The 57,671-nt window shown below is 66.7% G+C and carries 49 protein-coding genes; 20 read left to right on the top strand and 29 right to left on the bottom strand.

All coding sequences use genetic code 11. From position 1 onward, the window contains the following. Positions 1-202: 202 nt before the first annotated feature. Complete coding sequence (locus VHR41_05775; GenBank protein ID HEX3233684.1) at positions 203-2,020, bottom strand: right-handed parallel beta-helix repeat-containing protein; 1,818 nt, start codon at positions 2,018-2,020, stop codon at positions 203-205. Between the two features lie 496 nt (positions 2,021-2,516). Between VHR41_05775 and VHR41_05770 the strand changes: the two genes are divergently transcribed. Further along, positions 2,517-4,064: a hypothetical protein gene (locus VHR41_05770; GenBank protein HEX3233683.1), complete on the top strand. Its 1,548-nt coding sequence runs from the start codon at positions 2,517-2,519 to the stop codon at positions 4,062-4,064. 35 nt (positions 4,065-4,099) lie between these two features. Here the strand turns inward: VHR41_05770 and VHR41_05765 are convergent, their stop codons facing one another. The 7 genes from VHR41_05765 to VHR41_05735 form a co-directional block, all read right to left on the bottom strand. Continuing rightward, a complete protein-coding gene (locus tag VHR41_05765) occupies positions 4,100-5,689 on the bottom strand; it encodes a sulfatase-like hydrolase/transferase (protein ID HEX3233682.1) in 1,590 nt (529 codons plus the stop codon). Positions 5,690-6,007: 318 nt separating this feature from the next. Next, positions 6,008-7,375, bottom strand: a complete 1,368-nt coding sequence (locus VHR41_05760) for an FAD-dependent oxidoreductase (protein HEX3233681.1) — start codon at positions 7,373-7,375, stop codon at positions 6,008-6,010. A gap of 7 nt (positions 7,376-7,382) precedes the next feature. Next, positions 7,383-7,916 carry a methyltransferase domain-containing protein gene (locus tag VHR41_05755; GenBank protein ID HEX3233680.1) on the bottom strand — a complete coding sequence of 178 codons (534 nt, stop codon included), beginning with the start codon at positions 7,914-7,916 and terminating at the stop codon, positions 7,383-7,385. A gap of 307 nt (positions 7,917-8,223) precedes the next feature. After that, complete coding sequence (locus VHR41_05750) at positions 8,224-9,234, bottom strand: NAD(P)-dependent oxidoreductase (protein ID HEX3233679.1); 1,011 nt, start codon at positions 9,232-9,234, stop codon at positions 8,224-8,226. 11 nt (positions 9,235-9,245) lie between these two features. Next, entirely contained in the window at positions 9,246-10,235 is a 990-nt protein-coding gene (locus VHR41_05745; protein ID HEX3233678.1) for a polysaccharide deacetylase family protein, read from the bottom strand. Then, positions 10,229-11,584 carry an NAD(P)/FAD-dependent oxidoreductase gene (locus VHR41_05740; protein ID HEX3233677.1) on the bottom strand — a complete coding sequence of 452 codons (1,356 nt, stop codon included), beginning with the start codon at positions 11,582-11,584 and terminating at the stop codon, positions 10,229-10,231. Before VHR41_05740 ends, VHR41_05745 begins: the two co-directional genes overlap by 7 nt. Continuing rightward, a complete protein-coding gene (locus VHR41_05735) occupies positions 11,581-13,380 on the bottom strand; it encodes a DUF3473 domain-containing protein (GenBank protein HEX3233676.1) in 1,800 nt (599 codons plus the stop codon). Before VHR41_05735 ends, VHR41_05740 begins: the two co-directional genes overlap by 4 nt. A gap of 489 nt (positions 13,381-13,869) precedes the next feature. Here VHR41_05735 and VHR41_05730 point away from each other — a divergent pair, with 489 nt between their 5' ends. Next, positions 13,870-14,730, top strand: coding sequence for a metallophosphoesterase (locus VHR41_05730; protein HEX3233675.1), 861 nt, complete (start codon positions 13,870-13,872; stop codon positions 14,728-14,730). Between the two features lie 75 nt (positions 14,731-14,805). Here the strand turns inward: VHR41_05730 and VHR41_05725 are convergent, their stop codons facing one another. From VHR41_05725 to VHR41_05710, 4 genes are all read right to left on the bottom strand, one after another. Further along, positions 14,806-15,609, bottom strand: a complete 804-nt coding sequence (locus VHR41_05725) for a hypothetical protein (GenBank protein HEX3233674.1) — start codon at positions 15,607-15,609, stop codon at positions 14,806-14,808. Between the two features lie 69 nt (positions 15,610-15,678). Further along, positions 15,679-17,031: a hypothetical protein gene (locus VHR41_05720; protein HEX3233673.1), complete on the bottom strand. Its 1,353-nt coding sequence runs from the start codon at positions 17,029-17,031 to the stop codon at positions 15,679-15,681. A 14-nt stretch (positions 17,032-17,045) separates the two neighbouring features. Continuing rightward, positions 17,046-18,053 carry a glycosyltransferase gene (locus tag VHR41_05715; GenBank protein HEX3233672.1) on the bottom strand — a complete coding sequence of 336 codons (1,008 nt, stop codon included), beginning with the start codon at positions 18,051-18,053 and terminating at the stop codon, positions 17,046-17,048. Beyond that, positions 18,050-19,297: a glycosyltransferase family 4 protein gene (locus VHR41_05710; GenBank protein ID HEX3233671.1), complete on the bottom strand. Its 1,248-nt coding sequence runs from the start codon at positions 19,295-19,297 to the stop codon at positions 18,050-18,052. Before VHR41_05710 ends, VHR41_05715 begins: the two co-directional genes overlap by 4 nt. 624 nt (positions 19,298-19,921) lie before the next feature. Here VHR41_05710 and VHR41_05705 point away from each other — a divergent pair. The 4 genes from VHR41_05705 to VHR41_05690 are packed head-to-tail and all read left to right on the top strand — an operon-like array spanning position 19,922 to position 23,655. Beyond that, positions 19,922-20,503 carry an NAD(P)H-dependent oxidoreductase gene (locus VHR41_05705; GenBank protein HEX3233670.1) on the top strand — a complete coding sequence of 194 codons (582 nt, stop codon included), beginning with the start codon at positions 19,922-19,924 and terminating at the stop codon, positions 20,501-20,503. 55 nt (positions 20,504-20,558) lie between these two features. Then, positions 20,559-21,362 (top strand): MOSC N-terminal beta barrel domain-containing protein, encoded by an 804-nt coding sequence (locus tag VHR41_05700; protein HEX3233669.1) that lies wholly within the window; start codon positions 20,559-20,561, stop codon positions 21,360-21,362. Positions 21,363-21,373: 11 nt separating this feature from the next. Continuing rightward, complete coding sequence (locus VHR41_05695) at positions 21,374-21,721, top strand: ArsC/Spx/MgsR family protein (GenBank protein ID HEX3233668.1); 348 nt, start codon at positions 21,374-21,376, stop codon at positions 21,719-21,721. Then, positions 21,718-23,655, top strand: a complete 1,938-nt coding sequence (locus VHR41_05690; GenBank protein HEX3233667.1) for an ABC-F family ATP-binding cassette domain-containing protein — start codon at positions 21,718-21,720, stop codon at positions 23,653-23,655. Before VHR41_05695 ends, VHR41_05690 begins: the two co-directional genes overlap by 4 nt. A gap of 27 nt (positions 23,656-23,682) precedes the next feature. On the opposite strand, the gene VHR41_05685 is transcribed toward VHR41_05690, so the two are convergent. Then, a complete protein-coding gene (locus tag VHR41_05685) occupies positions 23,683-25,095 on the bottom strand; it encodes a hypothetical protein (protein HEX3233666.1) in 1,413 nt (470 codons plus the stop codon). Between the two features lie 188 nt (positions 25,096-25,283). Between VHR41_05685 and VHR41_05680 the strand changes: the two genes are divergently transcribed. From VHR41_05680 to VHR41_05655, 6 genes are all read left to right on the top strand, one after another. After that, the gene (locus VHR41_05680) at positions 25,284-25,880 is read left to right on the top strand and encodes a helix-turn-helix domain-containing protein (GenBank protein ID HEX3233665.1); all 597 of its coding nucleotides are present in this window, start codon (positions 25,284-25,286) and stop codon (positions 25,878-25,880) included. Next, complete coding sequence (locus tag VHR41_05675; GenBank protein ID HEX3233664.1) at positions 25,877-27,559, top strand: TolC family protein; 1,683 nt, start codon at positions 25,877-25,879, stop codon at positions 27,557-27,559. The genes VHR41_05680 and VHR41_05675 overlap by 4 nt, the downstream gene beginning before the upstream one ends. After that, positions 27,556-28,659 (top strand): efflux RND transporter periplasmic adaptor subunit, encoded by a 1,104-nt coding sequence (locus VHR41_05670; GenBank protein ID HEX3233663.1) that lies wholly within the window; start codon positions 27,556-27,558, stop codon positions 28,657-28,659. The genes VHR41_05675 and VHR41_05670 overlap by 4 nt, the downstream gene beginning before the upstream one ends. Next, entirely contained in the window at positions 28,659-31,994 is a 3,336-nt protein-coding gene (locus VHR41_05665) for an efflux RND transporter permease subunit (protein ID HEX3233662.1), read from the top strand. The genes VHR41_05670 and VHR41_05665 overlap by 1 nt, the downstream gene beginning before the upstream one ends. Before the next feature lie 120 nt (positions 31,995-32,114). Further along, on the top strand, positions 32,115-33,578 hold the full coding sequence (locus VHR41_05660) for a leucyl aminopeptidase (GenBank protein HEX3233661.1): 1,464 nt from the start codon (positions 32,115-32,117) through the stop codon (positions 33,576-33,578). A gap of 124 nt (positions 33,579-33,702) precedes the next feature. Next, positions 33,703-35,391, top strand: a complete 1,689-nt coding sequence (locus VHR41_05655) for a Plug domain-containing protein (protein HEX3233660.1) — start codon at positions 33,703-33,705, stop codon at positions 35,389-35,391. A 1-nt stretch (position 35,392) separates the two neighbouring features. On the opposite strand, the gene VHR41_05650 is transcribed toward VHR41_05655, so the two are convergent. From VHR41_05650 to VHR41_05630, 5 genes are all read right to left on the bottom strand, one after another. Beyond that, a complete protein-coding gene (locus VHR41_05650) occupies positions 35,393-35,875 on the bottom strand; it encodes a hypothetical protein (protein ID HEX3233659.1) in 483 nt (160 codons plus the stop codon). A gap of 242 nt (positions 35,876-36,117) precedes the next feature. Further along, on the bottom strand, positions 36,118-36,552 hold the full coding sequence (locus VHR41_05645) for a GNAT family N-acetyltransferase (protein ID HEX3233658.1): 435 nt from the start codon (positions 36,550-36,552) through the stop codon (positions 36,118-36,120). 17 nt (positions 36,553-36,569) lie between these two features. After that, positions 36,570-37,169: a hypothetical protein gene (locus tag VHR41_05640; GenBank protein HEX3233657.1), complete on the bottom strand. Its 600-nt coding sequence runs from the start codon at positions 37,167-37,169 to the stop codon at positions 36,570-36,572. A gap of 102 nt (positions 37,170-37,271) precedes the next feature. After that, the gene (locus VHR41_05635; protein ID HEX3233656.1) at positions 37,272-38,468 is read right to left on the bottom strand and encodes a DUF2911 domain-containing protein; all 1,197 of its coding nucleotides are present in this window, start codon (positions 38,466-38,468) and stop codon (positions 37,272-37,274) included. 110 nt (positions 38,469-38,578) lie between these two features. After that, positions 38,579-40,594 carry a M13 family metallopeptidase gene (locus tag VHR41_05630; GenBank protein ID HEX3233655.1) on the bottom strand — a complete coding sequence of 672 codons (2,016 nt, stop codon included), beginning with the start codon at positions 40,592-40,594 and terminating at the stop codon, positions 38,579-38,581. A 162-nt stretch (positions 40,595-40,756) separates the two neighbouring features. On the opposite strand from VHR41_05630, the gene VHR41_05625 reads away from it, so the two are divergent. Further along, positions 40,757-41,770, top strand: coding sequence for a helix-turn-helix domain-containing protein (locus tag VHR41_05625; GenBank protein HEX3233654.1), 1,014 nt, complete (start codon positions 40,757-40,759; stop codon positions 41,768-41,770). Here VHR41_05625 and VHR41_05620 read toward each other — a convergent pair. After that, complete coding sequence (locus VHR41_05620) at positions 41,751-42,152, bottom strand: VOC family protein (GenBank protein HEX3233653.1); 402 nt, start codon at positions 42,150-42,152, stop codon at positions 41,751-41,753. The two genes, VHR41_05625 and VHR41_05620, sit on opposite strands and share 20 nt — an antisense overlap. Before the next feature lie 87 nt (positions 42,153-42,239). Between VHR41_05620 and VHR41_05615 the strand changes: the two genes are divergently transcribed. Further along, the gene (locus tag VHR41_05615) at positions 42,240-42,713 is read left to right on the top strand and encodes a nuclear transport factor 2 family protein (GenBank protein HEX3233652.1); all 474 of its coding nucleotides are present in this window, start codon (positions 42,240-42,242) and stop codon (positions 42,711-42,713) included. Positions 42,714-42,804: 91 nt separating this feature from the next. Here the strand turns inward: VHR41_05615 and VHR41_05610 are convergent, their stop codons facing one another. Both VHR41_05610 and VHR41_05605 read right to left on the bottom strand, forming a co-directional pair. Then, entirely contained in the window at positions 42,805-43,431 is a 627-nt protein-coding gene (locus VHR41_05610) for a hypothetical protein (GenBank protein ID HEX3233651.1), read from the bottom strand. Between the two features lie 41 nt (positions 43,432-43,472). Next, positions 43,473-43,649 carry a hypothetical protein gene (locus VHR41_05605; GenBank protein ID HEX3233650.1) on the bottom strand — a complete coding sequence of 59 codons (177 nt, stop codon included), beginning with the start codon at positions 43,647-43,649 and terminating at the stop codon, positions 43,473-43,475. 536 nt (positions 43,650-44,185) lie between these two features. On the opposite strand from VHR41_05605, the gene VHR41_05600 reads away from it, so the two are divergent. Further along, positions 44,186-44,392 carry a hypothetical protein gene (locus VHR41_05600; protein HEX3233649.1) on the top strand — a complete coding sequence of 69 codons (207 nt, stop codon included), beginning with the start codon at positions 44,186-44,188 and terminating at the stop codon, positions 44,390-44,392. A gap of 50 nt (positions 44,393-44,442) precedes the next feature. After that, positions 44,443-44,769, top strand: a complete 327-nt coding sequence (locus tag VHR41_05595; protein HEX3233648.1) for a CPBP family glutamic-type intramembrane protease — start codon at positions 44,443-44,445, stop codon at positions 44,767-44,769. 249 nt (positions 44,770-45,018) lie between these two features. Here VHR41_05595 and VHR41_05590 read toward each other — a convergent pair whose 3' ends face one another. The 6 genes from VHR41_05590 to VHR41_05565 form a co-directional block, all read right to left on the bottom strand. Continuing rightward, positions 45,019-45,393, bottom strand: coding sequence for a DoxX family protein (locus tag VHR41_05590; protein HEX3233647.1), 375 nt, complete (start codon positions 45,391-45,393; stop codon positions 45,019-45,021). A gap of 739 nt (positions 45,394-46,132) precedes the next feature. Further along, positions 46,133-46,570 carry a DUF1772 domain-containing protein gene (locus VHR41_05585; protein ID HEX3233646.1) on the bottom strand — a complete coding sequence of 146 codons (438 nt, stop codon included), beginning with the start codon at positions 46,568-46,570 and terminating at the stop codon, positions 46,133-46,135. Positions 46,571-46,597: 27 nt separating this feature from the next. Further along, on the bottom strand, positions 46,598-47,059 hold the full coding sequence (locus VHR41_05580) for a GAF domain-containing protein (GenBank protein HEX3233645.1): 462 nt from the start codon (positions 47,057-47,059) through the stop codon (positions 46,598-46,600). A 1,422-nt stretch (positions 47,060-48,481) separates the two neighbouring features. After that, on the bottom strand, positions 48,482-48,886 hold the full coding sequence (locus VHR41_05575; protein HEX3233644.1) for a hypothetical protein: 405 nt from the start codon (positions 48,884-48,886) through the stop codon (positions 48,482-48,484). Between the two features lie 29 nt (positions 48,887-48,915). Then, the gene (locus VHR41_05570) at positions 48,916-49,302 is read right to left on the bottom strand and encodes an SgcJ/EcaC family oxidoreductase (protein HEX3233643.1); all 387 of its coding nucleotides are present in this window, start codon (positions 49,300-49,302) and stop codon (positions 48,916-48,918) included. Between the two features lie 77 nt (positions 49,303-49,379). Next, entirely contained in the window at positions 49,380-49,670 is a 291-nt protein-coding gene (locus VHR41_05565) for a carboxypeptidase-like regulatory domain-containing protein (protein HEX3233642.1), read from the bottom strand. Positions 49,671-50,098: 428 nt separating this feature from the next. Here VHR41_05565 and VHR41_05560 point away from each other — a divergent pair, with 428 nt between their 5' ends. The 4 genes from VHR41_05560 to VHR41_05545 are packed head-to-tail and all read left to right on the top strand — an operon-like array spanning position 50,099 to position 56,573. Further along, on the top strand, positions 50,099-50,716 hold the full coding sequence (locus tag VHR41_05560) for an RNA polymerase sigma-70 factor (GenBank protein ID HEX3233641.1): 618 nt from the start codon (positions 50,099-50,101) through the stop codon (positions 50,714-50,716). A gap of 49 nt (positions 50,717-50,765) precedes the next feature. Then, the gene (locus VHR41_05555; GenBank protein HEX3233640.1) at positions 50,766-51,779 is read left to right on the top strand and encodes a FecR domain-containing protein; all 1,014 of its coding nucleotides are present in this window, start codon (positions 50,766-50,768) and stop codon (positions 51,777-51,779) included. Between the two features lie 4 nt (positions 51,780-51,783). Continuing rightward, positions 51,784-54,450, top strand: a complete 2,667-nt coding sequence (locus VHR41_05550; GenBank protein HEX3233639.1) for a TonB-dependent receptor — start codon at positions 51,784-51,786, stop codon at positions 54,448-54,450. Next, positions 54,447-56,573, top strand: coding sequence for a prolyl oligopeptidase family serine peptidase (locus tag VHR41_05545; GenBank protein ID HEX3233638.1), 2,127 nt, complete (start codon positions 54,447-54,449; stop codon positions 56,571-56,573). Before VHR41_05550 ends, VHR41_05545 begins: the two co-directional genes overlap by 4 nt. A 26-nt stretch (positions 56,574-56,599) precedes the next feature. On the opposite strand, the gene VHR41_05540 is transcribed toward VHR41_05545, so the two are convergent. Further along, positions 56,600-57,145, bottom strand: coding sequence for a hypothetical protein (locus tag VHR41_05540; GenBank protein ID HEX3233637.1), 546 nt, complete (start codon positions 57,143-57,145; stop codon positions 56,600-56,602). Between the two features lie 98 nt (positions 57,146-57,243). After that, the coding region (locus tag VHR41_05535) for a dihydrofolate reductase family protein (protein HEX3233636.1) at positions 57,244-57,671 on the bottom strand (428 nt) is incomplete at its 5' end.

The raw sequence follows: 57,671 nt of genomic DNA, 5'->3' as shown, positions 1-57,671 counted from the left end.
AGATCGCGATGGAACGGCGCCCGGGAGAGCGCAATCTCGTTTTCAGAGCTCGCGACGGGTCAGAGTATCGCACCGCGTGCAAGTCGTGTCAAGCGGGGGAGCCTGTCAGATTCTATACACTCGAACCCGGTATCCACCTGGAATACCGGGTTCGCGCGTGGCTAGATCTACTGCGTCAGTCAGGTCTGGGACGCGCATGCCCTCAGTCCTGTCCGGCCGCCTGCCACTGTGCTTGCGTGAGCGTCGCGTTAAGCCGCCAACGGAAGGGAGCCGTGGGCGTCAGCTGATAGGTATTGTTGACGAATCGATTGTTCTGACTGTCCCAGACCGCCGTCGACGTTGTGCCCGAAGTGCCGACCCCGGTCACGCCCTTGGTCATGGTCACATTGTTGTCATGCACCCAAAGGTTCTGGAGTGCCTTGGCGTAATTCCCGCTGGTGGCATAGACGTACATCCCGGTGATCCCGTTCGCACAGCCACTCACTGTGTTCCTCGCGATCTCAACGCCACCGGAGTTGGTCACCTGGATACCGGCGCCATCGAGCCAACTATTCCCTCGAGTGCCGCACGTAGTGACCGTGTTGCCGCGAACCACCCCAGCGAGGCTGGCCTCGATCCAGATGCCGGCCTGTCCGTGATTGCTGACCGTGTTGGAGTCCACGACATAATTCTGGTTGTCGGTGTCCAGCCAGATGCCTTTATTGAGACCGTCGTGAACGTAGTTTCGCCGCACGACCAGGCCATTGGTGACGATCAGGAGCTTGATGTTTGCCGCCTCGGCAAGAGCGCCGGTCTCAGTGATCGTGGTCGCCGGGTTGTGATCCACTTCGTTTCCGATCACCTGCGCGCCAGCGCACTTGTAGCAGGTTATTCCGACCGTCCCGTTGTGGTGGACGTGGTTCCCCCGGAGCATCCAATTCACGCCCAATCGGACGCCATGCTGACCATTATAGGCGATCTCATTGGAATCCACGGTCCAGCCCTGCCCATTATCGCCCTGGATCGCGCTCTGCTGGTGCGGCGGATTGTAGTGCTCGATGACCAGCCCAGTGATGCGGACCGCTTTGGGTATGGAAGTCAGGGTCTCGAATGCGTAGGGTGCGACGTTTTCGCCGTCCAGGATCGCGCCCGGCTCGCCGCGGAATACCATGTTGTCCTTGACCGAGGTGCCTTGCTGGCGATAGGTACCTGCGCGGAAGTAGAAGCGGGTCCCGGCAGGCTTGGCAGAGACCTCGGCCCGCAGATCATCACCAGGGTGGAGCACGACCCAGCCCGTAGTGTCGAACCCGCTGGGCGGGGGTGGCGGCGCGGGCGCGGTGACGCTTACGAGGGACGTGTCGGCTAGCCCGGAGGCGCTATCCCGCCCCACCACGCGGAAATTGCCGGAGGCCGATCCCGCGGTGTAGAGACCCGAGCTGCTGATGGTGCCACCCGTCGCTGCCCAGGAGACCGCCACCGGGACGGTAGATCCGTCCGTCGCTACTCCGCTCGCCAGGAACTGCTGTGTGGCCTCGGATTGCAGGGAGACGCTTGCCGGGCTTATCAGGACGCGCTGCAGCACCGGCGTCGGTGGAACGATATCAACCGCGGCACTATCTCCCGCGCCGCTGGTGGCGGCGACGGCGGAGACCCGATACTTGCCGCTGGTCTTGCCGGCGGTAAATAGACCGCCGGCGTCGATGGTACCGCCCGAGGCGGTCCACCGAATGCTGTCGTTGGTTGGGGTGCCGTCGCTCAGCCGGAGGGCGGCGACAAACGTGCGCTGCGCTCCCGGCAGGAGTGTCGCTGTATCTGGCGACACAGTGAGGATGACCGTCGGTGTCGAGATGGGTTTGCCGTGGCCTCGACCTTGCCCGCCGACTTTGAAAGTCGACTCGACGGCGACTGGTACCCCCGGGCTGGAATCGCCCGTCCCGGTCGGATCGGTGTCAGTGCAGGCCCAAGCTAAAAGCAACGCGGGGAACATGCCGGCAATACGGAGCATTGACAGGCGTCGCGACAGCTTGAATGTGTAGTTCATCTACCTCTCCATACGATTCCTTGTGTGGGAGCCCAACCGTTCACGTCCCAGGCACCGCCCTTGGGTTCTCCCGTAATATCGAAGTAATGCCCGCGCAGTAAAGAGTCCTCTTTTTATACAGTTTGTTGCTTCACTTATTTACACTTCCACGCTATACTATTGGCAGCAAGAAGTTACGGAATCGTCATCCATCAAATGTAACAATTTTCTGTCAACATTCTGCTCAGTAAGTATCCGGAATTGCACCTTTTGAAGCCGTCTCTGGGCCACTTGAACGGAGGTTTGCTGGCGGGGTGGAGTTGCCCAGATCCACCTCCGAGGTGTCGCCAGTGACTCGTCCGGCCTCGTGCGCTAGCTTCGGGGAGCCCAACCAGACGAGAACGCTGGCCTCGCCCCGCATGGGAACTGAGATCATGCACCCGTGTTTAACCCCAGGCTTGCCCAGGAGACAAGACTATCTGCCGCTGCCAGGTTCCTATTTTCTCGTCGCCGTTAGATGAAGGGTCCGGTGCGCGGGAGGCGGGTGCCCGTTGAGGAACTGACCCTCGCCGCCGCCACTGCCGTAAATGTGTTGGTCGCCCTTACTTCCGCGCATTTTCCTTACCAGGACGTCGTCAATCACCTGACCCGATACTTTCTGATGGATCAGGTCCTGTCCGGACGAGCCGTCGACTGGCTGCAGGTCCGGCTGGTGCCGACGAGCTACATCGGGACCGATCTTCTCGGCGTCGCGCTGGTCCACCTCCTGGGCGTGACGGCCACACTTCGGGTCATGGGTGTCTTGCCGCTGCTGCTGCTCCCTGCGGGGATGTATTGCCTGCTTCGTGTCACCGCTCCTTCGCAGCGAGGCTGGGCTCTCGTCGGAACTCTGCTCAGCCTCTCGTGGTACTATCTGTCCGGCTTTCTGAACTACAGCATTGGCTTGGGACTGGCGCTTGCGTGGCTGGCCCTTTGGTGGCCTCGGAGAGCCAGTCGCTCGTGGTCGTGGCAGCTTGGCTTGACTGCCGGATGTATCGCTCTGCTGTTCATCCATCTTTCGGCCCCACTGATTGTCCTGGTAGTTGTGTGGGTCGACACGATGCTCGGGTTCTGGAACAGCTGGCGGGGCGACCAGGAGGCGCGCCGTTCGCAGCCCTCGCGGGTCCTGAACACGGTGCTCATCACGGCCGGGGTCGCCTTGGCCTGGGCCATGATCGAGGTCGCTACCGCGAGCGTGCGCACTGCCGTGCCACCGGCCGAGTTCCGGGGTGCCCTGCCGAAACTGACCCACTTGGTTGCGCCGTTCTACTCGTTGTCGCTGCTGCAACTCACTGCGATGGCTGGAGCGTATCTCTTCGCTCTGATTGCCTTCGCGCTCCAGAATCGCCGAGAGGCCTGGGCGAACGCATTCCTTCTTTCCGGGCTCATGTTCCTCCTGCTTTACACTATCTCTCCCGGCGTTGCCAGCGCAGCGGGAGACGTAGATACGCGCTGGCTACCCGCCGCGTATCTCCTCCCGTTCTGCATGCCCGGTCGGACACGCCCATCCAGGACGGTGCTCTACGCTCTATTCGGTTTGTGTCTGATTCACGCCGGCATCGTCCGATGGAACGCCGTGGGTATCGATGCTGAGCTCACCGACCTGGATCACGCACTGGGACAGCTGCCGGCGAGAACACGTGTACTCCCGCTCATCTCCGATCAGGATAGGCACGGGCGGGTGCAGCCTTATCTCCACTACACGCTCTGGCATATCATTCGGAAGCAGGGTCGAGTCCCGGGCCTGTTCTCTGCCTCCGGCGCTCGACCGAGCCAACCCGCCTATCCCCACTTCAGTCACTTCCGCGTGCTTCGACGCGCATACCTGCCAGACGGCTCCTGGGGCGTGCGGTCCTGGGAGCCGCTCAACTGCGCGCGAATTCGGCAGGACTACGATTATGTGCTTGAAGCGGGCGAGGATGCAGCGGCGAAGGCGTTAATTCTGAAGTGCGCACCGGAGGTGTTCCGAGTGGGCGAGATCACGGTCTATCGCGTGCCCACAGCACCGAACCCCGGATTCCGGTGAGGTCAGGTTCGCACCACCGGGGTGCCATCCGGGCGCTAAGGAGCCTCGAGCTCCCCCGGAGTGACGCGCAAGAACCGGTTTGGATACTGCACGCCTATCAAATAATACAGGCTGTCTGGCTGACGTGGGATGTCCAGGCCGAAGTAGTAATTGAGAATGTCCCGGAACAGGTTGACCAGTGTGATCGAGCCAGCCAGCGCGCGAGTCCCTCCCGCCGGCAAGTAGTACGCCCCAAACGCGCCGAACTCAGCCCGGGCCTCGACACCCGAGCGGGGCTTCCGGGGCACCAGCGCGAGGGGCTCCAGCGAGGTCGCACCGTGATCGCCCTGAAGGATGATCACGGGCGGGGAAGGCGAGGTCCTCAGCAAAGTCGTGACCAGGTCGAGGACGATGCGATTGGTGCAGATGAGCTGGTCGAGGTACTGGCGGGTGTAGGCCCGCGCGGCCTCCGCGCTGTCGAGCGGCAGCGTTCTGACCGTCGGGCGGCAGTCCTGGTCGACGATGAACGGTGGATGTGGCAGGAGAACGTGCGCGAAGGCAAAGGTCGGCCCCGGGATGTGGGCCACTTTCTTGAGGCCCTCGAAGGTCCTCCTCGGGTGCTGGAAATCAGTGGCACCGAGGTCGAGCAGCCCAAGCGGCGTGAGGGACCGTAGGTGGCGTCGCAGATCGCTTTGGAGGAGGGCTCCGCGCAGTCCCGATCCCGCCCACGCATCGAAGCGCACATCGGCATGAGGGTTGTCGTGGGTGCCTGGCCACCAGCTCGACGGGAAGAACAGAAACCGGTACCCCAGAGACTGCAGGAACCGGGCAACCCGATTGTTCCGCAGTAAGTAGTAGGAGAGCGACGCATCGGTCGACTTGCTTCCGAGCTCCTCACCCACCTGGCTCATATGGGCAAAGTTGAGGAGTGAGGGGAGCGAATGGCGGGTTTGATTGTAGTTGCTGTGAACATCCGGCGGGACGGTGAAGCCCAGTGCCCGAAGGCTGTCGTCAAAGCGCCGGTTGTCGAACCCGTATCGCTCTCGCAGGACAGCGGAGCTCGCGTACATGTCCAGCAGGACCAGATAGATGTCCGGTCGCGGACGGAGCTCGCCGGCCGTCGCGGGGTTCGCGCCAAGCGGCCGGGCCAGTTCCTCCGCGAGCGCGCTCCGCGCGATGCGGTGGGAAGAGCGCACCTGCGCAACGACGATGGTCATCAGCGAGAACACGACGAGCAGGGTGGCGAGCACGGAGAGAAAACGGCCCGAGGCATCGAGACGCTCCTGACGCCCCAACAGCCAGGCCAGGATGCCGGCTGTTACCGCAAGCCCCAGCCCAGCCAACAACCAGTGCGGAAGTACTCCGCCGCTCATACGGTACAGCCTGCTGTCGACCGGCAGATAGAAGAAGCACCAGCCGACCACTACGGCTACCAGCATCGGCGTCAATCCAGGATGGCTCCGGCGAAGTGCGAGCCGGGCCAGACCGTAGCACAGACCGGACAGAAGGAGGACCCCGAAGCCGATGGCAAGCAGCACGGTCGCGAGGTCCCGCCGCGTGTACTCACCCGGGTTACCGGCGGCGAGGTGCAGCGCGGGGAAGGAGGCGAGAAGAAGCGGGTAAAGGTGTGTGGCCCGGACTCTCATGGACGCGACCGAAGGCCGCGTGCCCGGCTAGCTGCCTCGCAGCCGTCGCAGGGAGCGAAAGAGAAAGTCGGCCACAGCCTTACGAACCCGGCCGAAGGCGGCCGCGGCTGCCAGCGCACCCGCGAAAACTACCTGAAGGATCATGGATCCAGCCGACGGATCGATGTACATGTCTCACCTCATCTGATGAATCGTACCCGGACACCCGGCTCGTGAGCTCGCTGGTGCTCGCGAAGGTTTGGCGTTGACATTACGAGACGCGTGTCGGCTCGGTCACGGCGCCGGCGGCCGGCGCCCGTCGGATTCGAGTAAATGAGGTCACGCCACGACGCTGCCCGACAGGGCGAGCGGGGCGGGAGTGCTCAGAAAGGCCAGCACCTCACGCACGCGCGCCAGGGTGCGCCAATACACGTCTTCCATCAGGATGTGCGCAAACTCGCCATTGCGGCCGATGCTGTAGAGACCGGCGACCGGCGTGGCATGCTCCAGCGCAAGGCGCTCCGCCTCGTACTCACGGAGAAAGACCGGGTGGGCGATGGGCGTGCGCATGACGCGGCACCCGAGATATCGCTGTCTGGCCCCCGGAATGAGCTCCGCCAGATGGTCCAGGCACATGGCCCCCACTGCCTCGTCCGCCAGGCGCCACGTCGGGTCACCGACCTCGCAGCCGATGTCCACCGTGAGAACCGTCTTTCCAGCAGGCGCGAGCCACGGCATCGCGCGGGGGGCTTCGGTCAGGCGAAAGAAGGGAAAACGACGTTCCGGGATCCAGGTCACGACATCGGAGAGGAGGCCGGCGCCGCTGAAGCGCAGGTTGACCAGTATCAAGGGCCGATAGCGGAAACGGGCCAAGTGCTGGAGCGCATCCGTGCCCCGGACCAGTTTGGCGAGAAGATGAACCGGTGCCGTGCTCACCACGGCGGACGCCTCCACGTCGCGTCCCTGCACTCTGATGCCCACGGCCCTTTGGCCTTCGACCAGAATCGCCTCCACCGGCGACTCCAGGTGTACGACTCCCTCGAGGTCCGCGGCGAGCCGGTCGCACAGAAAACCGAGCCCCCCTCCCGGGTACACGTGCCAGACGGAGGGGCTTTCAGGTTGGGTTCGGCAGTAGCCGTTAGCAACCGCGCGGTGGCTCAGGCGACTCGCAAGCTTCAGCCCCAGGACATGCCCCGTACCCCGATCCACTTGCGGTGGAATAACCGAGGGGGCCAACTCGGACGCCGGTGCTCCGGACCAGGCCTCCACCAGCGGAATCGCGACCTCCGCCGCGAGGCGCTCCCCATAGGCAGCGCGAAACCACTCGGCCGCCGAGCTCGGCGGCTCTCCCCGACCCGATCCCGTCAAACGGCCCGAGATGGCGCTGGCGACGAACCGGGGCGACCGGATCAGTCCGAAGGGATAGCTGTAGGTCTTTGCGCCGAGCCGAACAGCCTCTCCGTACTTGCGGACGTCGCGGCACTGCGCGCCGATCCCCAAGGCGGCAGCGAGCCGGTTGGTGATGAAATGGGCTCCGAAGTCGTAGGTGAACCCCTCCTCGTCCCGAAAGCTCTGCGCCAGCCCCGCGATGCGCTTGCCCGCTTCGTAGACCTCGACCGCCACTCCACGTCGGCGCAGCTCCCGGGCAGCCAGCAAGCCGGCCAGGCCAGCGCCGAGTATTGCGACGGGAGGTCGACGCTCGCTCATTCTCACCTCAGGTCTCCGACCGGCGCCCGGGGGCGTGCCTCAGCTCGGCCACCAGGAATCCGCCTCGCTTGCGGAGGCGAGCGAAAGCCTCCACTGCCCGCCCCGCGAGAGCCGTCACCGCGAGCGCACGCACGAGATAGCCGGGGAACGCCCAATCCGTCCCGAGGTTGCGCAACGAGCGGCGCCACCCTTCGGGGTTGCTCGCGGTGGTCACGGAAACGATCTCGAGTCCGGTCTTACGCGCGAGTGCCTGAAGCGAGGCGATGCCGAAGAGGTTGCGGTGCCGTGAAAACTCGTAGCCACTCCAGTGTCTGCCGCCAAACAGAGCGAATTGCAGGGAGTCGGTGTTGTGGGTAACCACAACAATTCGGCCCTCGGGTGCGAGCATCCCGCGTGCCTCCAGGAGGAGGTCGGGCGGCGACACGGCGCGCTCGAGCTGGCCACCCAGAAGGATGACATCGTACTGTGCGGGCTTGCGTCTTGAGTCAGGGGCCGAGCCGTCGATCAGGAGGACCCGGGCATCGGGAGGATAGCGCTTCAACCATCGGCGTGCAGTGGCCGATGCCGGGTTCGGAGCCTGAGTCCCGATTCTGAGGTCATTGGCTACCGAGATGGTAGGATCGAGATATATCAGTCCGCACCCGGTACACCGCCTGGCCAGAAAGCTCTCTGGCTCGCTGGGGCGGGCAAAGTCTCTACCGACCGCGACCGGTTCGGCATCATGATCGCCGCAGATGCAGCACTCGGCTGGAACGAGTGAGCATGCCTGTGGCCCGCCGCCGTTATCAGTGGCAGCAGCGGGCCATGGACTCGTCCGAACGGTCACAGACACTGAACGCCCCAGCTCCTCAGGTCGGCTCAGGCGCGATCAGCTCTCGCAGTTCGAGCAGCGGCACCCTCCCCTCGGCCAGATCGTCTTGGGCGGGTGACAGAGGAGCTCCGGCCTGCGGCAGCATCCGCTCCTGGGCGACCAGCCGCCGCTGATGAGCGCAGACTCGGCGGACACCTTCAGCCAGGCCAACCGCCGGCTCGAACTTCAGCAGCATGCGCTGCCGCTCCAATTTCGGTCGCTTGACGAGGGTCATCTGTCCTGGCAAATCGACCGTGCGCACCAGACTCGGGTCGGCCCCAAGCTCCTGGCGGATCATCTCGGCCAGCTCACAAATAGGCACGACATCGGGGTGCCCGAGGTTGATCGTGGCATAGCGCTCGACCCGCGCGGCCGCTTCGATCGCCCGCACGGCGTCCATGATGTGCAGCCAGCCCCGCGCGCTCCCCCGATGCACCTCGATGGGACGTCCGCGCGCAAGATTCGACGCGAATCGGATCATCGCCGACCGATGATCACCGATGTCCTCCGCTTCGTCGTAGAGCATGCACGGTCGCAGGGTCACCGCGCGTAGGCCGGCGGTACGCACCTCGTATTCCACCAGTTGCTCCCCCAGCCACTTCGACAGGCCGTACCGGTTGTTGGGTCGCGGGGAGGTCGCGCAATCATCCAGCCAGTCGCAGCCCGGCCCATAGACTTCCGAGGTGGAAAAGAACACGCACATGCTGCCCGCGCGCTTGCAGAGCTGCAGCACGTTGTTGACGCCTGCCAGGTTGGTGGTAATGGCGAGCGAGCCCGCCTGTTCACACGTCATGCGACCCACCGTGGCCGCCAGCAGAAACACCACGTCGGGACCCCAGTCGAATGCCGGAAGCAGGTCTAACGGGTGACCCATGTCGGCCATCAGATAGTTTGGCCGCAAGGCGGGGCGGATGTCCGCCTCCATGACCTCGTAGCCCTCGGAGGCCAAATGCCGGGCAAGCGGCGCTCCGACGTTCCCCTCTGCTCCGACGACCAGCGCCCGCCGCATACCAGCCCGTGTCATAGCACCGTCTCCCTCCGAGCCGTAAGATGGGGCTTCAGCGACCGGAGGCGGCTGCCCTCGGTCAACGCCCGGGCGTGAACGCCCATGGGTACCAACTGGTAGTGGCCGGCGAGCACTTCCAGGACTCGCGCCAGCAACTGTTGCTTCCGCGCACTCGGAACGTCCATGCCGGGGAAGAATGTCAGCTCGGGCACCTGATCTCGTCCCAGGACATCGAGCGGATGCAGGAGAAAGCTGGGCTCGAGCCTGGCAACTCTGCAGAGCGCCAGCGCGGTATCCAGATAGCCATACATGAGTCGCTCCGACATGCCGGCCAGGAACAGCAAGTAACTCATATGAAACGGCAGTTTCAGGACGGGCATGGTCGTCACCGGAATTTCCAGGAGGCGGCGCCCGCTGGCCAGCCGCCACTCATAGGGCCGCAAGGGGCGGAAGCCGTTCCGGAAAGATCCGAACAGCGCATGTCGGCGCTCCCGCTCCTCCCTTGGCATGCGCGTCGATCGGAGGAAATAGAGTCGAGCGAGCGGACCGAGGTAGGTCGGAAGGGTGGACGCGTCGTAGCTGTACCCGCGCTCCGCCAGCACCTCAAGCAGCGTCGGGCTCCAGCTGTATCCTGGCCCCCGAAACCCCGTGGGCCGCTGGCCGGTGGCCGCGATGATGGCGGCCTCGGCCCGCTCGAGCTCCTCCTGGAGCTGGGTCTTGGTGTAGAGGTGCAGCCAGCATTCGTGGTTGAAGCTATGGTTGCCTACCTCGTGCCCATGTGCGGGAATCATCTGCAGCTCTCGGAGATTGTTCTCCCGTGCTGCATCGGCGCCCACCACGAAGAAAGTGATCTTGCAGCCAACCCGGTCGAGACACTCCAAAAGCGGTGGCATCAGGCTGGGCAGGTATGACCGGTACTGGCGCCACTCGGCATCCCCATGGGTCTGCTGGTAGGACCAGAGGTTGTCCAGATCGAACGAGACGCTCGCCAGTGATTTCAGCATGCGACCCCGGCCGCTGACACCCGTGGCAAAGCCGGGCGCAGATAGGGACTCAACTCCGCACTCTTCGTCACCGCGAGCGCCAGCGTCTCGTTCACGTTCAACGTCCCGTGGGCGATCTGAGCCGAATTGACGATGAACACATTGTCGAGCGAAGTGCGCACCGGTGGCAACACCTCATCCGAGTAGCCGAGTGTGGACACCGCCAACATCTCCCGCACGCGCGCGATTTGAAAAGCGATCACATCCGTCGAGCTGAACCGGGGATACATGCGCTGGAGCGCAGCGAGGAACTCCCGCTGGATCTCGGCGTCGCTCTTGTTCCAGAACGGGTCATCCTGGGTCACATACCGCGGGAGATAGACCAGGTTGTTGCCTCCGAAGGTGGCCCGGTCGACCAGGGATGTTGTTTCGATGACCGCGGTGAATGGCACCCAGGAGTCAGTGATGTTGGTGACGTAGTAGCCTGCCAGTGGCTGCCGGCACAGGAATGACGCGCAGATGATGCCTTGATAGGTCACCCGGCGCAGTCGGGTCTGCTCCGCCGCGGTGAGCTGCGGGCAAAGATCGGCGATGCGGCTGCACGGAATGGTCAAGACTACCCGGTCGACCTCTTCGGACGGGCCGCCGGCGAAATCGAGGGTTACGCCATCAGGACGGCTGCGTATTCCCGTCACCGCACGGCCGGCCCGTAGCTCTACGCCCAGTCGCCGAAGCCGGTCCTCGCAGGCGCGCAAGACGGTTGCGTACCCGCCCTCGACGTAGCCGAACACTTCGCGCTTCATGCCTGACCGCCTGGCCGCGTACATTCGCGTGATGATCGCCCCGATGAAGGCGGCGCTTGCCCGGCGATAATTGTCCCCCAGCTTTGCTCGCAGGAGCGGCAGCCAGATGCGATCGACCGTCCGTTGCCCGGACCACGTCCGCAGCCATTCCGTGGCCAGCAGGGATTCGAGCGGTTTCCAGTTCTTGATCCCGGACGCATGCCAGATGGTCGCGGCAAGCCGAGCCTTGTCCACCAGAGATAGCGGAGGAAAGCGGAGGAACTCGAGGGTAGACGACATCGAGTACAGGCGTCCGTCCACATAAAAACCGGTGCGTGTCGTGCCCCACCGAAGCTGGTGCGAGAGCCCGAGGTCATTCAGGAAGGCCTGCAGGTACGAATCCGAGCCCAGAATGACATGATAGAACCGATCCCAGGTGTAGGTCCCAATCGGAGCCGGCGCGGCGAGACCACCTGATTGCGAGGCGCCCTCGAACACGGTGACGGCGCATCCGTCGGCGCTCAGCCGGGCGGCGAGCTCCAATCCCAGAATGCCTCCACCGACGATTGCGACCTTGCAGCCGTTCACGGCTGTGCACCGGCATGAGCGTCGGACGCCGATGTGTCGGAAGCCGCTGCGTCTGCAGACGAGTGCTGGCCACGCTGGGTCCGAAGTCGCACGACCGCGAGCTCCAGCAAGAGCCCGAGATGGCCGACGATGGTCCTCGCGACCTTCATCTTCGACCGGCCAAGGATTCGCGACTCCAGAGTTGTCGGATACTCAGCGATGGTCGAACCGCTCAGATCCAGCCGGCCCAGCAGCTCAGCGATGCCCAGAAATCCCCCTCGATGAAGTGGGAGGTGCAGGGCTGCACTGCGCCGGTACACCCGGAAGCAGCTGGTATACGTGTGAATGCGCTGACGCAGCAGCACCCGGTAGAGACGTGAGAGGGACTTTGAAAGGAATAGACGCCCCTGGGGCACGTTCTTCACCCGACCGGCCGGATGGTAGGGCGAGGCGGTGACGACGTCGATCCCGGGTCCAAGGAGCGGAATCATGTGCTCCAGTTCATGCGGGTCATAGGTACAGTCGCAGTCTATGGAGCAGACCACCTCGGATGGCGCCCGCGCAATACCCGTGAGAATCGCCTGGGCCACGCCGCGGTTGCCGGGATGTCGGGCGAACTCGCAATTCGGCCATGCGCCAAAGACCGTGTGGAGTGTCTGCCAGGTAGCGTCGGTGCTCCCGTCATCCACAAAGATGAAGGTGGTCTGGTATCTCTCGTCCAGACGGCGCCGGACGCTCCCGAGTGTGTTGGCGAGGTAGCGAAGCGACTGCTCTTCGTTATAACAGGGCACCACGATGCTGACGGCCGTCAGCGGAGCGGCCGTGGACGTCTGTTCCGGATGGAGAGTGCTGGTTGGTGTACCGGCTGGCTCCCGTGTCCGGCTCAACCCGGCGTCCGGGCCGCTGGCATCAGCCAGCCCGAAAAAGTCGGCGATGCTGGTGAATCGATAGCTCTCCAGATAGTGGCGAACTGTGGCCTGCATCTTGGCCAGATTGCGGTACTGGCGGATCTGCTGCGGGAGCGACACGCCCTTGATCCGGGGCTGGTCAGGATCCATCTCCCAGGTATGGAAGTACATGACGTACGGCGAGGAATAGTGCCGGTCCCAATAGCGGACGGCACGACGCATCAGCCGATCGGGAAACTGCCGGAAGTAGTTTCCCCCCGCAATGGGAAGGTGCAGCCCACAGACGCGAATCGATGAGAGGGGTACTTCGAGAAAGGGCCGGCCCCTGACCATTGGGCGGTGGGGGAACTGCCGCCACGGCTCCGCGGCGTAGGTGCGGAACACCAGGCGGACGCTGGAGTCGTACAAATGACCGGTCTCCGCAAGGACCTCCAGCATCCAGAGATCGGCAGGACGCAGCCACTGCTGCGGCAGTCGATATCCGAGGACCCGGCGACCGCTCGCTCGCTCGATGGCCTCCCGGGCCCGCAGGACGTCTTCCCGGAAGGCTTCCCGTCCGAGCCCCCGTATGTCCCGATGATAGTACCCCTTGCTGGCAACCTCGTGACCCCGATTCACCACTTCACGTACAAGCTCGGGTGCGGCATCGGCGACCCAACCCAGCACAAAAAATGTGGCGCGAGCCCCACATTCCTCCAGTAGATCGAGGGTGCGCCGGGTGCTGGCTTCCAGGCGCATCTCGAACCGGTACCAGCGCTCTTGGGTGACGACGGCTTCCAGCGGGGTGACGTGAAAATAGTCTTCGAGGGCTACGGTCAGGACGTGAGTGCCCGTCGCCGGCTCAGTGCCGTGGCGGCTCCGGACCTCGTCCGAGCCGCCACCTGGTCCGACTTGGGTGGCAAACGGCATGGGTGCCGAACTCACCGACGAAAAGATTTTGGAGCTCTGGTCACGCGCTAACTCCATAACACATAATGTCTTATAGGCAATTTGCCGAATCGTTTTTTCTGGGCGATCCGCACAACCCGGTAGGATCGAGACCGGCGGCGCTGCCTGGGACCCCTTGACTGAACATCCCGTAGAAGCAGGTCGGGCGAGCAAGCGTAGGAAAGAACGACGTGAGTCGACTGATCAAATCTGGATCGATTCCGTGACTATGCAAGACCGAATAATTGGGCCCGCCGAGACGCGGAGCAGCTTCACGTCTCTGGCACTTCTTGCCCGATGCGAGGATTGAATGTGACGGTCGCGCAAAATCCGTTCCGAGGCAATTCGAGGTGCCGGGCGGAGGTTTCGGGACTCTAGGTGGCCGTGTACCTTCGAGAGGGCCGCGTGGCTGCGCCCAAAACCTCCTCAGGGGTGCCTGTTGCTCCCGCCTGCGTTCAGACTGCCGAGAGAATGAGACGAGAACGGTCCGGGATTGCCTACGGGGTGAGCCGCCTCGAGGCCATGTTGTACGGCGGAGGCTGGCCGGTTCGCCTGGTTCGCGCACTCGGGATCCACCCGCCCGTCCGGACGATTTCTCACGCGGTGTCGGTCCATGGCGGGTCTACGCCGATGCCACCGCTTCGGCTGGCCTATGCCTCAGACTTTCATGCCGGCCCCACGACCGACTCGAGCGTTCTCCGCACCGCGTGCGGAGAGTTGGCCCGCCTCGCTCCAGACGTTCTGCTCCTTGGAGGAGACTTCGTCACCCACGTCCGCTCCGAAATCGACTGGCTGGCGCCTGCCCTCGGAGCTGTTCCCGCGCCCTTCGGCCGCTTTGCGGTCCTGGGCAATCACGATTGGTGGGCTGACGCCAGCTACATTGTTCGCCAGCTCGAGGCAGCCGGCATCACCGTGCTGACCAATCGGAGCGTGCAGCTGCGGCCACCGTTCAGTCAAGTATGGATCTGTGGGATCGACGATCATTGGTGCGGAAGTCCCGACTCCGCTGCCGCAGTCGCCGGCGCGGAGGGTATTCGCGTCATCCTGATGCACTCGCCGTCGGGTCTGCTCGACCTGGGTGACGAGCGCTTCGATCTCGCCCTGTGCGGACACACGCATGGCGGTCAACTCGCGCTGCCAAGCGGCATCCCAATCGTGGTTCCCCATGGCCCCTTGTCCCGCCGGTACGCGCGCGGTCGCTTCGACCTCGGCTCGGATCGCACACTCATCGTCAGCGTCGGCCTGGGTTGTGTTGTGCTGCCGCTCCGCTGGTTCGCGGATCCGGAGGTGCTCGTGTGCACGCTGACCCGGCTGCCAGCCGCAGAATCATAGAGCCCAGCTCAGGCCTGAGGCTGGCATTTGACGGACCAAGAGGGGCGAGGTCTCCTCCTGCTTCAGCAGCCGAGCTCAGGGGCCGATGGGCTCGTGAGTGCGCGCAACGCTGCGAAGATACTCGTCGACATTCCCCTGCAGCCTTCGGCCGCGACTGAGTACCGGGAGCAGGGGACAGACCCCGAGATTCATGGCTCGGAGCTTCAGTCGAGCGGCCAACAGAACTGGATTCAACGGACCCCGTCCCATGGCCCACAGCTCCACCCGGAGGGCCGATCCCCGATCCCATCGGCCCTCCATGGCACAGCTGGCGACCCTCAGGGCCTGGGCCCGAACCGAGCCGAAGAGCCGAGCTGCCAGCTCCACGCCTTTCGGGTCACGCTTCATCAAGTCGAGGGGGCGTGCAGCCTTGTCTCCTTCCACCAATGGGCGACCGCCCCGCTTCATCGAGTTGTAGAACAGCAGCAGGAGACCCTCGGAGCCCGGACGCAGCCGCCGAAACCCTCTTTCATCCATCTCCATCAGTGGTGCGAGGTCATGGGCCGCGAAGAGCACCGCGCCGCGAAAAAACGCTTGCTCGCACAGCTGCAGCTCGATCAGCTCCGCCCGGGCTCGCACCGCGATCCCCAGGACGGAGCCGGGCAAGTGATGGCAGACAAAGATCGGTCCCATGTCGTGGCTCGAGGCCCACTCGCGAAACTCACGGAGCAGCCTCTCCCGATCTGCGGGGATGGAAGCTGAGTCGATGTCCCCGAAGCCGGCAAGCGCGCGATCCACATTCTTCCACACGCACCACGAGGAAGACATCTGGGTCAGTCGCCGGAGCAGCGGGAGCCATGGTGCCGGATCAAGCTGCGGCAGGTTTTGCTCGAGATTCATGAAATCGTGTGAAGGAGGGAGCTTCGGCGGCACCGGCCAGGAGGTGACCGGGCCGCAGTTCGTCAGAAGCTATTCTCTCGCGGTCGGACTCTGCGCTGAGGCGATCGGCATTACCGGAGCCCGTCGCGACTGCGGGCCCCACTGCGCGAGCTCGCGGCGCAGATGCCAATACAGTGCCAATGAGGTGGCGCAGGTGTACAGGGCTGTCCCGATGATCGCGCCTTCCAGACCCAAACGAGCGACCGTCGCAATCCCTAGAAGGGTCCCCACAATCCCGGAGAAGATATACGCTCCGAAGACTCGGTCCGGGCGTTCCACTGCACGGAGGGCACTGCCCAAGACCGACACACAGGCCGCGCCAACCGGAAGGAACGCGATCAGCCAGACGAGCTGCGGCGTTCCCAGATACCTGGTGTAGGAGACGTAGCCGCTCCCATAGAGGAGCCGTAGTATCGGGTGCCAGAATATTCCAGCGATCAGGCCATATAATGTGCAGCCGGCGAGGAAAACGGCAAGCGCGCGGACCATCTGCCGCTGGAAGGGCTCACGCTCGGTCTCTCTCGAGAGCATGGGCAACAGCAGCAGCGAGAGGGCCGCAATGGCGTGTGTAGCGGGCATCACGAGGTTGAGGAAAGCCTTGAAGGCACCGGTTGCTGACAAGCCTACGAAGGCCGGGAGCAAGAAAAAGTAGAGATTGTACGATGCCCAGCTGATAAGCCCCGTCATCACGGACCATCGCCCGTAGTTCCAGTGCGCCACGAGCACTTCACGCCGGACCAGCGGTCGACGCTCGTTCCCGGTAAGGTCCTCGCGCTTCAGGCGCCAGGCGAGCCAGAGAGACGCGCCCAGGCCAGCACCACCGAACACCAAGAACGCTCCGGGCACGGACAGCGCACCCAAGGCTTCCAACAGGATGACTCCGGCGACCACGATGATGAGGTGCAGCAACCCTCCGCTCGCGGCCATGGCCGGGTGACCATGGACGTAGCATGCCCGGCGGTAGAGCCATGCCAACAGGATGAGCGGCTGCGCGGCCGCCAGCGCCGCCAGCCCGAGCGCTGCCGGCGTGCCGGTCTGACCACGCGCCAAGACGGCTCCCAGGAGCAGGCATGCTCCCGCGACACCGGTGAGCGTCAGATGCGCCCGCCGCAGCGCGCTCAAATAGTGCTGGAAATCATGGGAAAAGCGGGTCTTGGCGAAAACCAGCATTGGCTCGGTCAGGAGGGAGGTGTGCAGACTGGCAATGAAGAGGAACACGCCGTACACCATTGCATAGGCGCCGTACTCCGGCGGCGTGAGCCACCGTGCCAGCATGATGCTCATCGCGAACTGCGACAGCGCGAAAAACGCCTGGTCGGCCACGGCCCATGATGCCTTCGCGACCCAGCGCCTCACCCAGTCCGGCTGGGCGCGGATCAGCACATCCTGCACATTCCTCACGAGTCCTCGACCTTCGCTGGCTGTTGGATGCGCTGGACTCGGCCCCGTATCAAGCGACGTGGATTGACCAGGAGTAGCAGGAACAATCGCCAGGCAGCCTCCACCCACTTCCGCTCCATGTAGGCCGAACCCAGCTCTCGCCATTGTTGGGCGGCGAAAGCCTTCCACTGGAATCGCAACCACTGCACTCGTGTCATGGACCGTTCGAAGTCGTCGTATTGCAACTCGGGGCGGCCCTGGCGCCGGCGACGCAGACAGTCCTTGATCCAGGCCATCTTCATGGCCATCAATCTGGAGTTGACCGAGGAGAGGGAGCCAGCCGTCTTGCGGATGTACACCAAGGGCTCCGGCAGCGCGATCATGAACCGTCCCTGCCGACCGACATCAGATATGCGACACCAGAGATCGAGGTCTTCGGCGAAGTCCCGCATGTGCACAGTGGCATCACGCTCCGAAGCAAACAGCCGAAGCCCGCCGGCCTCGATGGCTACCTGGCGCGACATCAGCGCGGGAGTCTCCATGAACACGAGTTTGGAGTTCTCGACCAATTGCCGGAAGTGGTCCTTGCTGGAAGGTCCGACACGCCGCACGCCGATCGGCTCCGAGGGTCCACGAGGCCCCGTCAGTATCGCAGCCACACCCACGACGGCGATCGAGGAGTCATTCTGCGCCATGGTCATCTGCCGTTCAATCATCTCAGGCAGAGCGACGTCATCGGCATCCAAAAAGACGACCCAGTCACCGGTGGCGGCCTCTAACGCGGTCTGGCGGGCGTACGCGATGCCCCGGTTCTCGGCAAAGTGGAGCAGCCGAACTCGGGAGTCGGTCTCCGACCAACGGGTCGCGACGGCCGCCGTTTCGTCGGAGGACCCATCGTCGATCACGAGGATTTCCAGGTTGCGGTAGGTCTGCTGAGCAGCACTTGCCAGTGCCGCGTCCAGAAAGCGTGCCGCGTTGAAGGCACAGATACAGACGGATACGCGCGGGGCCGGCGGGTGGATCACGCCGTCGACCCGAGTGGTTTCATCACCACCTTCTCATAGAGCGGCTCCCACCGTTGCACAACTGCCTGGTAGCTGTAGTCCCGCTGGATCCGAGCGATTGCGTTCTGTGCAAGGCGGGCTCGATGTTCGGGGTCGTCGTGCAGCAGGGCCAGCGCGGCCCCCAGCGCAGCAGGAAGCTCCGGGGCAGTCACCGGAATGGTCACGCCGCACTCCGACCCCACCGCCTCCCCGATGGGACCATCGCGAAGGCAAACAACAGGCAGCCCCGAGGCCATGGCCTGGAGACAAACGGTGGCCAACCCGTGACGAAAAGCCGGGTACAGGAACACGTCGCTGGTGCGGAGACGCTGCATGAGAATCTCGGGAGGCACAGTGCCAGTAAATTCGACACGATCCTCCACCGCGGCAGTCCGAAACGTTTGCTCCATGGCCCCCCTCAGCGGGCCCTCGCCGATCACAAGAAGACGTGCGCCTTTGACCCTGGACGCGAACACTGCGAACGCCTCAGCGGCCAGCAGGGCGCCTTTCCAGTGTACCAGGCGGCCTGCAAAAACGACCGTAAAGGGCTGAGGGGGAGCCGCGGGCTCCGCCGGAGCTCTGCCAGTACCGATCTCCAGGCCGGTCTGAACGACGGGAATCACCTTGGGTGCCGAACGTAAATAGAAGGACCGGGCCCGACTTTCAGTGGAGGTAAAGCACAAGATGAGGTCTGCGCGCGCGCGCGTCAGCCAGACGAAGGGATCACAGTAACGGGCCAGAAAACGCAAAAGAATACGACGCCACTCACCCATCCGCTCGCCAAGTGGGAGAGAGCTGTGAATGTCTGGATGGATGTTCTCGCTCCCCACGGGTCCCCACAAGAAAGGCTTGTGGATCAATGCCAGCCCCGAGGGCATGTAGTCCATGCCGATGGTGATGTGCTGGCACAGGTCGATCTCTTCACTGCGTAGCAGCCGGCGGACTGTCCGAACGGAGCCCAATTGCCATAACCAGTAATACAGTCGCCAGCCGCGTGCCCCTCTCTTCCAGAACGACAGCCAGCCGGGCAGGTCGTAGTAGATGAAGTGAAGGTTCATCGGCCTGGGAGTCTCGCTGAACGCCCGCTCGTGCTCAGGACGGTTGTTCGCCCGAGTTAGCACCCACACGGTGTGCCGCTTGGCCAGCTCCAAGGCGACGCCCCAGCCGATGCCAGGCTCACTTCCAACATGTGGGGCGCAGGCGTACGCCGACAAAAGAATCCTCATGCCTTTGCTCGGAGAGAGAGACCCTGATCAACAGGCCAGCCAGCCTCAGGCACGCCCGACCGGGGGGCCGTGCTTGGGCGTTTTCCTCGTCAGTCGCTCCCGAGTATGGTAGCCTTGGAGCCGCCCTGCAAGGACGCCCAAACTCAGGCCTGCACGAAAGTTGGTGCCCGCCGAGGACAGGGTTATGGTTAGCACCTATCCTGACGCCATAAGAAAACCTGGCACCCATAGTTGGCGCTGCCCTCGATGCTGCCACGGACGGCCGGCGACATGAAACGAGTGGCTCGGGCGGGCCGCTGCCATCCTTGCTTGACAAGACTTCGAATCGCCACGCAACCTTGACGTTCGGAGGCCGGTCGACATGAAGGTGCTTAACCTGGGATGTGGCACCAACACCAGCTCGCGGCCCGAGGTGATCAACATCGACTGGTCAATGTACCTACGGCTGAACCGGAACAAATTGCTCAGGGCACTCGCTCCACGTCTGATCAGGGGCAAGCGTCTACGGCGGTTCAAGTCGCTCCCGGCGAATGTCCTGGTTCATGACCTTGCCAACGGGATTTTCTTCGACTCCGATTTGGTAAGGCAGGACCAGTGCTCACGAACAATGGGCAAGGACCAGTCGTGACCGCCGGAAACGCTGGCAGATTGCTCAGGGTGGTCGGGGTCGCCGGGAGCCTCCGAAGCGGCTCCTACAACCGTGCGCTGCTCCGGGCTGCGCAGGAGCTCGTGCCCTCCACAATGATGATCACGATTGAAGACCTGGCGCTGCTGCCGATGTTCAACGCCGACCTGGACTCCTCCGGTACTCCCGGTTCCGTCGCACACCTCCGAACCGCCATCGGGGCGTGCGATGGTCTCCTCTTCGCCACACCGGAGTACAACCATGGTGTCCCCGGTATCCTGAAGAACGCGGTTGATTGGCTGTCGCAACCCCTCAAGGGGAGTGCCCTCGAACGGAAACCGATCGCCATCATGGGCGCATCGACCGGACTGGCAGGAACGGCGAGAGGCCAGATGCAGCTTCGCCAGGCGTTCGTGCTGACCAACAGCCCCGTAATGCTTCAGCCTGAAGTCCTGGTTGGCCGAGCCCAAGAGCGCTTCGACATCGAGGGCAGGCTGACGGACGAGCCGACTCGCCGATTTCTCGCCGGGTTCCTCTTGCACTTCGCGGCCTGGATCGAGCAGCACCGAGCCTCGGATTGAGGCTCAGCGCTCGCCTTCTGATGAGACGGTCCGCGTAGGGCGCCGAGATCGCGCCATGTCGGAACTCAGGCTCGGGGGTCTAACCCTCTATCCCATCAAATCCGCAGCCGGAATCCCCCTCTCCACCTGGGACGTGGATGCGTTCGGCCTGCATCACGACCGCCGGTGGATGGTGGTCGACGCGAGCGGAACGTTTCTCACCCAGCGGACTCATCCTCGTCTCGCCCTGATTCGTCCCTCGATCACCCAGGGGGTGCTTCGGGTCGTGGCGGAGGCGAGCCCGGCGCTGGAACTGCCACTTGTGCCCACGTCGCCGGTGCGCACCTCCGTCCGAGTCTGGCGAGATCGCTGTGAGGCGCTCTGGCTCGGGACAGGACCCGCCGAATGGTTTTCCAGGGTGTTGGGCTGCGACTGCAGCCTGGTGTACATGCCAGAGGATTCGGTCCGACCCACCGACCCGTTGTATACCCCGCCGACATCGCACGGCTCACGGGTAAGCTTCGCAGACGGTTTCCCCTTTCTGCTCCTCAGCGAGGGATCCCTGGCCGATCTGAATGGGCGGCTCGGCGTCCCGCTCCCGATGAACCGCTTCCGCCCCAACCTGGTGGTCGCAGGCGGCCTACCCTACGTGGAGGACGAGCTCACCAGCTTCCGCATCGGCGAGATCGCCTTCGATGTCGTCAAGCCCTGTGACCGCTGCGTCATCACCACCACCGACCAAGCCACCGCCGAGCGGGGGAAGGAGCCGCTCCGCACCCTCGCCACCTACCGCAAGCAGGGCAGCAAGATCCTTTTCGGCCAGAATGTCGTGCACCGGGGCACCGGGACGCTGGAGGTCGGCCAGCCCCTCCGGGTGTAAATTCCCGCCCCATGGAAGTCCAGATCTTCGGCATCCGCAAGAGCGCCGACACCCGGAAGGCGCTGCGCTTCTTCGCCGAGCGCAGGGTCAAGACCCATTTCGTTGACCTGCTCGAGCGCGCCGCCTCGCCCGGGGAGCTCAAGCGCTTCGCCCAGAAGTTCGGGGTCCAGGCGCTGCTCGATCGCGGCTCGCGCCGCTTCGCCGAGCTCGGACTGGGCGCGGCCCGGCTGAGCGACGAGCGCTGGCTCGACCGCCTGGCCGAGGAGCCGCTCCTGCTGCGGATGCCGCTGGTCCGCTTCCAGCAGCAGCTCACCGTGGGGGACGATGAGCCGGCCTGGCGGGAGTGGACGGGCCGGTGACCCAGCTCGCGCTGTCCGGCGTCGCGGTCGAGTTCGGGGCCACCCGGCTCTTCGCGGACGTCACGGTCACCATCGCGCGGGGCGAGCGGTGGGGGATCATCGGCCGGAACGGCTCAGGCAAGACCACCCTACTCCGGATCATCACCGGTGAGGCCGAGCCGACCCGAGGCACGGTCGCCCGCGCGTCGGGTCTCCGGTACGCGCTGATGGAGCAGCACCGGGAGTTCGCCGGCGCCACGACGGTCTGGGAGGCCGCCGCCGGTGGCTTCGCCGATCTGCTGTCGCTGGAGCGCTCGCTGGCAGAGCAGGGAGCCGCGCTGGCGGAGGCCGGCGACCGGTGCACTCCCCAGATGCTGGCGCGCTACGATCGAGACCTCGAGCGGTTCGAGCGGGAAGGCGGCTACACGCTGTCGGCGCGGATCGACGCCGTGCTCGACGGTCTCGGGTTCGATCCGGATGTCGCCCGCACTCGGCCACTGGCCGGCCTGAGCGGCGGCGAGCGGGGGCGCCTGGGGCTGGTGCAGCAGCTCGTCACCCAGGCGGACGTGCTGCTGCTGGACGAGCCGACCAACCATCTCGACCTGGAGACCACCCGCTGGCTGGAGGAATACCTCCGCGGCCTGGATGCCACCGTGCTGCTCATCAGCCATGACCGCGCGTTCCTCCAGGCAGTGGTGGATCACGTGCTGCACCTGGAGCAGCAGACCGCGGTGATCTACCAGGGGGACTACGAGGCCTTTCTCCGCCAGCGCGCCGAACGCAGGCTCTCCCAGCAGCGCGCGTTCACCACCCAGGCGCGGAGCCTGGCCGTCGAGGAAGACTTCATCCGCCGGAATATCGCGGGCCAGAACAGCGCCCAGGCCAAAGGCCGGCGGCGGCGACTGGAGCGGGTGCAGCGGCTGAGCCCGCCACCGGGGGACGAGGGAGCCATGGCGCTCCGGCTGACGGCCGACGAGCGGGGCGGCGACCAAGTGATCGCCGCCAGGGAGGTCCGCCTGGAGGTGGCCGGGCGCACCCTGCTCACCGGCTTCACGGCCCGGCTCCAACGGGGCGAGGTGGTGGGGTTGGTAGGGCCCAATGGAGCAGGGAAATCGACGCTGCTGTACGCCATCACCGGCGAACGGGCGCTCGACCACGGCTCGCTCCAGGTGCCCGACTCTGTACAAATCGGGTACTACCGGCAGGACCTGGCGCAGGTCCCACCCGACAGGTCGCTGTACGACATCATCGCCTACCTGCGCCCCGCGTGGGGGCGCGGCCCCATTCAGGGCCACCTGGGCCGATTCGGGTTCTCCGGCGACACGGTGCTGCGGAAGGCCGGAACGCTCTCCGGGGGAGAACGCGCCCGGGTGGCCCTGGCGATGCTGATGCTCTCCGGCGCCAACCTGCTCCTCTTCGACGAGCCAACCAATCACCTCGACGTGGAATCCATCGAGGCGTTGGAGGACGCGATCGAGGAGTACGACGGCACGGTGCTGCTGGTGAGTCACGACCGGGCCTTGTTGCGCACGCTGACCACCCGGGTCTGGGTGTTGCACGACCGGCGGATCACCGACTTTCCCGGATCGTTCGCTGAATGGGAGGTCGCGAGCGCGGAGCGGGCTCACGCGGCCGTTGTCGCGGCCGCCGAGGCGGAATCGCTGCGCCGGGTGCGGGATCGAAAACAGACGCGGGCACCGAGCGACGATCGCAAGCGGAAGACCGGGGGCGCCAAGACCGCCGAGCGCGAGGTGAGCGCCGCCGAGGCACAGGTGTCTGAGTGCGAGGCTCGGCTCGCACTGGTGACGGCGCGGCTGGAGGATCCGGACCTCTACCTCACGCCCGATGGCGGCAGGCGCGCAGGCATGCTGGGACAGGAGTTAGAACAGGCCCGGCGCGCGCTGGACCAGGCCTTCGAACGCTGGGAAGCCGCCACCCAGGCGGCGGGAGGGTAACGCCGCCGCGTTGTCATCCCGGCTCCCTTACGCCTCATCGCCCCGCCGATCAGCGCGTCCGCGCTCCAGCCACCGCAGGGCCGCAACCGTGCCAAGCAGAGGAACCAGCCAGATCACCCGGCTCTGGTACCGGGGATGGACCGTCGAAAGGCTCGCGAGAATGGCCGCGTTCGCCACCACTCCGATCGCGGCGGTGACCGCAAGGCCCCACAATGGCCGGTGCACCGGGTCGCGGAGCGCGGGCAAGCTCAGCAGCAACCCCAGCAGCCCCGCGCATACAACCCAATAATGGATTCGGGAAACGGTGGCGGCGGGGATGGCGCCGCGGGCTTGTCGAGATTCGGCATAGGCAGCCTCAACCGACGGGCCCAGACGACGCATGGAGGCTTCCACGGCGGCGGAGTACGCCTGCTCTCCCGGGTGGACCCCGAACGTCACCAGCTGGACCGCTGTATCCCGGAAGGAGTGCCGAATCACGGCCGGCCATTCCTGGCGCAGCGTGCCCGCCACGATCAGCGGGGCCTCACGCAGCAGCGTAGAGTCCCCGTGCGCCATGGCTGCCGCAGAGCGCGCGCGTGGTCCATTCGGGTCCCACATGAACCAATCCACATCCGGGCGCAGGGTAGCGAGGTCACTGCAGAGGGCATAGGGGTGCTGGGGGCAGGCTCGCTCGAGGTAGCGCTGGACGCTTCCGTCGCCCACCAGGTGTCCGAGGGCGAAGAGCGGTGAGCCCCGGGAGAGCACCGCCTTCCGGTACAACACGTAGTTGGGCGCGATCACGATCAGCCCGGCTGCCAGCAGCGGAGCGGCGCCCCGCATTGCGAGCATCGCAGCGCGGCGCCATGAGCGCGCGGCGGGATCCAGGGCGAGCCGGCCGACGATCGCTGCGGGCAGCAGCATGGCGTACAGCGGGAAATGGCTCAGATGGCTCGCGATCCCCAGGGCGAGGAGGACGGTGATCCCCCAGAACCGCGGCGAGCCCACCGGATCCGGCGTCCACACGACGGCAGACGCGAGCAGGATCACGATCGGCGTGAAGACGTCGGGCATGATCTGGCCCGAGAACCAGGAGAGGCTGGTGAGCAGCGACAGGCCCGCGAACACGGCCACGAACGCGCGCGAGGAAAGCCGAACCCGCGCCATGGTCAAGGCCAGGGCCACCGCGGCCGCAACCAGCGCGCCTTGAACCAAAGGAAGCAGCCAGATCGTCAGACGGTTCGCGAACGGCACCAGCAGTGCGCCGTAGGTCAGGGGACGGAAGAAGATCCACGGCTTCTTCACACGCAGCAGGTCGATGGCGTTATCGACGTAGCTGCCGGTATCGGGGTAGGTGAGGGGGAAGCCGTTGTACACGGCGACGGCGCAAGTGAGCAGGGCCGCCAAAGCGAGCGCCTTCCAGCCGACCCCCGCTGGCTCCCGCTCGCCTGACTGCTGAGCCATTGGCGGGTCTCGTTGGTTAATGGTGGGGGAGCAGATCAGGCAGCCGGGATGCGCCGAACTCTATGGCGGACGAGTCCGGCAGGCCAGCGTGGCCTCGGAGCACTGGCAGAGGGCCTCGCGCGGCTTGGATGCCCCGCCTGCAAGCACCTACTTGCATCCCCCCACGCCTACCACTATACTCGCCCCCCATGAATCCCCGGGACCAGCTCCTCGCCGCCGCCGCGCGGGTCTATGCCGAAGTGGGCTACCGTGGCGCCACCACCCGGCGGATCGCCCTCGAGGCCGGCGTCAACGAGATCACCCTCTTCCGCCACTTCGGCTCCAAGGACGCGCTGCTGCGCGAGGCGATCGACCGCGCCGGCGGCGCCCTCCTCGGGAACGCTCTCCCCGAGCACCCCAGCGATCCGCTGGCCGAGCTCACCGACTGGGCCACCTCTCACATCGCGGCCCTTCGCCAACGGCGATCCTTGATCCGCACTTGCATGGGAGAGATCGAGGAGCACCCGGGCCTCGTCTCCTCGTCCCTGGAGAGCCCACCCGCACAGGCGGCACGCATGCTGGCGGGCTATCTCCGTCGCTTGCGCGAGCTCAACATCGCGACCACGGAGTTCAACGAGGAGGCAGCGGCCGCCATGCTGATGGGCGCGCTGTTCGGCGACGCCATGGGCCGGGACGTCGTGCCCGAGATGTTCCGGACCGGTCCCGAGCAATCCTTGGTCGAATACGTGCGACTCTTCGCCCGCGCGATCGGGGTGGCCGTGCCCAGCGAGAGGGCGCTCGCATGAGGCGCGGTGACCGGGTGCGCAGGAGTGTTGTTTCCTGTGCCGCCATCGCCCTGTTCGCGGCCGGTCCGCTCGGCGCACAATCCCCCGCCGCGCGCCCCGACTCGACCGCGCACCCGCTGTCGCTCCTGCAGGCGCTTGCCCTCGCGGAGCGCGAGAGCGAGGCCGTGGGTCTCGCCCGGAGCGACATCTCGCGGGCCGAAGGGCAGCGCCGCCAGGCGCGGAGCGGCTATTTCCCCCAGCTCACCGGCACGGCGACCTACCAGCGCGCCCTCCGGAGCCAGTTCTCCGTCTTTCAGCGCGACACTACCGACTCCGCCGCTGCGCCGCCGGCCGAGTGCGCCAAGTTCACCGCACGCCCCGGACTCAGCGTCGAGCAGCGGCTCGACTCGCTGGAGACCGCCGTCGAGTGTGCCAGCAACACCAATCCGTTCGCCGCGCTGGGCGACCTGCCCTTCGGCCGGGAGAACACCTACCGCTTTGGCCTCTCGGCATCCCAGGTGCTCTTCAGCGGTGGCCGAGTCTCGGGCCAGGCACAATCGGCGTCTGCCACGGTCCGGAGCGCCGAGCTCGGGCTCACCTCGGCGCGCGCGCAGGTGCTGCTCGACGTGACCCAGGCGTACTACGACGCGGCGCTGGGCGACCAGCTCGTCCGGATCGCCGAGGCCACGCTGGAGCAGAGCGACACGACCCTGAGCCAGAGCCAGCTGGCGCAGCAGGTGGGGAACCAGTCGGAGTTCGAGCTGCTCCGCGCCAGGGTGACGCGCGACAACCAGCGGCCGGTCGTCATCCAGCGGCGGGCCGAGCGGGACATCGCGTACTACCGCCTCAAGCAGCTGCTCAACATTCCGCTGGAGCAACCGCTGGCGCTGACCACCACGCTGGGCGATACCAGCCTGGTGCGGGCGCCGGAGCTGGCGGCCGTGGTGGCGGCGGCTGGCGACACGTCGCCCGGTGCCCGGCTGCCGGTGCGCCAGGCGGCGGAAGCCGTCACCTCCCAGCAGGGGCTGCTCCGGGCCGCGCGGGCCCAGCACCTGCCGCAGGTCACGGTCGCCTCCGACTTCGCCGAGCTGGGATATCCCGGCAACGGCTCACCCATCGGCACCGATTACCTGTCCGACTGGACGGTCTCGGTCGGACTCTCGCTGCCCATCTTCACCGGCGGAAGAATCCGAGGTCAGGTGGAGGCGGCCCGGGCCGATCTCGAGTCCTCCCGTCTCCGGCTGCAGCAGACCCGCGAGCGGGCCGATCTGGACGCGCGGAGCGTGGCGATCCAGGTGCAGTCCGCGGTGTCGGCGTGGGCCGCGAGCGAGGGCACGGCCGAACAGGCCACCCGGGCCTACCAGATCGCCGAGGTCCGCTTCCGGGAAGGGATCTCGACCCAGACCGAGCTCAACGATCAGCGCATCCAGCTCGCCGTGGCCGAGAGCAATCGGGCTCGAGCGGCACGCGACCTCCAGGTGGCCAAGATCCGGCTCGCCCTGCTCCCGGCGCTTCCGCTCCCCGGGCAAACGGGCGCCGTCACCACCTCGACGACGTCCACCGCCCCCAGCGCCGCGGGCGGCACCGCGGCCCCGACCGGCGGGACCAGCAATACCGGCAGCACCCTGACCGGCGGCAGTCTGACGCCGCAGCCGTCCGGTGCCGGCGGCCTGACCCAAACCGGGGCGATGTCTCAATGACGCGGATCACGTTGCGCTGGCTCGCGTCCGCCGCCGCCCTGGCGCTGGCCGGCTGCGGCGGCAAAGGCGACGCCACCTCGACGGCCGCCAGCGAGCCGGTGGTCGCCGTCGGGCGGGAGAACCTGGCGGTCGCCACGATGACCGAGCTCCGGAGCGGGCCGGCCATCTCGGGCTCGCTCGAGCCGCAGCAGGCCGCGACGGTGCGCGCGGAGGTGGGCGGCTCGGTGCTCGAGACCTACGCCGAGGCCGGCCAGCCGGTCCACAAGGGCACACTGCTCGCCCGGTTGGAAGACGCCGCGGTGCGCGACGCCTATCTCTCGGCCAAGTCCGGGGTGCGGGCGGCGGAGTCATCGCTCGATCTGGCCAAGCGAAATGCCGAGCGCACCGAGCGACTGGCCCAGGCCGGCGCGGTAGCGCAACGGGACCTGGAGACCGCTCGGGTCACCGCGTCCACCGCCGAGGGTGCCCTGGCCGATGCCCAGGCGCGCCTCGCCTCCGCGCAGCAGCAGCTGGCGCACACGACGGTGCGGGCGCCGTTCACCGGCATCGTGAGCGAGCGGCAGGCGGATGCGGGCGACGTGCTCCAGGTCGGTGGCGCGCTCTTCTCCATCGTCGATCCCACCAGCCTCAAGCTCGAGGCGAGCGTGCCGGCGGAGCAGATCGGGCGGCTGCGCAAAGGCACTGCGGTCGAGTTCACCGTCCATGGATTCGCCCGGCGCTTCATCGGGAAGATCGAGCGGATCAATCCGGTGGTGGACCCCAACACGCGGCAGGTGAAGATCTACGTGAGCATCCCCAACGGTGACCGGTCGCTGGTGGCTGGACTTTTTGCGCAGGGGCGGGTGGCCACCGACACCAAGCGCGCGGTGGCCGTGCCGGTGAGTGCCATCGATAATCGAGGCACCAGCACGACGGTCCATCGGGTCAAGGACGGGCGGGTGGCCGAGGTGCCGGTGCAGCTTGGCGTACGGGACGAGGCGGCGGAGATGGTGGAGGTGAGCGCGGGTGTGACCGAGGGTGATACCCTGCTGCTGGGCTCGGCCCAAGGCGTGGCGCCGGGCAGCCGGGTGCGCGTGCTGCAGGAGGAGGCGGAGCGGTAATGTTCATTTCGGATTTCGCCATCCAGCGTCCCATCGTCACCATCACTGCGATGGTGGCGCTGGTGGCCTTCGGCGTGGCCGCCCTCATCCGACTGCAGACCGACGAATTCCCCGACATCCAGCAGCCGATCATCGGAGTCACGATCAGCTATCCCGGCGCGTCGCCCGAGACGGTGGAGCGGGAGATCGTAGACCCGATCGAAGAGTCGTTCTCCTCGATCAGCGGGGTGGACTGGGCCAAGACCCAGGCCAGCAGCACCGACGGCCTGGCCCAGTTCATCGTCTTCTTCGATTACGAGAAGGACATCCAGGAGGCGAGCCAGGACATCCGCGACGCGATCTCCACCAAGCGCGCCGATCTCCCGACCGAGATGGAGGAGCCGGTGCTGACCCGGTTCGACCCGTCGCAGCAGTCGGTCGTCTCCCTGGCGCTCACCGCCACCGGCATTGCCCCCGCGGTGCTCACCCGGATCGCCGATCCGATGATCGTGCGCGACCTCCGAACCATCCCCGGCGTCGCCCAGGTGACCGTGGTCGGGGGGATCAATCGGGAGATGACGGTGCAGGTGCGCCCCGCCGATCTCCAGGCTGCCGGGGTGAGCGTGGCCCAGGTGGTCCAGGCGCTGGAGCAGCAGAACCTGGCGGCGCCGGTGGGCCGGCTCAACGGGGCGCTGGACGAGCGCGCCATCCGGCTCCGCGGCCGGCTCGATACGCCGGAGGACTTCGGCAACCTGGTAGTGGCCGAGCGGAACGGCGGGCTCATCCGGCTGGGTCAGGTGGCCAACGTGTTCGATGGGACCGAGGAGCAGCGCACTCAGGCGCTGTTCAACGGACGTGATGCCGTGGGCATCGAGGTCCTCAAAGCCAAGGGCTACAGCACCACCCAGGTGACCGACATCATCCACCAGCACGTGACCGAGCTGCAGCAGCGCATGCCCCGCGGGGCCAAGCTGGAGATCGTGCAGGACGCCGGCGTGCGGGTGAGTCACGCGGTGCGAAACGTCCAGGAAGCGCTGATCGAGGGCGCGCTGCTCACGGTCCTGGTGGTGTTTCTCTTTCTCAACTCCTGGCGCTCGACGGTCATCACCGGCCTGGCGCTGCCGGTGAGCGTGCTGGCGTCGTTCATCGCGGTCTGGGCTTTCGGCTTCACCCTCAACACGATGTCGCTGCTGGGCCTCTCGCTCGCCATCGGGATCCTGATCGACGACGCCATCGTGGTCCGCGAGAATATCGTGCGCCACATCGAGATGGGGATGGACCACTACGAGGCGTCGCGGCAGGGCACCGATCAGATCGGGCTGGCGGTCGCGGCGACGACGTTCTCCATCGTGGCGGTCTTCCTGCCGGTGGGGTTCATGTACGGCGTCGCCGGACAGTGGTTCAAGCCGTTCGCGTTGACCATCGCCTGCTCGGTGCTGGTCTCGCTGTTCGTGAGCTTCTCCCTGGACCCGATGCTCTCCGCCTATTGGGCCGACCCGCAGACCGAGGCCCACGAGCGGAGAAACCCGATCGCCCGGACGCTCGAGCGGTTCAACAAGTGGTTCGACCGCACGGCCGACCGCTACAAGGGCGTCATCGCCTGGAGCCTCGACCACCGGCTGGCCATGGTGGGCATCGCCATCGCGAGCTTCGCCGGCGCGCTGGCCATCCCGGCCCGCGGCGTGCTCGCGGCACTGGTGATCCTGGCGGGAATCGGCGCGGTCACCTGGCTGCTGCAGTTGCCGCTCCGTCGCCGGTTCGGACTGCTGTCGAGCTGCGGGATGAAGCTCGTTGGGGTGGTGCTCATCGTCGGAGCCATGGGCGCCCTCCTGCCGCGGGTGCCGGTGGTGATGCAGGTCGGCGCCGGCTTCGTGCCGGTCAGCGACCGGAGCGAGATCAGCATGACCGTGGAGGCGCCGCCCGGCTCCAACATCGAGTACACCCGGATCAAGGCGGAGGAGGCGGCGAGCCGCGCCCGCGCCCATCCGGAGGTGCTCTACACCTACACCACGGTCGGCGCATCGGTGCCAGGGAAGGCGCCGTCGGTGGACCAGGCGCTGGTCTATGTGCGCCTCCGGCCCAAGGCCGAGCGGCACATCAGCCAGGACGAGCTGGGCCAGGTGTTCCGCCGGGAGATGGCCCGAATCGGCGGGGCACAGGTGGCGGTCTTCACCAGCGGATTCGGCGGGGCGATCAAGTCGATCCAGGTCCAGATGAAAGGGACCGACGCGCGGGTGCTCACCACCCTGGCCCAGCGCGCGGCCGAGGAGGTGCGGAAGGTGCCCGGCGCGGTCGACGTGGGGCTCTCGACCCGAGGCCAGAAGCCCGAGCTCGAGGTCCAGCTCAACCGCGGGCTGGCCGGCTCGCTTGGCATTACCGTCGGGCAGGTGGCGCAGTCGCTCCGGCCGGCCTTTGCCGGGATCGACGCGGGAGACTGGGTCGATCCCTCCGGCGAGACCCGCGATGTCACCGTCCGGTTGGCTCCGGAGTATCGCGAGCGGGTGACCGATCTGGCGCAGCTTCCGCTGGTGGCCGGCACCGCCCCCGGCGGCGCGCCGACCACGCTGCCGCTCTCACAGGTGGCCACGATCACCCAGGGGCTCGGCCCGGCGCAGATCGACCACCTCGACCGGGACAAGGTGGTCATCGTGCAGGCCAACGTGGAGGGCCAGCCGCTCACCCAGGTGACCCGGGGCATTCAGGAGCGCCTGGCCCGGCTCCAGCTGCCGCCCGGTTACGCCATCACCTTCGGCGGCGAATCGCGCGACCAGGCGGAGGTCTTCACCCGGATCTTCACGGCGCTGGGCGTGGCGGTGCTGCTGATGTACCTCATCCTGGTCGTGCAGTTCGGCTCGTTCCTCGATCCGCTCGCGATCCTGGTCTCGCTGCCGCTTTCCCTCATCGGCGTGGTGCTGGCGCTCTGGATCACCCGCGACACGCTCAACATCATGAGCCTCATCGGGGTGATCCTGCTGATGGGGATCGTGGCCAAGAACGCGATCCTGCTGATCGACTTCGCCATCTGGGCTCGGGAGCGGGGGCTGGAGCTGCGCGAGGCGCTGATCGAGGCAGGGCGGATCCGGCTCCGGCCGATCATCATGACGACATTCGCACTGATCGCCGGGATGATCCCGGTCGCCATCGGTCACGGCGAGGGCGCGGACTTCCGGGCGCCGCTCGGACGGGCGGTGATCGGCGGCGTGCTCACGTCGACGCTGCTGACGCTGCTCGTCATCCCCACGGTCTACGAGATCCTGGACGACTTCCGCACCTGGGTGGGCGCGCGGTTCGGGCGGGCGCCGGCGCACACCCGTCCGGTCGCCATGCCGAGCCCGGAACCGGCCCCGGCCGAGTAGCGCTCGGGCCTCGTGCCTCGGTTGCCGCTGACCGCCCGGTCCGTGTAGCTTCCGACCTCGCCGGTTCCCTCATCACCATTCCTTTCAGTCCCCAGGCCTATGCCGTTCGAGACTGCCGTTGTGCCCGCCTCCCCGTTGGGTCACGAGACGCCGTTGCTGGCCATCGCGGTAACGCGCGGCGGGCTCCCGCCCTCCTTGGCCGAGCTGGACAAGGCGAGCGGCGGCGCCATCGAGCGGCTCTTCTCCTCGGGTGATTTCAGCGGCAAGCGAGACGAGAGCGCCCTCGTCTACCCACCCGGCAAGGTCGCCCGGGTACTGTTCGTCGGACTCGGCAAGCCGGACGAGGTCACCCGCGGCAGCATCCGCCGCGCGGCCTCGGTGGCGGCCAAGCGGGCCCGGACGCTGGGCGTGCCGCGGGCGGCGTTTCACCTGCCGGCCGAAGCGCGCGGCGGGGTCCCACCGGCCGAGGCAGGGCAGGCGATTGCCGAGGGCCTGGCGCAGGGCGCGTGGCAGTTCAGCGAGATGCGCCGCGCGCCCGAGGAGAAGAAGCCGGTGCTGGAGCGGGTGGACGTCCTCGCGCCGGCCGATACCGACGAGGTGAGCAGCGGGCACCGGATCGGCGCCGCCGTCGGCGCCGGGCAGACCCTGGCCCGCGGCATTCAGGTGCTGCCGGGCAACGTCTGCACCCCGAGCTACGTGGCGCGCACCGCCGAAGAGATCGCGGCGCGGCACGGCTTCGGGATCACGGTGCTCGACAAGGCGGCCATCCTGCGAGAGAAGATGGGCGCGCTCATGGCGGTGGCGCAGGGCAGCGCGGAGGAGCCGCGCTTCATCGCGCTGGAGTACAAGGGCGCAGAGGGCGCGCCGGTCGTGCTGGTGGGGAAGGGCGTGACCTTCGACACCGGCGGGATCTCCATCAAGCCGGCGCAGAACATGGAGGACATGAAGTACGACATGTCCGGCGCCGCCGCCGTGCTGGGAACCTTCGAGACCCTGGGCCGGCTCCGGCCCAAGGTGCACGTGGTGGGGCTCATCCCCAGCACCGAGAACATGCCGTCCGGCACGGCCGTCAAGCCGGGCGACGTGATCACCAGCGCGTCGGGCAAGACCATCGAGGTCATCAACACTGACGCCGAGGGCCGGCTCATCCTGTGCGACGCGCTCACCTACGCCAAGCGGTATCAGCCGGCGTGCGTGCTCGACGTCGCCACGCTCACCGGTGCGATCGTCGTCGCGCTGGGCCACACCGCCACCGGCGTCATGGGCACCGACGACGCACTGCTCGAGGAGGTGCGCGCGGCGGGCGAGCGCGCCGGCGAGCGGGTCTGGCCGCTGCCCCTGTGGGATGAGTACCGCGACCTGATGAAGTCCGACATCGCCGACGTCAAGAACGCGGGCGGGCGGCCGGCCGGAAGCATCTCGGCCGGCTGGTTCCTGCGGGAGTTCGTCGACGGCTTTCCCTGGGCCCACCTCGACATCGCCGGCACGGCTTACACCGATCGAGAGGACGCCACCCGGGTGAAGGGTCCCACCGGGCTCGGCGTCAGGCTCTTCAGCGAGTTCGTGCTGGCTCGCCAGGCGTAGGGGACCGCCACTGCGCGCGGCCGCCCTGGCGTTACTCGCCATTCTGCTCGCCGCCTCGGGACGGGAGCTCGCCGCTCAAGTTCCCGAGGACAGCCTGCCGTCCGACTCCATCCCGCCCGACACGGTGGATTACACAGCTCGGTTCCTCAAGGCACAGGCGGAACAAGAGGTGCTGCTCCCCGTGCTCCCGGTCGTGGGCGTCCACGGCCCCCGCCCGCCGCTCACCCGCATCGTCTTCAACCGCGACAGCATCGAGTGGGGCAGCGCGGCGACCGTGAGCGATCTGCTGGCACAGATTCCCGGCGTGTATCTCTGGCGGGGTGGCTTCACCGGGCGGCCGGAGCCGGTCGACTTCGAGGGCCGCGGCGCCACCTCGGCGGAATACGAGCTGGACGGCATCCCCTACGTCGCGGCCGGGGTCGACAGTGTTGGGGTGGACCCCGCGCTCTTCTCACTCAGCCTTCTCGACCGGATCGAGGTCGAGCGGTGGCCGGGATGGCTGCGGGTGCGGCTCTTCACCCGCCGGCACAACCGGCTCTCCTCCCGCTCCAGCATCGGCATCGGACGGGGGGACCGCGAGTTTGCCCGCTACGAGGGAGATCTGGAGCGCCGCTTTGCGAACGGCATCGGCTTCGCGCTCTCGGCCGACTACCTGAGCTCTCCCACTGCGAGCGGCGTCAGCAGCACGTACTCCAATACTCAGTTCTGGGGGCAGGGGAGCTACGTGCCGTCCGGCAAGTTCGGCATCCAGTATCAACTGATCCGCTCCGGACCCAACCGCCGCGCCTTCACCATCTCTGACGTCACCGCCAACGACACCATCGGCCTCGGCTTCAAGGCGAAGCGGACCGATGCGCAGATCCGGATGTCGCTCCGCGCGCGCGACGACGGACTCGGGCCGGGGGTCGACCTGGTCTACGCCCGCTCTGCCTGGGACAGCCCGGGCATCGATCAGCAGATCAATCAGCTCGGCGGCTACGCCTCGTTCCGGGCGCCAACCGTGTCGCTCGGCGCCTCCGCGCTGCACCGGAGCCGGTGGACCTCGCTCGACCTGCGCGGCAGCGCGGGATGGACGCCGCTCACGGCGTTCAGCGCCAGCGCGGAGGCCGTGCACCAGAGCCATGATGGCGGGCGCAAGAGCGACTATGTGGCCCTGGCGGCGGGGCTCAGCCCGCTCCGGGGCCTCGCGCTCACCGGGACCGCGCGGCTGGGAAACATCGTGGCCGCGCCCGCCATCCTGGCCGACACCGCGCAGAAGCTGCGCGACTTCGGGGCGACGCTCGGCTGGGACCGGAGCCGGCTCGGGCTTCAGGTGGGCTGGAGCCGCACGGCGGCGTTCAGCCCGTTCGCCTACGCGGAGTTCACCCGGGTGGCCTCGCTGGCGCCCACGCCCGATGTCGACTGGCTCACGCTCGGGGTCCGGGTCGCGCCGCTGCAGTGGCTCACGGTCGAGAGCCGCTATGCCGATCCACGGAATGCCACGATCGACGGCGTTCCGCCGACCCACTCGGTCAACACGGCCACCATTCGCTCCAAGTTCCTGCGCAAGTTCCGCAGCGGGATCTTCGATCTGAAGGCGCAGTTCAGCATGGAGAGCTGGGGCCGAGGGATCATCGGCCGCGACGCGACGGGCGCGCCGATCACCCTCCGCGGCGCGACCTTCTACGAGAGCTTGCTGGAGATCCAGCTCCAGAGCTTCACGTTGTACTGGGACCGACGGAATCTGCAGGCGACGAAGCTCGCCTATGTCCCCGGCTTCCAGATCCCGTCGTACGGGAGCAACTTCGGGGTGCGGTGGGTGTTCTCGAACTGAGTTAATTCGCCGTGTCGCCCTGGAAGAGATCCGTGTAGATGAAGCGCCAACGCTGCTCGAAGTAGAGCATGCCAAACTCATCCACTCCCGCAGAGTCCCCGCTGCACCGCGGAACGGACACATCCGCCCAGTCGCCGTCGACTCGAATCGCCGCCGTCTCGATCATGGGTGAGGTCCTCGACGGACACGCTTCCGGCGCCTCGACCGCGTGCGACGAGCCGCGGCCGCGGGCCCGGTCTCTGGCGACCATCTGGAGGTCTCCGGGACTACCCCGACGCTCGAGGAGCTTGGGTGACAGCACGTAGGCCGCCAGCCCTTCCCAGTTCCGATTCGCCAGGTTGAGGTAGAAGGCCCGGAGCACGGCCCGGATCTGGGCCGGAGCCTGGGCGGAGTCCGGCGCCGGCCCTGCTTGCTGGGCGGTCGCGGTGTGGGCCACTGCCATCAGCAGTGCCCCGGCCAGCACCGCGGAGCGTCGAGGTGCCAATGACCCTCCCGCGTGGAACCCATCGCCAAGGTCGGTGGATCGCGCCGACGTCGCGTGACATCTGTCGAGGCGCAGGGTGACTCTAGGAGTATGGGCACCCTGGTGGAATCGAGCTATGGCCAGATTGCCGATCCGGAGATCCTGGCCACGGCCGCGAGGGGCGTGGTGCCGCCGACGGGGACGGCCTCGGAACGGCAAGGGCGACCAACAGCCAACAGCTGAGCTCTCGAATAGTTCGAGCGTTAACTGGATTCCCCAAGGCGCTTACGTAGCAGCAAGTTCTTGTGGCCGTGCGGATGGTCATCTACCACTGCGATGACCTCGAAGCCGTGCTTGGCGTAAAAGACCGGGGCCTGGAACGTGAACGTCATGAGAAGAATCTGCCGGCAGCCCCGCCGGCGAGCCTCTTGCTCTGCGGCCCCAAGGAGCGTTGTCCCTAGCCCTTGTTTTCGCCGCGCCTCCTCTACCCAGAACTGGCGGATCTCCAAGCAACCACCCCAGGTGTTCCCGCAGATTCCTGCAACGATCTCACCTTCCTCGTTCTTCACGAAGATCGCCAACCACTCCCCATCCGTGATTCCGGTGGCGCTGGAGTTGAACTCATACAGTCGGTCCTCCAGATACTGGACCTCCTGGGGCGTGGGCTCCGCGTTGATGACGAGCTCGGAAGTAGGCATCCTCATGCGCCTCGCTGTCAGGTAACGGACTGCACTCCAGTTGCGTCTGCGTACTCAGGCGCTGGTAACCATCCAGCCAGATAAGCGTGCCACAGAATGCGAGCCGCGACTGCGCGTAACGGACGCCAGCGAGCCGTAAGCTGGTCGACCTCGCCGAGGGTCAGCCTCGCGGCCGATCCGTGGAAACGGGCCAACGCCTTCTGCAGGGCCAAGTCGCCCGGCGGCCAGATGTCGGGGCGTCGCAGGGCCATCAGCAGGTAGATATTGGCCGACCATGGCCCGATGCCCGGCACCCGCATGAGGCATTCTCCTGCCTCAGCGTCGGAGCACCTGGTCAGATGGCGAAAGTCCAGCGTACCCTGAGTCACTCGGTCCGCGAGCGCGCAGGCATAGCTCGCCTTCTGCCGCGTCAGTCCGACCCGCTGCAGCCCCGCCTGTCCCAGAGTCAGGATGCCGCTGGGACTGAGGGGGGACACCGTCCTGGCGAGACGCTGATAGAGTGCCCGGGCCGAGGCTAGCGAGACCTGCTGCTCCAGGATGATGCGCAGCAAGGTGGCGAACCCCGGGCGGCGGGCCCAGAGTGGCGGGGGCCCATACCGCGCCACGAGGCTGGCCAATCCGGGGTCGCGTCGCGCGAGCGTGCGGACTCCGGATAGCAGAGAGGCGCGCTGGAGTGCCGCGGGCCAAGGCCCTTCCTTCCTTGCTGTCCGAATCATCAGCTACCGCACCTCGATGGGCGCCGTCCATCGAAACGTCCCCCACGACATCGCGAGGGTGCCGTGCCTGCCGTCGCTCGGCTCAACCGCGATCGTGAATTTCTCCACCGGTGGGGTCACGCTGTCCGATCGCATCGGCGCCGTGCCCAGGTCCTGGGCCCGCCTGTATTCCGTTCCCCACTGCCCGGTCTGCTTATTCACGATGAGGTCGGTGCCACGGACGTGCGGAACGGTCCACAGCGTGTAGGTCCCGGCCGGTAGCGACAACCCCGCCAGCGTGATCGGCGCCGAGGTGGTGAGCTGGGTTGCGGCATTCGCCCCGGTGCGCCAGACCCGGTCGTAGCTGATGACGTTGCCCAGCAGCGTGCGCCCGCGCAACAGGGGACGGCCGTAGTCCACCGAGAGAGTAGCGGCACCGATGCTTGCGCGGGCTGTATCGCGCACGCTGAGCTGCGAGGGGCCGGTGCGGCGTTCCGCGTCCGCCAAACGATTCCCGATCGAGTCGATGTCGGGAGGTGCGGTCGTCCGTGTGACGGCGACCTTGTAGGTGCTGCGCATCCCCGAGTAGGTCAGCATCCGGCCGCTGCTGTCGACCGTCACATCGCCGGTTCCCGATAGCCAGTCGTGCCGCAGCTCCACCTTGCCCCCGGCCTGCGGGTGCACGAAGCCCCGGTGCAGCGTGAAGCTCGGTCCCACGTCCCGGTCGGGGTAGAACTGCCGGAACAGCAGGCTGTCGCCCGGCGCCAGGCCGGTCGCCGCCGCGCGGCGGAGCGCCGCCGCGATCTCCAATTCAATGACGCTGTACATCATCGACACGTGCGGCACGGTGATGGCTCCGGCCGTGGCGAACGAGGTGTCCCGCACGCCGCTGCTGTCGCGGACCGAGATGGTCACCTTGTCCTTGGAGAAGTCGGCGGTGACCCGGCGTCCCCGTTCGCTCGGCGTCCGGCCGTTCGGCGTGCGCACGTCCATCACCATGTGCCGGATGGTGCCATCCTTGTTCAGGTCGAACTCGGTGTGACGCCGCCGCACGAACGGCCACCGATCCACGCCGTCGGTCACCAGCCGCCTGGGGGAGCGCGCGATGCGCTCGACCGAGACGGTGTCGTTGCCGAGTGTGGCGACGAAGCCGTACCGCTCGGGAGGCGTGGCGCTGCTGCAGGCGAGAATGAGGAACGGGAGGAGTGCCGACTGCCTCATCAGGTGCCTTCATGAAAGGGTGAGCCCGAGCGGCCCTTCGGGTTGGGCGGCATCGCCGCGGCGAGTACAGGAAGGACGACCGAAAGCGCAGTGGCGACACAGCTTGGGCGCTACCAGATGCGCACGCGGGCGGTCGGCTCGAGGTACAGCCGCTGCCCGGGCACGACGTCGAAGGCCTCGTACCACGCGTCGAGGTTGCGCACGGTGTCCATCCGGTACGCTTCCGGCGCATGGTCGCCCGCGAGCTGCGCACGCATGGCAGCCTCGGTCATCTTCGTGCCGAAGGCCTGAGCGAAGGCGATGAAGAACTCCCTGTCCTCACGGCGTACATGATCCCTGTCCGCGGCCCTGGCGCCGAGTGAGCTGCGGTACGCCTCGAAGGCCGCGGTGAGGCCGGCGAGGTCGGCAACGTTCTCCGTTCTCGTGAGACGCCCATTCACCAGGAGGCCGGGCAGCGGCTGGTATTCCGAGAACTGGCGCACGATCGGCTCGGCTGCCGCCTCGAATTTCACCGAGTCATCGCCCGTCCACCAACGGCGCATCCGTCCGTCGGGCTCATAGGCAGCCCCAAGCACATCCACGAAGTGGCTCATGTCGTGGCCGATGATCGCACCGATGGCGCCGTAGGCGGCGGCCTCCGACGCGGTGGAGTCGTACTTGGGCGGCTGCAGGAGCGCCGCCGCGAACTCGTAGGCATTCTGCTGAAAGATAAGGACCGCGCCCACGGTCTGCGGCGTCAGCACCCACTCGTGCGGATCGTACGCCTTGGCGAGTCGTGCCAGAGCGTGACGATACTTGCGGTCGCCGATGCGCTGCGCATTCCCGACCGCGTCGCTGGCGTCGATGCGAAGATCGCTCCAGCTCTCCCACTTGTCCGGGTAGCCGATGCCCACGTACAGCCTGTCGAGCTTGGCCACCGCGGTCCTTCTGCTGGCCGGCGACAGCCACGCTGCGTGTGCCACGTGCTCTCGAAACGCCGTGGCGACGTGCGCGATGATACCGTCTACCCGCGCTTTCTGGCCAGCGGAGAAGTAGCGCGCCGCATAGAGCTCCCCGATGGCATCGGCCATCGCCGACTGTGTGATCGCCAGCGCGCGCTGCTCGCGCGTGCGTTGCTCACCGCGCATGCCCGCCGCCGCCTCGGCGAATGCGCGCGGCAGCACGTCGGCGTACTCGTCGATCAGGTGAAAACGGAGATAGTCCTTCCATGACGCGAGTGGTCGAGAGGCCACGAGGGCCGCGACCCCCTTTACGGCCGAGGGTTGCCAGGCGACGACCACCTTCTGCTTGCCGAGCCCCGCGGCCTCGAAGAAGGCATCCCAATCCATGCCCGGCGCCTCGCGTGCGAAGGCCGCCCGGGACCATTGATTGTCGGCGTTTCGGTCCACGGCTGATTGCTGACTCGTGGCCTGCGCTTCGGCGATGGCCGTCTCGAGCGCGAGCACAGAGTCGGCCCGCTGAGCTACGTGGCCGAAGCCCGCGAGCGTCAGCAGGCGGGCGATGTACTGCTGATAGCGACGGCGCTGCTCGACGGCCTGGCGCTCCTGGCTCAGGTACTGGTCCCGATCCCCGAGTGCGAGCCCGCCTTGCACCAGGAAGGCGCCATAGTTCTTCTCCCCGTGGATGCTGTGCTCCACGGAGAGTCCGAGGACCGACGACGAGGTGTAAATGCCGAGGTTGAGCGGATCCACGTCGGCATGCATGGTAGTGCCGAGCAGGCGAGTCAGCGCCAGCTTGTCCTTGGCTTGGTCGATCCCCCTGAGCATCGGGGCGAGCGGGGCGAGCCCTGTTGCCTCGATTGCCGAATCGTTCAGGAAGGCGGACCGGAAGTCGGCGACCTTGCGGGCGAGGGAGCCCGGCCGTGAAGCGGTCGCCTCGTCGAGGATCCCCGCGATCTGTTGCCGGGTGCGCTCATTGATCTCGTCGCGGACTGTCCAGCGGTCCTTGCCCGGCGGGATGACCGCCGCGCTGAGCCAGGCACCATTGGCGTACCCGAAGAAGTCGTTGCCCGGCTTGATGCTGGTGTCGACGGTGCCTTCCAGCCCCGGATAGGCACGGTCGCCCGGTGCCTGCGCCCGGAGTGCGAGGGCCGAAAACGGCCAGCAGGCCAGGGAGAGCAATGCCATGCTGAGGGGCCCGGCACGTGAGCATGCGTGAGTGCGGATGGCTGACCTCGCTTTGAGGTGATGGCACCCTGAATGGGAGTCGCCGATGTCTTTCGCGAATGTACCGACTCCGTGGCGAGGTGTCGCATCGACGACCGACAGGTATCGATCACTTTCGGACATATGATCACCCGCGCCCAGGTCATTGACGTCCTGTTCGTCATCCTCCCGCATTCGTTGCTGCTCGACATCGCGGGTCCCGCCGAGGCGTTCCGCCTGGCCAATCAGCATCGCGGGCGCCGCGGGTTGCCGCCGCGCTTTCGCCTGCGCTACGCGGCGCCGAACGAGAGGCAGGACACGTCCGTCGGACTGTCGCTTGCCGGCATGGAGCCGTTACCGCAGGAGCTCTCCCCGACCACCTGGGTCGTGGTGGTCGGCCAGCCGACCGAGCACCTCGGCGACGTCACGCCGGCGGTTACGATCACGGCGCGCTGGCTGAACAGGCAGCTCGGCGATGGGCTGTGCGGGAACGCCGGGGGACATCGCTTGGTGACGATCTGTTCGGGTACGCTGCTCGCGGCTCGCGCGGGCCTGCTCGGCGCCCGCCGCTGCACCACGCACCACGAGCTGCTGCCCGCGCTGCGCGTCCTCGCGCCGCGAGCGAAGGTGGTCGATAACCGGGTCTTCGTGGTGGATGGCCCGCTCGCATCGAGTGCGGGGATCACGGCTGGGATCGATCTCGCACTGCACCTCATTGGCGAGGAGTGCGGGGACCCGCTGGCGGCGAGTGTCGCGGAGGACATGGTGGTGTATCTCAGACGGTCGGATCGGGATCCGGAGCAGTCACCCTTTCACCTGCATCGGAGGCATCTGCATGCGACGGTGCACCGAGTGCAGGACGCCATCATCAACGAGCCGGACCGTGACTGGGACATGGCCGCGCTCGCGCGGGCCGGGCACAGCACGGAGCGACACCTGCTACGGCTCTTCATCGAGCATGCACGCGTGTCGCCGCTTCAGTATCTCCGGGCGATCCGGCTCGAGCGGGCCAGGCAGGCGCTCGAGCATGGCGCGAGCGTGACGCGAGCGGCGGAGGTCGCCGGGTTTCGCTCGGGGCTTCAGATGCGGAGGGCCTGGAGCCGGCAGTGGGGAGGACGTCCGAGAGATATCCTGAATTCTAGGCGGTCGGCTCGCTGAAGCAGAGAATGTATCCATCGGGGTCCTCGACGTAAAAGTCGATACACGACCACGGTCGCGCTTCCAGCGGCCTGGTGATGAGCGCGCCCCGCGCCCGCAGCTCCTCGTGCAGCGTCGCCACCCCGGTGACACTGATGTATGCATCAAGGTGCTCATACTGTTTCCGATGTGCTCGGTCGCTGAGCGTCTTGGGGGCACACTTGAGATGAATGGCGATGCCGTCGCGGCTCACGCCGGCGTAGAACGAGTCGTAGCAGAAGTCGACGTCGAATCCGAGCTTATCCCGATAATACGCTATGGCTATACTGAGATCGTCCACCAGCAATTGCGGTGCGATGCCGGTGAGACATGCCGGATGAGGGACCGTGTCCGCCGTTATCATCCCACCCTCCATCGATAGGTCTCGGCCTTCGCCCGGCAACGTTCACGCACGACCCTGCAACTGTGCACCTACACTCCCGGAGACCTCATGTCACTGCGCCCGCCCCGGCTCCCGCTGGCCCTCCTGCTGCTCACCCTGCTGCCGGCTCGCCTCGCCGCCCAATCGGCGGCCACCACCGACTCCGCGGCCATCACAGCGATTCGCGAGACTGTCCGCCAGTACGACAACGCCCTGCGTCGGGCCGACGTGGCGGCGCTCGAGCGAATTTGGGCGCCGGAGTTCACCTTCGTCAACCCGCGGGGCGAGCGACTGACCCGGGCCGATCGGCTCGCCAACGTGCGCACCGGCCGGACGACCTTCGATTCGCTGGCGCCCGCGCCGAAGGAAGAGAGCATCCGCGTGTATGGCGATGTCGCGGTGCTCACGACGCTGCTGACCCTCAAAGGCCGCTACAGCGGCAAGGACCAGAGCGGCAGGTTTCGTGCACTCGTGGTCTGGGTCCATCGCGACGGCCGCTGGCAGCAGGTCGCCAACCAGCTCACCGCGGTCGCGGGCCCGTGATTGAAGGTCTGTCGCGCGGGGGCACCCAGGCCCACGCCTCTCCAGGTGAGCACACCCGTCACCCACCGGAGGTCGGCGTGCGGATCGGCTTTTAGCGGCACTCCGGACGGGGACGAATGCCACTCTCGAGAGGCGGAAGTGTGAATGGGCACACGGTGTAGATCTGCTTCCAGTCGGACCGGGTAGTGTCCAACAGCATTGCGATCGCGGCGCCGACAGGATAGAACGCGACACGTCGGTCCCGCCCGAGGTTGAGGTGCTCGAGTTCTCGCCGCACAATGCGGCGCGCACGATCGGCGGCTTTGCTATAGGGTTCGTAATCGGGCAGGCTCCTGAACTCGGCCGAGGGCTGCCCTGACTCCGCGCCGGCCCGAGCAGCGGCGTACTCGATGAAGCGGGCCACGCCTTCTTGCCAGAGTTGGAACTCGAAGTAGCGGTAATCAGCCGCTGTGAGGCGATTGCGGAGCAGGTTGCGGGCGCTCAGGACGTCCGTTATGGCACCGACCCGGGCAGTCGGCTTTGCATCTAAGGCTCGAAGCAGCGAATTGGCCAGGCGGCGCATGGCCCGGCGCACGGGGGCCGAGTCGTACGGAAAGGGGTAGTCCAACATCCACTGCGCAGTGGTGTCGCCGTGCGCCAGATTAAGCCCGGCAACGCCCGCGTAGTAGTTCGGCTGGGAGTACTGCCACTGGTGGAAGTGCTCGTGGAGGAGTGTCAATACCCAGGCGGTCGAAGACTTCCCTGTGCGTTCAGCCGATCCTACAACATCGTGGGCACCCCGCCCACGGCTGGAAAGGTTGCCAGGAGGCTGGGGGAGAATTGTCTGGGACGGGTCCAGACGTCGGTCTTCACCAGCGTATCGTAACCCAGCCGGGCAAAGTCGGCGGTGGGGCGGGGGTGACCGACGAGAAATTCGGCGGAATCGGTGACGAGCAATACGTCTAACGTGGTGCGCCCCCAACCGGGCCAGAGCCTCTCACTCAGCTCGGCCAGCCGCCTCACCTCCGCAAGCCGCACCCGGTCCTGCCGCCCCAGGTGGAGCGTTGTTTGGGCCTGCCCTGTAATTGGCCTCGTGGCTGCTCCGAGGAGCAAGAGGCCTAACCCACTGATCGACCAGCGCATAGGCTTCCTACTGAAAAGCTGCTGGTCGGATGCCCAAACCGCGACGAACGTCGCACCGGTTCTCGCGCGACGCGGTCGCAGCGCGCGTTAAACCCACCTGCCTCGCTCGTCTGGCGCGCACGAGTCTCTTGTGCACAGTTCGCCTAGAATACTACGATTGCCCGATGGACCCGAATTCCGACGATGCCCTCCGTGGGCGGCTGGACGCGGGGACGTTGACATGGCGTGGCCCGGCACTGATGCTGTTCGCCCGCGCAGCTTGTGCTGTCGGGGCGCAAGCCGTTGTCGCGGCCGTCTTCGCCCTGCGATCGTCGCCGACTCCATGGCATGACGCTGAGCCATAGCTGCCGGTGTACGGGACATTGATCGACGCCGGATGTTTGGCGTTGCTATGGCGGCTCACCCGCCGCGAGGGCATCCGCCTGTTCGACCTGGTCGGCTTCGAGCGGAAGCGCCTCGTCCGCGATGCACTGCTCGGCTTGGCGCTCATCCCGCCGAGCCTCGCATGCATTCTCGGTGGCGTCTACGCCAGCGGCTGGCTCAGGTACGGGACCTGACGCCGCCGTACCTCTATGGATCCCTGCCACTGCCGGCCGCCCTCTATGGAGTGCTGGTATTTCCGTTCATCTGGGGACTGACCGAGCAAATGACCTATAACGGCTATCTGGCACCCCGCTTCCAGGTTGTGTGCCGGAGTACGACTCTGGCGGTTGCCATCGTGGCATTCGCCTGGTCGTTGCAGCACAGTTTCATGCCGTTGACCTTTGATCCGAGGTACATGGCCTTTCGGCTTTTGTCGCCGGTGCCGAACACCGTCTTTGCAACGGTAGTGTACCTGCGACTTCGCCGGCTGGTGCCGTTGGCGCTTTCGCATGCCCTGATGGATGGTGCGGGCGTGCTGATCGGCGTGCTTCTTCCGCTGTTGAGGGCATGAGGCGGCCTTTGCTCCGATCCTTGATCCCACTCAACGAGTGGACTCACGACTTTGGCACCTGTGACGCCACTTCAAGTCGGTCCGCTGGCACCGATCGCGTATCACCGATCCTCTGTACCTTTGACCTTGAAATGCGACTGGGAGTTCGGTGGGAGCACCAAGCTGTTTCACGGCAGGATCGACGACTTGGCCCTTTATAACCGAGCGCTGGGAGCTGACGAGATGAGGTTTTTCAGCCGCTAGCTGGGATCAGGCACCCGCCGGTGTCAATACCAGGCGGCGGCTGGCAGGCCGGGTTACGTAGGAGACGGTCAGTAGTGCCAGGAGCACCAGCGGCATTGGCCACGTTTGCTCTCCGCCCGTGTACGCTGAGATGAACGCCATCACCCACGTGAAGGCCGCGCCGGCGTAGGCCCATTCCTTCAGGAGAGGAAAGCCAGGCAAGAGCAGAACGATTGCGGCCGCGGGTTTGACGATTCCGAGAACTATCCTGAGGTGTTGCGGGTAGCCGGCCTTGGCGAACCCGGAGACGACCTGTTCACTCCCGCTCAGATAGCTGAGAGCAGCCAGCAGGGACAGTGCAACGATCGCGGTGCTGGCCCAATATGCGATCTTTCGAATCACGGATCCTCCGACGTATCGGTCGCCGAACCGCCGCAGCCTCGCAACCATGTCGCCCTGCGACAGGGCTGTTCTTAAAGTGCTACGAGAACAGATGGGACCGCATTCCGAGGATAGCGGTGCGCTGTCGTTCCGGCAACGGAGCGAGGTCCAGCCGAGCCATGACGACCGCCATCAACGAACCAGGCGTCCTGGCTTGACAACGCTTAGAAACAGTTCCATCTAGTAGCGACCGCTACCAAACTTTCCTTACTTACTCGGGGGGACTCATGTTCATCATGGTCCAGCACACGATCTCCGAGCCAGCCGCGTTCTGGAACGCCGCTGACCCGAACACCCTCTCACCGCAGGTCAAGCTCCACCACACCTTTCCCACACCCGATGGAACCCGGGCCGTCTGCATCTGGGAAGCCGCTTCAGTGGATGCTGTCCGCAATCTGCTGGAGCCTCTCCTTGGGCGCATCAGCCGTAATGAGTACTTCCCAGTAGAGAACCGAGAGGGGTTCGCCCGCCCGTCGAAGGTGCCACAGACAGCAACCGCAGGCACCTCGGGCCGATAGGAGAATCCCCCGACAGCTCAAGCCCTCCGCAGGTGGCTGTCGACGGCTCCGGCCACGGCCTCGGCAGCTTCCCGGGGAGGGAAATGTCCGACGCCGTGCAGGACGCTTCGTTGGTAGCGCCCGGGGAAATAGCGATCCACACCCTCGGAGGAGGCTGGTTCGTCGCAGAAGTCCGACACAGGTCAGGACGACATCACTGCGTGCCAGAGCAACAAGCCGAAGGCCAACGTGCTCGCCACACTCCGTACGGTGTGCAGCCGGCCCCAGCGCTTCAGCAAGCCGGCCGCCTCGGCGGAGCTTCCGTCGAGCGCGGGATCCAGCAGTCGCTTCGTGGTCGGCAGAATGATGAGCAGCGTGAAGGGGATCGCGATCCCGAGCAGCACGCCGGCGAACAAGACTACGACCCCTCGGCCTTGCACCCAGGCCACCACAGCCGCGACGAGCCCCAGTGCCGCAAGGGACGCTTGCATGACGCTCGCGCGCCGGTAGCTCGGGCCGAACTCAGTGGTGGCCACCTCAGTCCCGCACTCGAGGCGTGCCGGGTGTTCGACCAGCGTGACGTACACGGCGGCGCCGGCGAACAAACCGGCACAAAGCGTGGCCACCAGCTCGAAGAGCATATCCCTCCTCCGCGTAACGAGAACCCCTCAGGCCATGCACTGCCACAGCGGGCGAATCAACTCGGCAGCTTCCCGTGCCAAGGCCTGCTCCGCGTCACCGAACGCGCCAACTCGAGAGCTCTCGATATCCAGGGTTCCGCATACCTTTCCCGCCTGATCCCGCACCGGCGCGATCATCTCCGCTCCCGTCCGCGCGAAGGTGGTCAAGTAGCGCGGATCGCACGCCACGTCATTGGCCACCACCAGCTCGCCGCTCGCAGCCGCCGCGCCATTCAGACCTTGCGTGCGCGGAAAGGTGGGAAAGGCGGGCGGCTCGGTGCCAGTCCAGGCAATCGCCGCGATCTCGGTCGGCGTGATGTCGTAGATCCCAACCCACTCAAAGCGACCCACGCGTTGAATAGCCTCGGCGACAGCCCTGGCGCGCTGAGCGCGCGTGCCAGGACCTCGCAGGCTTTGCCCCACGGCCTCGGAGAGGATAGGGAGAGTCATTTGCGGGTTAGGCAGCCCCCTGCTCGAAGCTCAACCGGCCTTCCAGCCACGCCTCCCACCACTTGGTCGAAGTCGCAGCCTCCTCCCACCATGCGCCTTCCCATCCTTCATCGGGTCCATGATCGTTCGGGTCGAATCGCACCATGCGACCAGCCGAGCTCGACACGTCGATGCAGGATTGGATCGTGCATCCCCAGTGCGCGATCGGCACGAGCTCTGAAGGCCAATGCCACCCTGCATCCTCAGGGTCCACTTGATTGAAGGTCTCGTAGATCTGCAGGGCGACGTGCCCCTGGTCGTGGGGCGCGCGCCGGTAATCAATCCGTACGTTCCGTAGCCCGGACCGAACCCCCCGTTTCTGCAGAGAATTGTTGGCGCTGTTTTGTCAGTGAGGGTCTCAGCCGACGTACGCGAGAACAGCGTAATCGATTCCACCGAAAACAAACCCACCCACCTCGCGCATGCCCATTCTTGTGTGCGCACCCAGGGATGACGCATTGTCACGCCGGATGAACAGAATGCCCTCACGCCCCCGCTCTAGGCGCCGCAATTCCGCGAACATGGCCTGAGCTAGCCCTTTGCCACGTTCCTCTTCCTTCACGCATATGGGACCATACACATACGCGTCAGCCGACCCCGGATACGCGTCCAGCATTGCGCGAATGATGGGGACATCGTCATTCATCTCCCGCGTACTATTCATGAGGAAGGCGACAACGCGCCGACTCCGGCGCGCAACGATCAGGGGCCTCCCAAGCATCATCGCTGCGACACGGGAACGCGATAGGTTTGCGGACAGCATGCCTCCGCGCTCGGGCTGGTTTGCTGCTTGCAGTTCCATAATGCCGTCTAGGTCTGCTCCAGTTGCCCTGCCAATGTTCACTCCCAGGGATTGCCACGACTCTGACCTCCGGCGCCTGACGACTCGCCCATCGGCTGCGGACCCTCGTGCCTGCGCCCGCACAAACCCTTGTTTCCGCTTCGGCCGCTGGGACGGTGGTGCCAGGACGCGAGCGCTACCTCTGGAACGAGGCTTCTCCGGCACCGATGGCTTGCCCATTCAGATCAACCACCCAGGCTTGAATGCCATACTGTTCGCCCGTGACCAGGGGTAGAGGCCCTGCCTCCACCGTGGTGGAGGCAGGAGGCTCGCCGTAACGCAACGCGGGGGCGATCAGGTTGTCAGGTCCCATTTGGTCACGAGCCCGCAGCTGCCACATGATGCCGTTGACCCCACTGATGCGGAGTACACCGAGCTTGCAGTCCGGTGACCAATCGATCTGGGGAGTGAGGCCCGCGCCTACCTGAAAGCTGACGGCGGTTTCACAGCCTCGCTCAAAGCCATTTGGCTCGGAGCCGCACCCGAGTGCGAGCAAGCTCATGGCTGCGCAAAAGAACGATCGAAGGTCCTGCCCGCGCTGGTTAGCGCGCATGCGCTGGAGTTGCCCGGAGTAGGAGCAAAGAGGAGAGGTATCCGGCCGCCACGACATCGTAGGTGAGGCAGAACTGTGCCCACCATGACGGTACGCCAGGATCGGTGATCAGTTGGTTGTGAAACGCATCGAAGATGCCATGCGCCGCCAGCGCGGCTACGACGAGCCATAACGAACGCTTGAACCCTGCGACTGCGGCAGCCAGAAAGACGGTGATCGCCGCGCTCTCACTGAGTAAAGCGTGGTTGGAGCCGCCCATGACGGCGAACAGGGCATAGTATGAGGCGATGACAACCAGGATGGTGGGATAGAAGGCCCGATCCCGATCGAGGCGAAGAAGCGTGGCCATGGCGCCCACCCCGAGTGCCAGAAGCGCCCCGACTAGATATGCCATGTGCACTCCCATCATGTCATTGTCCGCGATCAGCGGGGCGGCCCCTGCTCAGCCTCCAGCGTGTTGTGGAATGCGGCGATCTCCCAGCCGCCGGGCTCCTTCGTGAGGGCCAAAGAGAAACACGCTCCGTGCCGCCCGGCGAGCGGCCCGTGGGGAGCGTCCAGCACCGAGCGCACGTGCAGCAGAGCGACGTCCGGGCGCAGCAGTCGGGCACCCTCGACGGTGAACTGGACGGTGCTCCCGGCGTAGATGGTCCGGAAGATCGCGGCATGACCCGCGGCGATCGCTGGCCGGCCGCGGAAATGCTCGCCGCGGATATTGACGAAATCGGCATCGTGGGCGAAGGGGGCAGCGAACGCTGAGCCGTCCATGGCGTTCCAAGCGGCCTGAAGCTGGCCGACAACGCTCTCGAGCACAGTACGGTCGCCTGGCGCTAGATCAGCGGGCATTCTTCATTGCGATGTTCGGCGAGACCCCTAAGCTGCCACCCACCCTACGGCTCGTGGAGGTCAACGAACTGAAGCGCCGCCAGCAGCGGGCCTCGGGCGAAGCCCAACAACGTGTCCACTTGGACCCGGACGTTCTCCGCGGCCGGTTCCGCGAAATGGCAGAGAACGTCTCCGCTGGCGCCGTCAAAGGGGTCTGAGCCGGTCTCCAAGTTAGCCACGTAGTGGCCGGTGGAGTCGGTCAGCATAACCACGGCGGACCCGCCGCCGGCGCAGCCAATGCGGAGCGTAGCTCCGGGGAGGGGAGTCCCCTCGTGGGCTGTGACCAGCCCGGTCACGCTGGCATGGGCTGGACCTGAGGTAAATGGGTCGGTCGGCGAGCCGCAGGCGGTAGCGAGGCTTGTGGCCGTTGCGAGAACGATCCATGTCCCGAGCGCGCAGTGACTAACCATGACGACTTCCCGCAAGCAATGCGCTCGTCCAGCACTGGGCTCGCCCAAAGAGCAGCGGGGGGAATACCAGTACGCCGGGTGCGTCTGCTGATCGCTGGATAAGTCCCCCGGAAGTGATGCTGCCGTGTATCTATCAACCTGCTGAATCTAGTAGTCCTCCGGCTAGCTGGTTATCCCGGCCGCGAGCCGCTCGCTATGGACGAGCGGAATCCAGGTCGCGCAGCCCTCACGGGCGAGAGCTCTGAAGGCACGGCACCGAGCATCGGTCGTTGCGCGATGCCGTCCCTGCCGTTAAGGTGGTCTCCTCCACGATCATGCGCACCTCTCCCCAGCGCGATTCCCTCGCGCCTGCCCCCTCGACCCCGCCGGCCGCACCGGCGGAGTCGGCCCTGATCGACCGGATCCGCTCCGGCGACGAGCCGGCGTTCGAGCAGCTGTTCCGGGCCTACTACCAGCCGCTGTGCGACTTCGCGCGGTCCTACGTGCGCTCGCGCGAGACCGCCGAAGAGCTGGTGCAGACGGTCTTCCTCCGGCTCTGGGAGACGCGGGAAGCATTCGACCCCGCCGCGGGCGTCGCCGCCTGGCTCTTCGCCGCCTGCCGTAACCGGTCGCTCGATCACCTGAAGCACCGGCGCGTGGTCGAGCGCACCGAGAGCACGGGCGGGGCCGCCGGCGAGCCGGCGCCCGCCCTCGGTGCGCCGCCCCCCGCGCCCGACGAAGCCGCCCAGCTCGCGGAGCTGGCCCAGGCGGTCCGCGATGCCGTCGACCGGCTCCCCGAGCGCTGCCGGGCCACCGCGATCCTCCGCTGGGAGCATCAGCTCACCCACCGCCAGATCGCCCAGACGCTGCGTGTGTCGGTCAAGGCGGTCGAGGCCCACCTCACCCGTGCGCGTGCCGCGCTCCGGGACCGCCTGGCCGCCTTCAAGCCGTAGCTTCCCGACCCCGACCTAGGGGTCCACCGGTCTGAGTCGTTGTTCCGGTATGGAGCTATCGGACCACGACTGGCAGCGCCTGGAGCGCTACCTCACCCGCCAGGGCACCGCCGAGGAGCTGGCCCAACTCGACCGCTGGGTCGCCGGCAACCCCGAGCTGTCGGCCCTCGCCGAGGGGATGCGTACGGCGGGCCGTAGCGGCGAGCCGAGTGGCATGTGGGACACCGACGCCGCCTGGCGCAAGGTCTCCCGCCGGATGCCCTGGTACACCCGCCCACCGCTGATCCGTCCGGGGCGGCGGGCGGTGGCCTGGCTCCCCTGGGCGCTGGCCGCCTCGCTCGCGGCGGCAGCGGGCTCCTCCCTCTACTTCTTCGCGCCGCGCGAGCACATCGCGCCGGCCCCGGCCGCCCGCGAGGTCGCCACCCGGCGCGGGGAGCGGGCCGCCTTCACCCTCGCCGACGGCTCGCGGATCATCCTCGGCGCCGAGAGCCGGCTCACCATCCCCGCGGCCTATGGCAAGCCCGGGTCGCCACGCGAAGTGCGCCTCGACGGTCAGGGCTACTTCGTCGTCCGGCACGACCGCCTGCGCCCCTTCCGCGTCGTCACGAGCCTCGGCACCGCCGAGGACCTGGGGACTGAGTTCGTGGTCTCCACCTACGCCGAGACCCGCGGGATGCGCGTGGTCGTCGCCGAGGGGAAGGTGGGACTCCGCCAGCCGACCTCCGCCGATTCACTGCCCCTGATGACCCTCTCCCCCGGCGACCTGGGCCAACTCGACTCGCTGGGCACCGCCAAGGTACGGCGGGTGAATCCGGCATCGTACCTCAAGTGGACCGGCGGTGCGCTGGTGTTCGACGGCACACCGCTCCGCGAGGTCGTCCCCCAGCTCGCCCGCTGGTACGACGTGGACATCCGTCTCGCCGATAGCTCGCTCGGCCGCCGCCGCTTCACCGCGACCTTCCGCAACCAGTCGGTGTCCCAGGTGCTGGCACTACTGGGGCTCTCGCTCGAGCTGGAAGTGAACCGGAGCGGCCGGGCGGTGACGCTCCGACCTCGGAGGTAGCTGCATGCACCGATTGCGGATCGCGGTTGCCCACACCCTCGCCGCCGCCCTCGCCCTGTCCGCCGCTCCCGCCCGGGCACAGGCGGTCGCGACCGCCGCCTACGAGCGGGGGCCCCGTTTCCTCCTCGCCACCGCGACGGAGCTCGTCCCGGTGGACGTGAGCCGGACCCGCACGCTCGCCCGGCGCCTCTCCCTCCAGCTCGAGGGCGCGACGCTCAAGGAGGCGCTGGAGGCCATTGCCGCGCAGTCGGGGCTGGTCCTCGCCTACAGCGACGACGTGGTCCCCCTGGGCAACCGGGTGCACCTCCGCGCCGAGGCGGTCACCGCGGCCGCGGCGCTGACCGACGTGCTGTTCGATGCCGGCGTGGACGTGGTGTTCAAGACCGACGGGAGCGCGGCCCTGGTGAAGCGCCGGGCGCCCCGGATCGGCAGCGTGTCCGGTCAGGTCACCGACGCGCAGACCGGGCAGGGACTCGAGTCGGTCGAGGTGCTGCTGCAAGGTACCCGCTGGCGGGCCCTCACCTCGGCCGACGGCCGCTACCGGCTCGCCGACGTGGCCGCCGGCGACTACACCCTCGTGGCTCGGCGCATCGGTTACGGGAGGCAGACCCGGCCGATCACGGTGGCGACCGACCAGGACCTCAACCTGGACCTGGCCCTCGCGCCAGCGGCGACCGAGCTGGAGGAGCTGGTGAGCGTGGGCACTGTGGTGCCGACGGAGGTGAAGGCGCTGCCCTCGCCGGTGAGCGTGATCACCGCCAAGGACATCGAGCAGCAGCAGCTCCGCCGGACCGACCAGCTCTTTCGGATCTTCGTCCCCAGCGCCGTGGCCTGGGACCTGGGCGAGAGCCCCGAGCAGACCGCCATCACCATCCGCGGCGCCAGCTCGTTCACCGGGGGCACCGGGGTCAAGGTCTTCGTGGACGGGGTCGAGGTCGCCAATACCACCTTCACCCTGATCGACCCCACCAGCATCGAGCGGGTCGAGATCATCCGGGGCCCCGAGGCCGCGACGATCTACGGGCCCGGCGCCATCGGCGGGGTGATGCAAGTGTTCACCAAGAAGGGCGATCCCGCCCGCGCCCGCCCCGAGTACGAGGCGCAGGCGTCGGCCGGCATGGTGGAGAGCGAGTTCAAGAACGGCAGCGCGCTGCGGCAGGACTACCGCGCGGCCATCCGCGGCGGTGGCGGCTCCTATGGCTACAACGTCGGCGCCTCCTACGGCCGCACCGGCGAATGGCTGCCGGAGTTCCGCCTGCGCACGCCCAGCGTCTTCGGCGGGGCCCAGCTCACCCAGGGTCCGGTCCAGGTGGAGATCAGCGGCCGGTACTTCGGCACCGACCAGAACATCCCCAACTCGCCGCGGCTGGTGGCGGCCGGCCTGGAGAGCCCGGCACCGCGCTACGAGGAGCGGCACTACCACCAGTCCACCCTGGGCGCGCACGTCGGCTACACCCCGGTCACCTGGTGGCACCACAACCTCACGGTCGGGGTGGACGCGTTCGACGGGAGCCAGTACAACACCCGTCCCCGGCTGCTCACCCCTGACGACACCCTGCTGCAGGTAGTGAACCGCGAGTCCAGCAAGAAGTCGATCGCCTACAACACCTCGGTGACGCTGCCGACCGCCTCGCGGATCTCGGCGGTGGTGACCGCCGGCTTCGATCACTTCAGCACCGACGACAACTCCTTCATCGCCGGGCTCTCCGACAACTTCGAGGGCGTCCTCCGGCCCGACCCGGCGCTGCCCATCACCGCGATCCGGAGCCCGACCAGCAACACCGGCTTCTTCGGCCAGACTCAGCTCGGGCTGGACGACGCCCTCTTCCTGACTGCCGGGCTCCGGGTGGACGACAACACCGTGCTGGGCGGCGAGCATCCGGTGTCGCCCCGGGTGGGGCTCGCCTGGAGCCGGCCGGTGGGCGGCGTGACGGTGAAGCTCCGGAGCGGGTACGGCGAGGCGATCCGGGCGCCGGAGGCGCTGTCGCGGCTCGGCCTGGACCTGGGCTTCATCCGGAACCTCCCCAACCTCGATCTCCGGGCCGAGCGGCAGAAGGGCGTGGACGCGGGCGTGGACCTGGCCTCGGGGCGGGGGACGGTCAGCGTGACATACTACCACCAGATCGCGCAGGACCTGATCCAAAGCGTGCTCATCGGCGTGACCCCCCAGGGCGTGCCGGAGTTCCAGGACCAGAACGCCGGGAAGGTGCGGAACACCGGGCTCGAGCTGGAGGCGGGGATGCGCCTCGGCGCGGTGCAGCTCACCGGCAACTACGCCTACACCAGCAGCCAGGTGCGCGAGCTGGCCGTGGGCTACCTGGGGGAGCTGCTCCCCGGCGACTACGTGCTGGAGATCCCCAAGCACAGCGCGGGGGCCACCGCGGCCTTCACCCTCTTCCAGCGGACCAGCATCGCCACGGGGCTCACCTTCGTGGGCAAGCGCACCAGCTACGACTACGTCGCGCTCTTCAACGGCACCCCCGCGCGCGACGCCTGGGTCACCTACGATCCGTTCTTCAAGCTCAACCTCACTGTCACCCAGACGCTGACCCCGGGGATCTCGGCGCTGCTCACCGTGGAGAACCTGAGCAACAACAACACCGGGGAGGAGTTCGACTACCTGCCGTCGCTGGGACGGATCAGCACTGTCGGCTTGCGGGCGCGCTGGTGAGGTCCGGCGCGCTCGTCCTCGCGGCCGTCGCCTGCCTCACGGTCCGGGCGGCGGGCGCGGCGCAGGAGCGCGGCGACTCGACCGGCCCGGGCCCCTCGCTCCGCGACATCATCGGCGTCGCCCAGGTGATCGAGGTGCAGCTCTCGCCCGACGGGAAGCGGGTGGTGTACGAGGTCCGCCGCACCCGCTGGGCGTCCAACCGCTACGTCACCGAGCTCTGGCTCCGCTCGACCGATGCGCGCGGCACACCGGTCAAGCTCGTCACCGGCACCCCGACGACCTCGGCGTACCAGTCGCTCCAGGCGCGCTGGTCGCCCGACTCGCGCCGCCTCGCCTACTTCTCCGACCGCGACGGCTCGAACCAGATCTGGCTGCTGAATCCGGACACCCGGGCGACCGAGCGCCTGACCCGGCTGGCCCGCTGGCAGGCGGTGGACCCGCGCACCGTGCAGCCCGCGTTCTTCCGCTGGTCGCCCGATAGCCGCTCGATCGCCTTCGCCGCGTTCTGGCCGATCCCGCCCGACTCGGCGCGCGACCCCAACACCATGACCCGGGGCCAGTCGGTCGGCGTGGACTGGACCAAGCAGAACCGCTTGCCGGGGGCGCGGACCACGACCAACGCATCGCTGTGGCTGGTGGACATCGGCTCTCGGCGAGTGCGCCGTCTCACCGACGATTCGCTGCATGTGGCCGATATCGCCTGGTCTCCCGACGGGTCCCGGATCGCGCTGTCGGCCGGCGCCCGGCCGGAGGACGTGCCCTACAAGTCCGACCTCTATGTGCTGGACGTGCGGAGCCGGGCGATGAAGCTCCTGCTGGCCCAGCCAGGGTGGGACGCCGCGCCGCAGTGGTCGCCCGACGGCCGGTGGATCGCTTTCGAGTCGCAGCGGGGCAGGGTGGACTGGAACTACGGCTCGTATCTCGCAGTTCTCTCGCCCGAGGGCGGCGAGCCCCGGTATCTCGCCCCGGGCTTCGAAGAGGAAGTGGGCAACTGGCCGCACCTCCTCGGCTGGGCCGCGGACAGCCGGAGTCTCTATTTATATGCCTACGTCCGCCTGGGGCACCATGTCTACCGGGCCGGCCTCGACGGCGCGCCGGCCACGCCGGTGACCGGAGGGACCCGCTTCCTGGACCACTTCAGTCTCGCACCGGCCGCGTCGGCGATCGCGGTGACGGTGGAAGATCCGGTCACCCCACCGGACGTGTATTTGAGCCCGCTCGAGGGGTTCGCGCCGCGGCGCCTAACCGACGTCAATCCGGGCTGGGCCGCGTTCCCGAAGCCGCGGGTGGACACCGTCTCCTGGCGAAGCCGGGACGGCCGATTCGACGTCGAGGGTCTCCTGATCCGGCCGTCGGACACCGTCGCGGGTGCGCGCTACCCGCTGCTGGTGTTCCTGGAGGGCGGCCCTTCGTCGGTGCGGGCCGGGTTCCAGCTCGACGACCCCGCGGCGTATCCGTTGATCGCCTTCGCCAATAAGGGTTACCTCGTCTTCGCGCCCGGCAGCCGCGGGCGGCCGGGCTATGGCGCGGGGTACCGGCAGTCCATGCCGGAGCACTCGGACTTCCTGCCCGGCCCCTTCGAGGACGTGATGGCCGGGGTGGACCACCTCATCCGATCGGGGATGGTGGATTCCACCCGGATGGGCGTCATGGGCTTCAGTTACGGTGGCGCGCTCAGCGCGTACACCATCACCCATACCGACCGCTTCCGGGCGGCGTCCATCAACGAGGGTCCAGCCAACTTTCTGCGCTACGCGGTGACGGTCGCCGGGCAGCGCGACCGGGTCGCCATTCTGCACGACCAGGCCGGCTTCGGCTCCCCCTGGCACCCGGATTCGCTACGGACCCTGCTGGATCAATCGGGGATCTTCCGGATGGACCGGGTGCGCACGCCGACGTTGCTCGAGTTCGGGTTCACTTCGCTGGCGGAGCCCGACGGGATCGAGATGTATGGGGTGCTGCAGCGGTTCCGGGTGCCGTCGGCGCTGGTCGTGTATCCCCGCACCGGACACGGGATCGAGGAGCCGTTCCTGCGGGAGGACAGCTATCGGCGGAACGTCGCGTGGTTCGACTATTGGGTGCGCGGGCGGGGGGAGAATCCGTTGGCGGCATCGACACGTTAGGAGCTCATGCCGGCTGCATGCGCGCCTTAGGCTGAGGCCTCGGAGACCGTAGCCGCGAGTGCGGTACAGAACTGATCCACTCGCTCGCGCGGGATAGTCCTGGAGATGAGAAAAGGATCGTCGAACGCATCGAACCAGTTAGCGAGTGGCTCCTCCTGCCGATAGAAGTGGAGGTGCGAGCAGAGCTCGGGTACGGCATGCCGCGTTGCGAGGTCGGCGATGCCGGCAAAGAGCTCAGGCGTCGCTCGCAGGGAGTAGCGCTCATTGGGTGGCCATGACCAGATGGTCCCGATAGGCCCACCATAGTCTGTTTGCTCAGCATGGCTCCGCAGAAACTGGACAACATCTGGAGTTGGCGATCCCTCGAGGTACAGCACCGTCGCGTCTGGCAATAGCGAAGGCACTTGAAGGAAGAACTCCTGAGCGGCCTTGATGCCTTGAACCTGCCACGCTTCCGCGTCGCCGAGTACCTGGGGGCCGGTCGTGGGTCTGGAGGGCGGCGCAATCCACCGCCTCAAGACCGGCAGCGCGATCAAGAGGGCAAGCACCGCGATGAGGATGAGCCAGTTCATGGCGAACCGTGTGGTTCGAGTAATGCCGCTGCCTTAGGCGGCGTCCGCAACGCCCACTGAGGTTCTAGTCATGCATGAACTCTGCGCACCCGGTTGGGCTAGCCCTCGCGCTTCATGCGCTCCCGACGCGCGCGTTCAGCGTCGCTCGGTGAATCGAGCGCGGTGTTCCCGATCTTGATCTCGCCAGCGCGCTCATAGTGCGCGATCATGAGGCCCGGGCGCGAGACGCGAGAGGTGGTCAGCTTGTAGCTGTGTGGCGCGGAGCCGTCCGCGAAGAGCTTTTTGCCACCGCCGAGGACGACAGGCACTGTGAAGATGCTCATCGCGTCAACCAGGTCGTTGGCGAGCAGGGCGTGCACAAGTTCGGTGCTGCCCTGGGTGACTAGGTTCGGGCCGTCTTCTTCCCGCAAACGCTTCACATCGGCGATATGTCGCAGCAGCACCGAGCGCCGCCAACTGGTATCGACGTCGCCCGAGCGCGAAACCACGTACTTCTTGATGTCCTTGAACAGCTTGGCGATGCCGC

Source organism: Gemmatimonadales bacterium (genome assembly GCA_036265815.1).
Taxonomy (GTDB): domain Bacteria; phylum Gemmatimonadota; class Gemmatimonadetes; order Gemmatimonadales; family GWC2-71-9; genus CAVVWJ01.
The sequence above is the reverse complement of the archived record's forward strand: the minus strand, read 5'-3'. Positions and strand labels throughout refer to the sequence as shown.

Bases quoted from the DNA above. Each gene is read 5' to 3' on its own strand.
- VHR41_05760 (HEX3233681.1), bottom strand. From the start codon at position 7,375: ATGAGCGAGCGTCGACCTCCCGTCGCAATACTCGGCGCTGGCCTGGCC.
- VHR41_05770 (HEX3233683.1), top strand. From the start codon at position 2,517: ATGAAGGGTCCGGTGCGCGGGAGGCGGGTGCCCGTTGAGGAACTGACC.
- VHR41_05580 (HEX3233645.1), bottom strand. From the start codon at position 47,059: ATGACTCTCCCTATCCTCTCCGAGGCCGTGGGGCAAAGCCTGCGAGGT.
- VHR41_05585 (HEX3233646.1), bottom strand. From the start codon at position 46,570: ATGCTCTTCGAGCTGGTGGCCACGCTTTGTGCCGGTTTGTTCGCCGGC.
- VHR41_05675 (HEX3233664.1), top strand. From the start codon at position 25,877: ATGAGGCGCGGTGACCGGGTGCGCAGGAGTGTTGTTTCCTGTGCCGCC.
- VHR41_05725 (HEX3233674.1), bottom strand. From the start codon at position 15,609: ATGAATCTCGAGCAAAACCTGCCGCAGCTTGATCCGGCACCATGGCTC.
- VHR41_05635 (HEX3233656.1), bottom strand. From the start codon at position 38,468: ATGAGGCAGTCGGCACTCCTCCCGTTCCTCATTCTCGCCTGCAGCAGC.
- VHR41_05765 (HEX3233682.1), bottom strand. From the start codon at position 5,689: ATGAGAGTCCGGGCCACACACCTTTACCCGCTTCTTCTCGCCTCCTTC.
- VHR41_05645 (HEX3233658.1), bottom strand. From the start codon at position 36,552: ATGCCTACTTCCGAGCTCGTCATCAACGCGGAGCCCACGCCCCAGGAG.
- VHR41_05695 (HEX3233668.1), top strand. From the start codon at position 21,374: ATGGAAGTCCAGATCTTCGGCATCCGCAAGAGCGCCGACACCCGGAAG.
- VHR41_05670 (HEX3233663.1), top strand. From the start codon at position 27,556: ATGACGCGGATCACGTTGCGCTGGCTCGCGTCCGCCGCCGCCCTGGCG.
- VHR41_05750 (HEX3233679.1), bottom strand. From the start codon at position 9,234: ATGCGGCGGGCGCTGGTCGTCGGAGCAGAGGGGAACGTCGGAGCGCCG.
- VHR41_05665 (HEX3233662.1), top strand. From the start codon at position 28,659: ATGTTCATTTCGGATTTCGCCATCCAGCGTCCCATCGTCACCATCACT.
- VHR41_05710 (HEX3233671.1), bottom strand. From the start codon at position 19,297: ATGAGGATTCTTTTGTCGGCGTACGCCTGCGCCCCACATGTTGGAAGT.
- VHR41_05560 (HEX3233641.1), top strand. From the start codon at position 50,099: ATGCGCACCTCTCCCCAGCGCGATTCCCTCGCGCCTGCCCCCTCGACC.
- VHR41_05575 (HEX3233644.1), bottom strand. From the start codon at position 48,886: ATGGCATATCTAGTCGGGGCGCTTCTGGCACTCGGGGTGGGCGCCATG.
- VHR41_05550 (HEX3233639.1), top strand. From the start codon at position 51,784: ATGCACCGATTGCGGATCGCGGTTGCCCACACCCTCGCCGCCGCCCTC.
- VHR41_05555 (HEX3233640.1), top strand. From the start codon at position 50,766: ATGGAGCTATCGGACCACGACTGGCAGCGCCTGGAGCGCTACCTCACC.
- VHR41_05685 (HEX3233666.1), bottom strand. From the start codon at position 25,095: ATGGCTCAGCAGTCAGGCGAGCGGGAGCCAGCGGGGGTCGGCTGGAAG.
- VHR41_05620 (HEX3233653.1), bottom strand. From the start codon at position 42,152: ATGATAACGGCGGACACGGTCCCTCATCCGGCATGTCTCACCGGCATC.
- VHR41_05625 (HEX3233654.1), top strand. From the start codon at position 40,757: ATGATCACCCGCGCCCAGGTCATTGACGTCCTGTTCGTCATCCTCCCG.
- VHR41_05775 (HEX3233684.1), bottom strand. From the start codon at position 2,020: ATGAACTACACATTCAAGCTGTCGCGACGCCTGTCAATGCTCCGTATT.
- VHR41_05735 (HEX3233676.1), bottom strand. From the start codon at position 13,380: ATGCCGTTTGCCACCCAAGTCGGACCAGGTGGCGGCTCGGACGAGGTC.
- VHR41_05540 (HEX3233637.1), bottom strand. From the start codon at position 57,145: ATGAACTGGCTCATCCTCATCGCGGTGCTTGCCCTCTTGATCGCGCTG.
- VHR41_05680 (HEX3233665.1), top strand. From the start codon at position 25,284: ATGAATCCCCGGGACCAGCTCCTCGCCGCCGCCGCGCGGGTCTATGCC.
- VHR41_05615 (HEX3233652.1), top strand. From the start codon at position 42,240: ATGTCACTGCGCCCGCCCCGGCTCCCGCTGGCCCTCCTGCTGCTCACC.
- VHR41_05630 (HEX3233655.1), bottom strand. From the start codon at position 40,594: ATGGCATTGCTCTCCCTGGCCTGCTGGCCGTTTTCGGCCCTCGCACTC.
- VHR41_05745 (HEX3233678.1), bottom strand. From the start codon at position 10,235: ATGCTGAAATCACTGGCGAGCGTCTCGTTCGATCTGGACAACCTCTGG.
- VHR41_05700 (HEX3233669.1), top strand. From the start codon at position 20,559: ATGTCGGAACTCAGGCTCGGGGGTCTAACCCTCTATCCCATCAAATCC.
- VHR41_05730 (HEX3233675.1), top strand. From the start codon at position 13,870: ATGAGACGAGAACGGTCCGGGATTGCCTACGGGGTGAGCCGCCTCGAG.